Source organism: Caballeronia cordobensis, from assembly GCF_001544575.2.
Taxonomy (GTDB): Bacteria; Pseudomonadota; Gammaproteobacteria; order Burkholderiales; family Burkholderiaceae; genus Caballeronia; species Caballeronia cordobensis.
The window spans coordinates 686,868-740,653 of the sequence record NZ_FCNY02000001.1 but is presented as its reverse complement, the minus strand read 5'-3'; the positions used below and the strand labels follow the sequence as shown (position 1 = coordinate 740,653).

Sequence of the window (53,786 nt, the reverse complement as noted above, 5' to 3'; positions counted from 1 at the left end):
GTCAGACCGTGCGCGATCCAAGCCCGATTAGTCCTTCGAGGGCACTCTTTAGGCGAGGGCCGTTCCCCGAGGAGAAAAGTGGCCAAACTGCGTGTGACCGCGGGCGGTGACAAAGCTGCTTTCTTTGGTGACTTTCTTTGCAGCAGCAAAGAAAGTTACCCCCGCCCCGGGGAGGGGCAGTGCTAATAAACCAACACGATTACGGGATCCGGCGGCATAACCCAAGCCCAAGCCCCCCTTACCCCCCCCCAATATAATCAAACAACGACATCTTCTGAATCTGCGAAAACGCCATCTGCGCCGCCTGCAGCGAGTTCTGCGTCAACTCATACTGACTAATCGACGAAACGAGATCGATGCTCGTCAAATTCGCGATATCGCTTGCAGTCTGCGTCTGGCTCGTCGCCATCGCGGTCTGCGTCGACTGCACTTCCTGCTCGCGTCCGCCCACCACCGTCTGCGCCGAGAGCACATTGTTGAACGTGTTGTCGATCTTCGTGCCCGCCGTCGTCAGTGCGTTCGTGAGCGCGGCCTGTGCTTGCGGCGATCCCGTCGGCTGCTTCAACGCATTCACGATATTGTCGATCGTCGCGAAGATGTCGTTGTTCTCAGTCGACGCGGGCTGCACGGTGAACGTGTCGCCGTCCGCGGGCGCGCCCGCGATCGTCACCTTCTGGCCGCCGAGCTTGATGTCGGCCTTGTCCTTGTATGCGACGTTCGTCGGCAGCGTGGCATCGGCCGGGTTCGACGTGATCGAATAGCTCGTCGTGCCGTCCGTCGGCGAGACCGAGAACGTGACCGTGTACTGGCTCGCGTTGCCCTTGTCGGTCGTGTCGCTCACGCTGACCGGGCTGATCGTCCCCGTGCCCGAGTTCGCCGCGCCCGCGTGCGACACCGGATCGCTCTCGATCGGCGAGACGCTCTGGAAAATCGATACGCCCGTGTCGCCCACGATCATCGAACGGCCATCGCTGATCTGCACCGTGCGCTGGCCGAAGTCGCCGGAGTAATTCGCGCCGACGCCCGATGGGTCGTTCGAGAACGGCGCCGTGCCGCCCTTGAGACCCGAGAAGATGTAGTTGCCGCTGCTGTCCGTGGTGTTGGCGAGGCCGAAAAGCTGATCGCGCAGACCCTGCATCGCGTTCGCGATCGCCGAGCGGTCCGAGTCGGTGAGCGAGCCGTCGCCCGCGTGCGTGATCTGCGTCTTGATGCTCTGCAAGACGTCGCTCACGCCGCTCAACGTCGAATCTTCCTGCTGCAGCGACGAAAGCGCCGTCGTCTGGTTGGTCGCGTATTGCGCGAGCGCGCCGCTCTTCAGCGTGAGCTGCACGGCCTGCGCCGCGCCGAGCGGATCGTCGGACGCGGTGAGAATCCGCTTGCCCGACGAGATCTGCTGATACATCGAGGCGAGCGTGCTTTGCTGGTCGCTCATCGAAGCGACGTTCAGATTGAAGTATTGAGAACTGGAAATACGCATCGCGTTTAGCCTCAGTTGAACATGCCGAGCAGCGACTGGAACAGCGTCGAGGCGGTCTGAATCACCTTGCTGTTCGCTTGATATAGCTGCTGATACTGAATCAGATTGGCCGCTTCCTCGTTCAGGTTCACGCCCTGAACCGATTGCTGCGCCGACGTGGCCTGCGTGAGCAGCGCGTTTTGCGCCGTGCTCGTCGCCTTGAGCTGGTTGGTCGTGTTGCCGATCGTGTTGATGTAGCTCGCGTACGAGCTCGTCAGCGTTTCGGTGCCGCCGTTGAGCGACTTGGTCGAGACCAGATTCGCCATGGCGAGCGCGTTGCTGCCGTCGCTCGTGCCGCCCTTGTTCTGTGCGATGGTGAACTTGTCGCCGTCCTTCGGCGTGCCGCTGATGGTCGCCGACACGCCATCGCCCTGGACGGTCATGCCCTTCGACGCATCGTAGGGAATCATCGTGCCGGCGGTGTAGGCCGTTCCGTTCACGGTGACGTCCACGTCCGACGTGAAGCCGTTCGCCGTTGCGTCGTACTTCAGGTTGATGTCGGATGCGAGCGGGCTTTTCGTCACCGTCGCCGACGAAATCGCTGCCGTGCCCGTGTTCGTGCTCGCCGCCGACGTCACCGCGGGCGATGCCGCCGCGATCGCCGCGCCGTTGCTCGTCGCGAGCTTGAAGTTATCGAGCGCGCCGCGCGTGGGCTGGATCGAGAACGAGTCGCCCTTCGCCACGTCGGTCAGCGCGGACACGTCGATGTTCAGGCCGCCGATCGTCTTGTTCGTCTCCGTCGCCGGGTCGATGGTGCCGAGCGTCTGGCCGCTCGCCGGGTCCGTCACGTTGAACTTGCTGCCGTCGTACGTAACGGTGAAATCGTTGGCGGGCGGTTGCGTGCCATCGACGATCGTCGCCGTCGGCACATGCGTGCCCTTGTTGCGCGCGTTGGCCAGAATGTTCGGATTGCTCGTCGTGAACAACTGGCCGCCCTTCTGGCCGTTCAGATCAAGGCCGAGCGCGTTCTGACCGTTCAGCTGATTGGCGAAGCTCGTTGCGATGGCGCCGAGTTGCGCCTGCGCCGGATCGAGCGTTTGCGTGCGGAAATCGATGAGACCGCCGATCACGCCGCCCGTGAGCGCCGAGTTCTCGATGTATTGCGTCGTCGCGGGCGTTTGCACGCTGCCATCGCGATTCTGGAACGCGACGGTGAGTTCGCTCGGATCGGACGCCGAAGGCACCGTCTGCAGCCCGTACTGCGTATTGCCGACGACGAGCGGCTGCCCGTTGCCGATGAACACGTTGTAGTTGCCGTCCTGCTGCACGACCTGCACGCCGATCACCGAGCTCAGGTTCGAGACGAGTTGATCGCGCTGATCGAGCAACTGGTTCGGCTGCTGGCCGCCCGCGCTCGCGATGTTGATCTGCTTGTTGAGATCGGCGATCTGCTGCGAGTAGCTGTTGATCTGCGAGACGGCGCTCGTCAGTTGCGTGTTGACGCTTTGGCGCAACTGATCGTATTGCTGGCCTGCGGAGTTGATCTGATCGGCGAGCGTCTGCGCGTTGCTCATCAGCGATTGCCGCGCGGCCGTGCTGCTCGCCGAATTCGCCACCGATTGCAGGCCGGAGAAGTAATTCGTGATGCCTTGCGCGATGCCTTTGGTCGGATCGCCGACGAGGTTGTTCAGTTGCGAGATCAGCGAGTAGTACGTGTTCGCGGCGCTGCTCGACGCTTGCGTGTTGTTGACTTGCGTCGTGAGGTACTGGCTGTACTGGCGCGTTACGGTGACGGCCTGCACGCCGCTGCCGAGATAGCCCGAGCCCGTGAATTGGCCCGACGCTTCCTGGTACGAGACCTTTTCGAGCGTGTAGCCCGGCGTCGCGGCGTTGCTGATGTTCTGCCCCGTCGTCGTCAGGCCCCATTGGGCCGCATTCAGACCGGAAAGACCAATGCTGAAGATGTTATTGGACATGCGTGAATCCTGGTGAAGGCGGCGCGGCCGCTTGGCTTGATTCGTATATCGGCGGATTTGCGGGGAAGTTGAGGTGTTTGCGCCCCGCGGTGGGGTTTTGTTTTTTTAGGGCGGTTGTTGCGATGGGGCCATTATCGGCGGGGTGCGGGGGGTGCTATTGGCCGAAGTAATTGGGGTTTTGGTGCCTTTTTCGCCGGATCCCGTTTTCGGGTTGGTTTATTAGCACTGCCCCTCCCCGGGGCGGGGGTAACTTTCTTTGCTGCTGCAAAGAAAGTCACCAAAGAAAGCAGCTTTCTCACCGCCCGCGGTCACACGCACGTTGGCCATTCTTCTCCTCGGAGAACGGCCCTCGCCTAAAGAGTGCCCCCAAAGAACCAACCGGGCTTGGATCGCGCACGGTCTGACTCGCCATAACTTCTAGCGAGCCGGTTCAGCACGAAATAGCTTCGGCACAGCGCTTCGCGCTGCCGTGGGGTATGCGAGGGAAACCAGTGGGACACGAATGCGCACGCAAACCCGATTTACCCATCGGCCGCGAAGCGGGCCGGAACTTGAAATGGCTGTACCGGTTTGTTAAGCGGCGCGATGTGACGGACCGTGCGCGATCCAAGCCCGATTAGGCTTGTGAGGGCACTCGTTAGGCGAGGGCCGTTCCCCGAGGAGAAAAATGGCCAAACTGCGTGTGACCGCGGGCGGTGACAAAGCTGCTTTCTTTGGTGACTTTCTTTGCAGCAGCAAAGAAAGTTACCCCCGCCCCGGGGAGGGGCAGTGCTAATAAACCGACATGAAACCGGGATCCGGCGATACAACAAGCGAAAGCGAAAACAAAAAACCCTTACTTCGCCAAAGACCGCCTCTTCATCTCAAGCTGAGTGATGAGCCGCTGGAGAGTATTCTCCGCCGACCCCGGCATAGCCACAAACTTGAACCCGATCGTATACCTACGATCCCCTTTCGCAGTAGTCGATTCCCGATGCGAAACCAGCATCATATCCACCGTAATCCTGCCATTCGCGCTGAAATGCAACTCAGCGTCCTGCACCACGATGCCCATCTCGAGATTCGCCACGCGCTCATCCATCGTGCGCAACGCCACGCCGCCGAGCGAAAGATCATGCACTTCGAAGCGAAACCGCTCGCCATCCGGCAACGAGCCCGTGCACATGTAAGGATCGAGCACCGGCGCCTCGACGCGGAAATACTCGCGCCGCTGCATGTAATACAACACCGGCGGAAACTCGGCCTCGAACGCCGGACGCCCGTCGAACGCCGTCTCGCGCGGCGTGGGCGTCGTGAACTCCACGCGCACGCCATCCGGCGCCGCGTTGAAAATGAGCCTCTGCGAAGCCAGCACGCCACGGTTCTGCTCCGCCACGCCGCCCCAGTCGAAAGTGAACCGGTGCGCCGTCACATCGACGTCGAGCAAACGCGTAACGATCTGCCCGTCGCCATATTGCGCCGTCAGAAAATCGCCGCGGTTCGCGAGATTGCGCAGCGCCACGCCGATTTCCAGCGGATTGCGCCGGCCGAAATCCACGATCGGCGCGATATCGTCGTCGGCAACGTCATGCTTGTGATTGGTGTTCATGGTGCTAGCCGTATTCATTGTGCCCGCGCGCCCGCCCACTTCCCCGAACGTCGCGCGTCGATCCGAACCCGCATGGGTCCGGCACTTCGATTATTCAGGTTAGCGGCATGCCTCTTTGAAAGTTTAGGGTCCGCGCGCGTAAAAAGTATGTGGTGCGCCGTCCCGAACGACGTAAAACGTTTGCTGCCGTATAAACGTCCGCGCAACGCGCCCGCGATGCCGTCATCAGCAAATTCGCGGCCGCAAACATCGGCTGTTTGGGAAACGACGCGCACGTCTTCGTCAGACGATCTGGCGCATGATCGAGATGAGCTTCTTCGCGTACTGCGGATCGGTCGCGTAGCCCGCCTTCTGCATGCCGTGCGCAAAGCCCGCGACATCGCGCGAAGCCTGAATCACCGGTGCATAGCGCGGATTGTTCTTGATGACGCTCGCGTAGTCGGTCAGCGCTTCTTCGTAGGAATCGTAGGCGCGGAACTTCTCCACGACCTTCTGCGGCCTGCCGTTGACATACTCCGTCGTGACGGAATTCACGGTCTTGCCGCCCCAGTCCTTCGTCGCCTTGATGCCGAAGATGTTGTGGCTCGTCGCACCGTTTGCGTGCTTGATCTCGCGCTTGCCCCAACCCGATTCGAGCGCCGCCTGACCGATGATGAAGCGCGCCGGAATGCCCGTCGCCGCGCTCGCGGACTGCGCCGGCACGGCGAGCCGGTCGACGAACGCGTTGACCTTGTCCGAGCCGTTGCCGCGCACGGGCGGCTCCAGCGAATCCGCCGCCGTGTAGCCCTTGCCCGCCAGCGCGCTGCTCTTGTTGGCCTGGGCCGCCGCGTAGGCCTTCGCCATCGCGTTCATCGCGGCGAGGTTGCCGGCGTTCGCATCGAGGTCGCCGCTGCCGCCCGCCATGCCGCCGAGCGCCTGCATCGCGTTCATCGTGCCGAGCCCGCCCGCGCCGCCTTTCGAGTCCGTGCCGGTCTGCGCGCCGGCGTTGCGCATGAGCTGCTTCAGCATCATGTCCGCGACGCCAATGCCCTTCGACGACATCTGCTGCGATAACTGCTGATCGAGCATCGACGTGAACGACTTCGTATCGTTCGATTCGAACGGGCTGTCCGAAGGCGTCGCGTCACGCATGCTCTTCAACATCATCTGCGTGAAAACGGCGTCGAACTGCTTCGCCGCTTCCTTCAGCCCTTGCTGCGGATTCGCGCCGGCCTGCGCGCGCAAGGCATCGAAGCCCTGCGTATCGAGCGCGAAACGGTTCGACAGGCCCGAGAAACCGCTCGTCGTATCGGTCGATGCCAGCGCGGTGCCGGCGATTCCGTTCGTGGTCGAGTTCATGGGTTTTTATAGGTTCTTAGATGATTTCGAGGTCGGCGCGCAGCGCACCCGCGGCCTTCATCGACTGAAGGATCGAGATGAGATCCGCCGGCGTGGCGCCGAGCGCGTTGAGCGCCTTCACGACATCCGCGAGGTTTGCACCGGCGGAGAGCATCTTGAGCGCGCCGCTGTCCTGCTTCAGTTGAATCGACGACTCCTTCGCCGCGACGGTCTGCCCGTTCGAGAACGCGCCCGGCTGGCTCACCGCTGTCTTCGTGTTGATGACGACCGAGAGATTGCCGTGCGCAACGGCGCAGTTCTGCAGCGTGACCATCTGGTTCATCACGATGGAGCCGGTGCGCGCGTTCAGGATCACCTTGGCGGCGGCCTGCGCCGGACGCACGTCGATGTTCTGCAACTGCGCCATGAACGACACCTGCTCGCTCGCGTCCTGCGGCGCGCGAAGCTGGATGGTGCGGCCGTCGAGCGCGAGCGCCGTGCCCATGCCGAACTGGTTGTTCACCGCCGCGACAATGCGCTGCGTCGTGTCGAAATCCATCTCGCGCAGTTCCATCTGCATGACGCCGCCTTGCTGCTGCAACGCCGAAGGCACCGCGCGCTCGACGATCGCACCCGCCGAAATGCGGCCCACCGCGAGCTGATTGACCTGCACCTTGCTGCCGTTCGCGCTCGCGCCTGCGCCGCCGACGACGAGGTTGCCCTGCGCCATCGCGTACACCTGGCCGTCCGCGCCCTTGAGCGGCGACATGAGCAGCGTTCCGCCGCGCAGGCTTTTCGCATTGCCGAGCGACGAAACGGTGACGTCGATCGCCTCGCCGGGGCGCGCGAACGGCGGCAGCGTCGCGGTGACCATCACGGCCGCGACGTTCTTCAACTGCATGTTCTGAGTCGTCGCCGAATTCACCGTGATGCCGAGGTTGCCGAGCATGTTGGTGAGCGATTGCGTCGTGAACGGCGTCTGCATCGTCTGGTCGCCGGTGCCGTCGAGACCGACGACGAGGCCGTAGCCGATCAGCGGATTGTCACGCACGCCCTGGAACGAGACGAGGTCTTTCAGACGCTCGGCGTGAGCGTGCGGCGCGGAGCCGATGGCAACCAGCGCGGCCGCGAGCGAGAACGAAACGAAACGGAGAAGCGGATTCATGATCAGAACGGCGCGACGTTGAGGAAGAAGCGCTGCAGCCAGCCCATGTTCTGCGCTTCGTCGATGTAACCCTTCGCCGAGTATTCGATCTTCGCGTCGGCGACTTGCGTGGAGAACACGGTGTTGGTGCCCGAAATGGTCGTCGGGTTGACGACGCCCGAGAAACGGACGAATTCGTTGCCCTGGTTGATGAGCATCTGCTTTTCGCCGCTCACCATCAGATTGCCGTTGGGCAGAACGTCCGTGACGGTGACGGTCAGCGTGCCGCTGAACGTGTTGGCTGCGCTCGCGCCGCCCGCCGCGGCGAACTTGTTCGCGCCCGTCGCGGACAGGTTCGTGTTGTTGAAGAGGCCGCCGAAAATGCCCGGCGTCGTCGGCACCGCGAACGAGCCGTTGCCGGCGCGGTTGGTGTTCGCCGCCGACGACTTCGTCGCGTTGACGTTTTCCGAAATCACGATGGTCAGGATGTCGCCCACGTTGCGCGGACGCTGGTCTTCGAAGAGCGGCCGGCCGGCGTAGCCCGCGTTGTAGATCGCGCCGGGCGAGCGCGTGCCGACGGGCGGCTGCGGCGGACGCGCGGTCATCGGCTGCTGGACGATCGGCTCTTTCGGCACGAGGCCGCACGCGGCCGTCGCTGCGATGAGCGCCGCGATCGAAGCGCGCGAAAGAATGTGAGTAAGCGACATCGTGATAACTCGTTTGAAGCGAATGAGGCGTCAGTGTGACGCCATCCGCTTGATTCCCATCCGTCGAATAGAGGGTTAAACCTGCATCTGCGAGAGCGTCTGCAGCATCTGGTCGGACGTCGTCACGGCCTTGCTGTTGATCTCGTACGCGCGCTGGGTCTGGATCATGTTGACCAGTTCCTGCACGACGTTCACGTTCGAGGCTTCCACATAACCCTGTTGCAGCGAGCCCGCGCCATTGAGACCCGGCTGCGACACGTTCGGCGCGCCCGAGCTTCCCGTTTCGGAGAAGAGGTTTTCGCCGCGCGCTTCGAGACCGGCCGGGTTGATGAAGGTCGCGAGCTGAACCGCGCCGACCGTCGTGCTGGCCGAGCTGCCCTGCTGCGTGATCGACACCGTGCCGTCCGAACCGATGGTGATTCCCGTCGCGTTTTGCGGAATCGTGATCGCCGGGTTGAGCTGATAGCCGCTCGACGTGACGAGCTGGCCTTGCGCGTTCGTCTGGAACGAGCCGTCGCGCGTGTAAGCGGTCGTGCCGTCGGGCATCGTCACCTGAAAGAAGCCCTGGCCGTTGATCGCGACGTCCTTCGAGTTGCCGGTCTGCTGCAAATTGCCTTGCGTGTACAGGCGCTCCGTCGCGACCTGCTGCACGCCCGTGCCGAGCTGCACACCCGAGGCGAGCTCGGTCTGCTGCGTCGAGTTCGCGCCCGGCTGGCGCGTGGTCTGATACAGCAGGTCCTCGAACACCGCGCGCGAACCCTTGAAGCCGTTCGTGCCGACGTTGGCGAGGTTGTTCGAGATCACGTCCATCTGCGCTTGCTGCGCATTCATGCCGGTCGCGGCGATGTAAAGAGAGCGATTCATGTTCTTGCGTTTCCTGAGTGTCTGTTGCGTCGCCGCTTAGGAGAAGTTCAGCAGCTTGTTGGCCGATTGTTCGTTCTGGTCCGCCGATTCCATCAGCTTCGTCTGCATCTGGAACTGACGCGCGTTGGTGATCATCGAGACCATCGCGGCAACCGGATTCACGTTGCTGCCTTCGAGCGCGCCGCCCGCCACGACAACGTTCGGGTCCGCATCGGCGGGGTCGCCGGTCGCGGTGCGAAAGAGGCCGTCGTCGCCGCGCGTCAAGGTGGCCGGATCGGGATTCACGAGCTTGAGTTGATCCACGACCGCGATCGCCGTCGGCGGATCGCCCGGGATCAGCGCGGAGATCGTGCCGTCCTTGCCAATCGTGACTTCCGCGCCCGGCGGAATCGACAGCGGGCCGCCGCTGCCGAGCACCGGCAGGTTGCTCGCGTTGACGAGCTGACCGTTCTGATCGACATGCAGGTTGCCCGCGCGCGTGTACGCCTCGCTGCCGTCCGCGGCCTGCACGGAGAGCCAGCCGGGGCCTTGCACGGCCACATCCAGCGGATTGCCGGTCTGCTGGATCGGGCCCGCGGAGTAGTCCGCGTTCGGCGTCGACGAGAGCACGAAAGTGCGCGTCGTGCCATCGGCGGACTGGTTCTCGAACGACATCGGCACCTGGCGGAACGCCGCGAGCTGCGCCTTGAAACCCGTGGTCGACGTGTTCGCGAGGTTGTTCGCCACGACGGCCTGCTGTTCGAGCGCCTGGCTTGCGCCGGTCATCGCGGTGTAGATCAGACGGTCCATGAATCGCTTCCTTCCCTATGCTTGCGGACGATGCTTACAGATTGATCAGCGTCTGATCGACGGTCTGCTGCGTCTTGATCGTTTGCGCGTTCGCCTGATAGTTGCGCTGCGCGGTGATCAGATTCACGAGCTCGCTGGTCAGATCGACGTTCGAGTTTTCCACCGCGCCGCCCTGCAGCACGCCGTGGTTGGTCGAGCCCGGCACGGACACCTGCGCCGCGCCCGAAGCCGCCGTCTGCGCGTACACGTTGCCGCCCAGGTTCTGCAAACCGTTCTGGTTGTTGAAGTTGGCGATCGCGATCTGGCCGAGCGCCTTGGTTTCGCCGTTCGAGTAGTTGCCCGTCAGCATGCCGTCCGAGCCGACCGTGAAGCCCGTCAGTTCGCCCGTGCTGTTGCCGTCCTGATGCAGGTTCGTGAGGCCGCTCTTCGCGCCGTACTGCGTCGTGCCGGAGAGATCGAGCGTCAACGATTGCGTCGCGCCGGCGGTCGGGTCCGCGCCGTTCGGGATCGTGAACGTGAAGGTCTTGCCGCTCGTCATGTTGCCGGACGCGTCGAACGTGACCGGGCCAAGATCCGTCTTCTGCGTGACCGGATCGCCATAGCCCGCGAAGGCTTCCCACGTGTTCGTGCTGGACTTCGTGAAGTACACCGACACTTTCTGCGTGCCGCCGAGCGAGTCGTACGCATCGACGGACGTCGACGCGTTGTACGTGTTGCCGTTGCTCGGATCGAAGTCGGCCGCGGCCTTCACGTCGTCCTGCGAGTTCAGGTTGAACGCGGCGGTGATCTTCTTGGTCGCGGTCGGCGCGATGTTCGCGGTCGGCACCGTCAGCGGCACCGTGCTCGCGCTGTTGACCACGCCGCCCGAATCCGCCGCGTAGCCCATCAATTGCAGGCCCGACGAGTTGACGATGTTGCCGCTGTTGTCGAGATGGAACACGCCGTTGCGCGAGTACACGATCGAACCGTTGTTGGACAACTGATAAAAGCCGTTGCCGTTGATCGCGACGTCGAGCGCCTGATTGGTCGTGGTGATCGTGCCCTGCGAGAACTGCTGCTGCACTTCCGCGAGACGCGTGCCGATACCGATCTGATTGCTGACGGCCGTGGCCATCGAGTTCGCGTACATGTCCGCGAATTGCGCCGCGCCCTGCTTGAAGCCGACGGTGTTCGCGTTCGCGATGTTGTTGCCGATCACGTCGAGGTCGCTCGATGCAGCGCCCAGACCGCTCAATGCCTGTTGATAACTCATGTGTCGTTCTCCAGCGAGACCGTGCTCGCTCTGTGGGAATGGGGTTTAAAGAATCGATGCGACGCCGGTGAGCGCCACCGTGGAACCGTTCGAGAGCTTGAGGCCCGGCGCGCCGCCCGGCATCTGCACGACGCTCTGGACCTGAGCGGCCGAAAGCGTCGTCGCGGTCGCCTGCTGGCCGTTGATCGTGCCTTGTGCGCTGATCGTGTAGCTGCCGTCGGCAAGCGTGTTGCCCTTCGAATCGACCGGCTTCCAGCCCGTCACCGGCACGACGCCCGCGCCTTGCGCGCCGAGATCGAGCGTATTGACGATCTGGCCCGACGCGTTCTTCACGACGATCTGCAGATCGCTCACGTCGTTCGCCAGTTGCACGCCGAAGCTCGACGACGCGCCGCTCGCGACCGTCATCGAATTGCCCGCCGCGAGCACGTTCGAGCCGATGAGCAGCGCGGCCTGCGTCTGCTGGCCCGCGGAAAGCTGCGTCGCGAGCGAAGACAGCGACGTGTTCAACTGGCCGATGCCCGTCACCGTGTTGATCTGCGCGAGCTGCGAAGTCATCTGCGAACTGTCGGCGGGATTGGTCGGATCCTGATTCTTCAACTGCGTCACGAGCAGCGTGAGAAAAGTGTTCTGCAGTTCCGTCGCCGATTGCGCGCCGGTCGCCGAGGTCGACGAAGACGCCGACGCGCTCGATGTGCCGTTCATGGTGTCGAGCAGCGTCTTCGACACGTTCGTGCCGTTGCTGCCGATGGTTGTGCTGGTCGTCACGTTGTGTTCCTTGAATGTCCGAATCAGGTGCCGATGGTCAGGGTCTTGAGCATCAGTTGCTTGGCGGTATTGAGCGTTTCGACGTTCGCCTGATAGGAACGCGACGCGGAAATCATGTTGACCATTTCCTGCACCGGATCGACGTTCGGCAGCGTCACGTAGCCGTCCGCGTTCGCCGCGGGGTTGCTCGGGTCGTAGCTGGTTTTCATCGGGCTCGGATCGTCGATGACGCCGCTCACCTGCACGCCGCCGACCTGCTGGCCCGACGCGGTGCGCGCGCCGCCGAGCGGATCGACCGCGAACACGACCTGCTTCGCCTTGTACGGCTGGCCGTCCGGGCCGGTGGTGCTGTCCGCGTTCGCCAGGTTCGACGCGGTGACGTTCAGGCGCTGCGCCTGAGCGGACATCGCCGAGCCGGCGACGTTGAAGATGTTCATCAAAGAGGGCATTTCTTCTCCTACTGCGCTCAGCTATTTGAAGTGATCGCCGAAAGCATCGATTTGATCTGCGAGCTCAGCACCGTCATGCCCGCTTCGAAGTGCAGCGCGTTGTCGGCGAACTGCACGCGCTCGGCGTCGAGATCGACCGTGTTGCCGTCGAGCGAAGGCTGGTTCGGCACGCGATAGGCGAGCTTGCCGTAGTCGTCGCTCGGGCCGCCCGATGCGGTGAGCGTCGAGGCGCCGGACATATGGCCCTTCGACGTCACGGCCATCGCGCCGCTCGCGCTCACGCTGACGGGCTGCGCCATCTTCAGCGTCGCGTTGTTCGATGCGCCGCCGCCGTGCTTCAGCGCGCCCGCGAGCGCGGTGGAGAAATCGACGTCGCGCGCCTTGTAGCCGGGCGTGTCGGCGTTGGCGATATTCGACGACAGCAATTCCTGCCGGTACGCGCGCACGTCGAGCGCCTCACGGCCAAAAGCGAATTCCTTGTCGAGTCTGTCTAGCATTGCGGTTTCTCCTGTCGGCGCGGCCGAGGGCTTTTTGCATGACACGCATCTTAGGAGCCGCGCACAAGAACTAATCCGACGAATAACCGGGAAACGGGGCCTCTATTCGACGCTTGCCCGTTTCGGCCGATATCTAGAATTCGTTTCGTAGAAGTCGCCGCGTGCTTTCACTGTGTTCGCGGCTCGATCGAATCAGGAATTGGAGAGAAGTGATGAGCAGGTCCGCAAAGCGTGCATCGAACCCTACGGCTCGCGCCGCAGCGACGTTCGCGCGCCGCACGCTGGGCGCGTCGCTGTTCATGGGCGTCGTGTTGAGCGCGCAGGCCCAGCCAGGCGACAGCATGATCGTCATTCCGGGCAACGCGGAGACCAATCCCGCCGCCGCGGCCGATATGGCGCAGAAGCTGAGCGCGGCTCCGGCTCCGGCGGCCGCGCGCGCGCCCGCCTCTTTACCCGCCCCGGCGATGCAGTCCGGCTATCGCGCCGCGACGAAAGCCGCCGACGCCGCAATGCGCAACGCCGCGCTCGAACTCGAAGCCCGCGCCGACGCCGCCGATGACTCGATGAACGACGCGAGCGGCATGATCGTCATTCCCGGTCCCGGCGATGCGAAGCCTGCGCGCGCTGCCGCGCCCGCGACGCCGGTTGCCTCTGTCACGCCGGCGCTCGCGAGAGCGCCCGCGGCTTCGGCCTCGCGCGATGTCATGCCCGTCGTCGTGACGCGCGACGATGGCCTCGCCCGCGCGACGGGTGCGAAACCGATCGCGGCCAGCCCCGCATCGCCGATGCAGCGCGTGAGCTTCAATCCGTCGGTGGCGGCAACCGCCTCGCCGCAGCCAGCCGGCGCGGGCGCCGCGATGCAGGACGGCGAATCGATCCGCGTCGCCGCGCTCAATTTTCTGCAGCAGCAGGCCGCGGGCTTGCCGGGCAAGGTCGAGATCGCCGTCACGCCGGTGTTTCCGCGCGGCCTCGCCGCCTGCTCCGCGCTCGATCCGTTCATGCCGACCGGCGCGCGGCTCTGGGGCCGCATGACCGTCGGCGTGCGCTGCGTCGGCGAGCGGCCCTGGACGCTCTATGTCCAGGCGCGCGTGTCGATCAACGCCACTTACTATCAGGCTGCGCGCGCGATCGCGCCGGGCGAAGTGCTGACCAACGCCGATCTCGTCGCCCGCGACGGGGATATCACCGCGATGCCGCAGGCCATCGTCACCGATCCGGCGCAGGCCGTGGGCGCGGTGGCGCTCTCGCGCGTGCCGGCGGGTTTGCCGCTGCGCACCGACATGCTGCGCGCCGCGACTTCCGTGGCGATCGGCCAGAGCGTGCGCGTGGTCGCTGGCGGCTCCGGCTTCTCGATTTCCGCCGAAGGCACCGCGATGAACAACGCCGCGCCCGGCCAGCAGATTCGTGTGAAAACCGCCGCGGGCCAGATCATCACCGGTGTCGTGAAAGACGCCCAGACGGTGGAGATTTCGCTGTAACGAACCGATGTGTTCGGTCCCCCACGTTTGTTTCATTTTGTTGCAAATGCGCTCGAAGCCCGCCAGATAAGGCTCTCGGCGCGTCAAGCAGGTCGAACGGCAGTTGGCAGTCCGCGGGCAGGGTAAAGTTTTCAAGACCCACCGCCGATAAAGGACTCAACACGTTCGGGAATGGACATCGTGAAAATCGAATCGAATAGCAACACCAATCTGGCAAGCCTTCAGGACACCCTCCAGCGCGCGTCGCAGAACGACGCAAAAGGCGCTGCGGGCAACGTGCAACAGTCGGACGCGAATCCGGCGCAGAACTCGACGGTGAGCTTGTCGTCGCTGTCGAGCGACCTGCGCGCATCGAACGGCTCGGACATCGATACGGCGAAGGTCGAATCGATCAAGGCCGCGATCCGCGACGGCAGCCTGAAGATCGACACGAGCAAGATCGCCGACGGCATTCTGAGCACCGCGCGCGACCTGCTGCAAACGAGAACCCCGCCGACCGGCGGCTGAACGCTTCCCCGGCGCGCGACGAGCGCGTGACGGCGAGCGTTCGCGAAACCGGGCGGCTTTTTGAAACCGCTTCTGCTTTAAGAGCGATGCAATGAAAGACGCCCTGCTTGCTACCGTCACCGAAGAAGTCGCCGCTGTTCAGGCCTTCGAAAACCTCCTCGTCGAAGAGGAAAAAGCGCTGATCGCCGCGCAGCCGCTTCCGGCGCTGCCTTCGATCATCGAGAACAAGACCGCGCTGACCGAGCGCATCGCCGTGCTCGAAAAGGCCCGCGACGCGCAGTTGAACGAACTCGGTTTTCCCGGCGGCTTCGTCGGCATGGAAGCCGCGGCCGCCGACGACCGCGCGATCGCCGAGCAATGGGCGCTGCTCACCGCCGCCGCCCGTCGCGCGAAGCAGGGCAACAACAACAACGGTGTGCTGATCCGCACGCGCATGGACTACAACCGCAAGGCGCTCGCCGCATTGCAGGTCGCGCCGTCGAAAAGCGGCTTCTACGGCCCGGACGGTCGCGTGCCGGGCGGCTGAGCGGCACGGAACATCATCGGCGAAACGGCGCGTGCTTCAGGCGAGGCACGCGCCGCTTTTGTTTCCGGCGCTTTCATCTACCGAATAACCCCCTTTTCCCCGGCTTTATCCGCCGATGGCCGCTCGACGCCTTCCGCAATAATCGCTTTCATCCAAAAGCGGCTTCGCGCCGCTTGCAATGGCAAACGATGCAAGCAACGGAGTAGGGTCCGGTGGCAGAAGAAAGCGATCTCGAAAAAACCGAATCAGCGACTCCCAAGCGCCTGGAAAAGGCGCGGGAGGAAGGCCAGGTTGCGCGCTCGCGGGAACTCGCCTCTTTCGCGCTGCTCGCGGCGGGATTTTTCGGCGTGTGGGGCCTGTCGGGGCCGATCAGCCAGCATTTGCAGTCGATTCTGCGCGGCGCGTTCACCTTCAATCACGAAACCGTGCTCGACACGCGCCAGATGATGATCGGCGCGGCGAACGCGAGCAAGGAAGGCTTGTTCGCCGTGCTGCCGGTGCTCTTGCTCTCGGGTTTCGCCGCGCTCGCCGCACCGATGGCGCTCGGCGGCTGGCTCATCACGACGAAGCCGCTCGCGCCGAACTTCGGGCGGCTCAATCCGATCAGCGGCCTCGGCAAGATTTTCTCGATGCAAGGGCCGGTGCAGCTCGGCATGTCGGTGCTGAAGACGGTGGTCGTCGGCGGCATGGCGGGCTGGGCGATCTGGAGCCGCAAGGCCGAAGTGCTGGGCCTGCTGACCAAACCGCTTTCTCTCGCGCTCGCCGACGCGATGCATCTGATTTTCGTGTGCTGCGGCATGGCGATAGCCGGGCTGTTTCTCGTCGCGGCCGTCGACGTGCCGTATCAGTTGTACTCGCACGCGAAGAAGCTGCGCATGAGCAAGGAAGAAGTGAAGCGCGAGCACAAGGAAAGCGAAGGCGATCCGCACATCAAGGGCAAGATTCGCCAGCAGCAGCGCGCGGCCGCGCGTCGCCGGATGATGCAGGCGATTCCGACCGCCGATGTCATCGTGACGAACCCGACGCACTTTGCCGTCGCGCTGCAGTACACCGACGGCCAGATGCGCGCGCCGAAGGTCGTCGCGAAGGGCGTGAATCTGGTCGCGGCGCGCATTCGCGAACTGGGCCGCGAGCACAACGTGCCGCTGCTCGAAGCGCCGCCGCTCGCGCGTGCGCTGTATCACAACGTCGAGATCAACCGCGAGATTCCCGGTGCGCTGTATGGCGCGGTCGCGCAAGTGCTGGCGTGGGTGTATCAGCTCAAGCGCTACAAAGAAGACGGCGGGATCAAGCCGGACGAGCCGTCCGATCTCGACGTGCCGAAGGAACTGGACAAAGGCGGCGTTTCCGACGCCGACGCCGATCGGGAGGCCGCCGAGGCCCTGACCGGCGACAACACTGACAATGGAGCCGCAGCATGAACGCGCGCGCTGGATTTTTCGCCAAACGGCCTGACGCGCTGGGCACGCAGAACCTTCGCGCCTTAGCCGGCCCGATCCTGATCTGCATGATCCTGGGCATGATGATTCTGCCCTTGCCCGCGTTTTTGCTGGATCTGCTGTTCACCTTCAACATCGCGCTCTCGGTGATGGTGCTCCTCGTCAGCATGTACACGCAAAAGCCGCTCGATTTCGCGGCGTTCCCGAGCGTGCTGCTGTTTTCCACGCTGCTGCGCCTGTCGCTGAACGTGGCGTCGACGCGTATCGTGCTGCTCGAAGGCCACACCGGCCCGGATGCCGCCGGTCAGGTGATCGAATCGTTCGGGCACTTTCTCGTTGGCGGAAACTTCGCGGTCGGCATCGTCGTGTTCGTGATTCTGATGATCATCAACTTCATGGTGATCACGAAGGGCGCGGGGCGTATCGCGGAAGTCGGCGCGCGCTTCACGCTCGACGCGATGCCCGGCAAGCAGATGGCCATCGACGCCGACCTGAACGCCGGCCTCATCAACGAAGAGACCGCGAAGAAGCGCCGTCAGGCCGTGGCGCAGGAAGCGGAGTTCTACGGTTCGATGGACGGCGCATCGAAATTCGTGCGCGGCGACGCGATCGCCGGCTTGCTGATCATGGTCATCAACGTGGTGGGCGGGCTGATCGTCGGCATGCTCCAGCACGACATGGACTTCGCGCACGCGGCGACCAATTACACGCTGTTGACGATCGGCGATGGCCTCGTCGCGCAGATTCCGTCGCTCATCATCTCGACGGCGGCGGGCGTGATCGTGTCGCGCGTCGCGACCGAGGAAGACATCGGCACGCAGTTGACCGGCCAGTTGTTCCAGAATCCGCGCGTGCTGATGATCACGGGCGTGATCATCGGCATCATGGGCCTGATTCCGGGCATGCCGCACTTCGCGTTCATGCTGCTCGGCGGCGGTCTCATCTACGCTGCGCGCACGATGAACAAGCGCGCCGAGGCGAAGAAGAAAAGCGCCGTCACCGATGTCACGCCGCTCGCGGCGAGCGCCGCCGCCGCGACGGCGGAGAACGCGGAGGCGAGCTGGGAAGACGTGTCGCTCATCGATCCGCTGGGGCTGGAAGTGGGTTATCGCCTGATTCCGCTCGTCGATCGCAACAGCGATGGCGAACTGCTCAAGCGCATCAAGGGTATTCGCAAGAAATTCGCGCAGGAAATCGGCTTTTTGCCGCCGGTCATTCACATTCGCGACAATCTGGAGCTGCGGCCGAATGGCTATCGCATCGCGCTGAAGGGCGTGGAAGTGGGCATCGGCGAGGCGTTTCCGGGGCAGTGGCTCGCGATCAATCCGGGCCAGGTTTCGGCCGCGCTGCCGGGCAACCAGACGACCGACCCGGCGTTCGGGCTGCCCGCCGTGTGGATCGACACGAATTTGCGCGAACAGGCTCAGGTGTATGGCTACACCGTGGTCGATGCGAGCACGGTCGTCGCGACACATTTGAACCATCTTGTCGTGACGCACGCGGCGGAGTTGCTTGGACGTCAGGAAGTGCAGGCGCTGATCGAGCGCATCGGCAAGGACACACCTTCGCTCACGGACGATCTGGTGCCGAAGGTGCTGTCCCTCACGACGTTGCAGAAGGTGTTGCAGAACCTGCTCGACGAAAGCGTGCCGATTCGCGATATGCGCACGATCCTCGATGCGTTGCAGGAACATGCGCCGCGCATGTCCGATCCGCACGATCTCACCGCGGCGGTGCGTCTCGCGCTGGGCCGTGCGATCACGCAGCAGTGGTATCCGGGCGCCGACGATTTACAGGTGATGGGCCTCGATCCGACGCTTGAGCGTGTGCTGTCGCAGGCATTGTCGACCGGTGCGAATCCGGGTCTGGAGCCGGGCCTTGCGCAAACGCTGCTGAACTCGACGCAAAACGCGATCATGCGTCAGCAGAATCTGGGCTTGCCGCCGGTGTTGCTCGTGCAGCATTCGCTTCGGGCGATGCTCGCGCGGTTCTTGCGCAGAAGCTTGCCGCAGTTGAAGGTGATTTCTTATGCCGAAGTGCCGGATACGCGGAACGTGAAGGTGGTGAATTTGATCGGGGCGTGATTACGCGTCGGCGAGTTCCGCTTTATCTTCCGCCGGATCGGAAATGTACAGCCTGACGGGACGGCCTTCCAGGTCCAGATCCGCCCTCGCGAAAAAGCGGAGCGCGTCGCCGAAAAGCATCGCCTGCACGTAGCGATTGTCGGGCCGATTGAAGGACGGATCGATCACGATGGCGGGTACGCGCTCGGTGTCGCCGTCGAGCGTGACCTTGCATGCGCCGGTCGTCATGTCGAACTCCGAAATCACGCCGACATACTGCCTGCTTTCGGACGGCACGACGGCTGCCCGCGAAAACGCGCGCTTGTGGTCCTTGTCCAGCGTCATGAACCGGTCGCCTTCGACATAGAGATCGATTTGACTGCACGAGCGGTCGATTGGACTGAGCGCCTGGGTTGCGGCGGAGCGGAGGATTTCGGTGAGTTTGTCGATGAGCGACACCAGCTTGTCAGCCATGCCGACGACGCTCTCGGTGTTCGCCTGATTGTTTCGCAACGCCATCTGCAACGCATCGTGGACGTGTTGCAGGCTTTCGCTGGCGTATTGGGTCTGATTCTGATCGCGTCGAGCGAATTCCTCGTCGCGCCGGGACATTTCCTGATCGCGCCGTGACAATATTTCGTTGACGTATTTCATTTGATCTTGCTCGCGTCGAGACAGTACGTACTGAATCACGACAGCAAGCACGGCCCCAAACGCGCCGGACCATAGTTCCTTGCTAGTCGCCATGCTTTTCACCATTGCCAGGACTTCGAAGCAACGATGTTCCATGACGGGCGAGCACACCACGCGGACATCGAGCGCTTCAAGATGCGTGTTGAGTTCGCCCGTCAGCAACGCATTGGAGCACAACGCGAAGATGCGTGCTAAGCCCTGAATGGACTGTCCGAGCTGATTCAGATCAATCTCATGCGACGCGGCGTCGTTGCCTTCGTAGCGCACGCCGATGGTGGCGAGGCAACGCCACGCCGCTATGTCGATAACTTCATTCATTGCTCGTTCCATTCGATGACTCATATCGTCATCCTAAGCAATGATTCGCGCGCCGGAAATCGGCCGGATGGACGACTTGCGCCTCATCGCGGCCCGATATAAGCCCTCAACACTCCACAATATTCACCGCCAACCCGCCGCGCGACGTCTCTTTATATTTGGTCTTCATATCCGCGCCCGTCTCCCGCATCGTCTTGATGACGGAGTCCAGCGAAACATAATGCGACCCGTCGCCACGCATGGCCATGCGCGCGGCGTTGACGGCCTTCACCGAGCCCATCGCGTTGCGCTCGATGCACGGAATCTGCACCATGCCGCCAACCGGATCGCAAGTCAGCCCGAGGTTATGCTCCATGCCGATTTCCGCGGCATTCTCCACTTGCGCAGGCGTTCCGCCGAGCACGGCCGCCAAGGCGCCGGCCGCCATCGAGCACGCGACGCCGACTTCGCCCTGACATCCCACCTCGGCGCCGGAGATGGAAGCATTCATCTTGTACAGAATGCCGATGGCCGCCGCCGTCAAAAGAAAATCGATCACGCCCTGCGTGTTCGAACCCGGCACGAACCGGTCGTAGTAATGCAGCACCGCCGGGATGATCCCCGCCGCGCCGTTCGTCGGCGCAGTCACGACCCGTCCGCCGATCGCATTCTCTTCGTTCACCGCGATCGCATAGAGATTGATCCAGTCGATCATCGACAACGGATCCCGCAGCGCCTGTTCCGGCTTGCCCGCCAGCGCGCGATACAACTGCGGCGCGCGCCGTTTCACCTGAAACGGCCCGGGCAAACAACCTTCCGCCTCCGGATTGCCGATGCCGCACCCGCGCGCGACGCAATCCTGCATCACGTCCCAGATGCGCAGCAGCCCGGCGCGAATCGCTTCCTCGCTATGCCAGACGCGCTCGTTTTCCCACATCAGCTGCGCGATCGATTTGCCCGATTCCGCGCACATCTTCATCAACTCGTCGCCGGTCTGGAACGGATACGGCAACTGCTCGTGCGCGGTCAGCACCGCGGTGTTCGCCGCGCCCGCCGTCACGACGAAACCGCCGCCGACCGACAGATACGTCGCTTCACGCAGCAGTGCGCCGTGCGCGTCGAAAGCGTAGAGCTTCATGCCGTTCGGATGCTCCGGCAACGCTTGCCGATAAAACACGATGCATTCTTTCAGCGTGAACGGAATCTCGTGCGTGCCGAGCAGCGCCAGCTTCTTCGAGGCGCGCACGGCGTCGAGCCGCGGCACGATGCGCGAGGCATCGACGGTATCGGGCGCGTCGCCCATCAGGCCGAGCATCACGCCGCGGTCGGTGCCGTGGCCCTTGCCCGTCGCGCCGAGCGAGCCGTACAACTCGCATTTCACCGACGCCGTCGAGGCGAGCAGCCCGTCGCGCTCGAGCCCTTGCGCGAACATCAAGGCGGCGCGCATCGGTCCGACGGTGTGCGAGCTCGAAGGTCCGATGCCGATCTTGAAGAGGTCGAATACGCTGACTGCCATGACATCACCTACCCGAAAGTTTTAACGCGCCGGCAGCGGCAGACACACCGCGAGCCAGGCGGGCGGCGTCGGTGCGAGCCGCAGCGCGACCGGCGTGTAGCGGCCGTCGAGACGCGCCGCCAGATGAAAGAGTTCCGCCGCGTTCTTCGGGTCCCACTGACCCGAAAAGCCCGGCAATCCGGCTTCGCGACGCTTGGCGTCGAAAGCCACGGACGACTTCACGAATTCGTCATGCGTCTTCGTGCCGAGCGCATACGGCGTGAGCCAGTTGAGCGCCACGGCCAGCGTCGCGCCCGACTGCGCGCGCTCCGGCAGCCAGTTGCGGTTGTGCCGCCGCGCGGCGAGCGCCGCCGTGACGAGCGGCTGAAGATCGTAGGTGACGTAGCGCAGCGCATCGCGTTCGGCGAAATCGACCGTCGATCCGTCCGGCGCGATGTTGTCGCCGATATGCTCGACGAACAGCCGCTGCGCCGCGTTGATGAGCTTGCGGTCGTCGATGGTGAACGCGCCCATCGCGACCAGTTTCACGCGGTGGCTCTGCCAGTTGTTGCGGTAATTGCCTGTGAGCGGACGCGGTTGCTTGTCCATATCGGCGACGTAGCCCGTCACCATCTTCGTGATGAAGGCGTTCGCCGCGTTGCGCGTCTTCACGGGCAACGCGCTCGCCGTGAGGTCGTACGCGAGAATCAACGATTCGAAATGGGTCTCGTCGATCGGGTTGAAGCTCGGCTGATACGTCGTGGTCCACGCCAGCAGAAATCGGTCGACGAGACGCAGATAGCGCTCGTCGCCGGTCGCACGCCACGCGAGCGCCGCATCGCGCATCAGGCCGAGATCTTTTTCGGCTTCGATGCTCTCGTCGTAAATGCCTTCGTGCGGCAGCGTGCCTTCGGTGTGCAGCTTCGCGCGCGGTTTCGGCTGATCGTTGACGTGCGATTGCACCGTCTTCACGAGCGCCTTCACGCCGGGATCGGCATTGGTGCGCTCGCTCGTCTGCATCGCGGGCGCGGCGCAGAAATTCATCGCGGCTTGCGCCGTCAACGAGCATGCGCACAGTATCGCCAGCGCCGTGAATCGGCCTATTTGTTTCATCTCTCGCACCTTCCGCGCCATGCGAACTCCTTGATTGGCTTTGGTCCGGGGTGAGATGTTAGCCGGTTCGACGCGCGCCGCGATACCGTCCGACAATGCTTTACGTTGTCAGCTTACTCCGCGTAGTCAGAGATCGGCACGCACGAGCACATCAGATTGCGATCGCCATAGGCGTTGTCCGCGCGCCCGACCGGCGACCAGTACTTGCGCGCGATCAGCGACTTCAGCGGATACGCCGCCGCTTCGCGCGTGTACTTGTGCGACCACGCATCCGACGTGACCTCCGCCGCCGTATGCGGCGCGTTCCTGAGCACGTTGTCTTCGCGATCGGCGCGGCCTTCTTCCACCGCGCGGATTTCCTCGCGAATCGCGATCATCGCGTCGATGAAACGGTCGAGCTCTTCCTTCGATTCCGATTCGGTCGGCTCGACCATCAGCGTGCCGGGCACGGGGAAGCTCATCGTCGGCGCATGGAAGCCGTAGTCGATCAGGCGCTTGGCGACGTCTTCCACCGAAATGCCGCTCGATTCCTTGATGGGCCGAACGTCGAGAATGCATTCGTGCGCGACGAGACCGCCCGCGCCGCTGTAGAGCACCGGATAGTGCGGCGCGAGGCGCTTCGCGACATAGTTCGCCGCGAGAATCGCGCTTTCGGTCGCGGCGGTGAGGCCTTGCGCGCCCATCATCGCGATGTACATCCACGAGATCGGCAGGATCGCGGCCGAGCCATACGGCGCCGACGACACCGCGCCGATGCCGGCTTCATCGCGCTTGTAACCGGTGGACGCCTGATTCGGCAGGAACTTCGCCAGATGCGCGCCGACCGCGACCGGACCGACGCCCGGCCCGCCGCCGCCGTGCGGAATGCAGAACGTCTTGTGCAGGTTCAGGTGCGAGACGTCGCCGCCGAACTGGCCGGGCGCGCAGAGGCCGACCATCGCGTTCATGTTCGCGCCATCGACATACACCTGGCCGCCGTGCGCATGCACGATCTCGCAGATTTCGCGGACGTTGCGCTCGAACACGCCGTGCGTCGACGGATACGTGATCATGATCGCGGCGAGATTCGCCGAATGTTTCTCGGCCTTCGCTTTCAGGTCGTCGATATCGACGTTGCCGTTCGCATCGCACGCGACGACGACGACCTGCATGCCCGCCATCTGCGCCGACGCCGGATTGGTGCCGTGCGCGGACGCCGGAATCAGGCACACGTTGCGATGCCCTTCGCCGCGCGACTCGTGATACGCGTGAATGATGAGCAGGCCCGCGTATTCGCCCTGCGAACCCGCGTTCGGCTGCAGCGACACCGCCGCGTAACCCGTGCACGCGACGAGCATCTGTTCGAGCTGATCGATCATCGTGCGATAGCCGAGCGTCTGCTCGGCAGGCGCGAACGGATGAATCGCGGCGAACTCGGGCCACGTCACCGGCAGCATTTCCGAGGTCGCGTTGAGCTTCATCGTGCACGAACCGAGCGGGATCATCGTGCGGTCGAGCGCGAGGTCCTTATCCGCGAGACTGCGCAGATAACGCAGCATTTCGTGCTCGGAATGATGGCGATTGAAGACCGGATGCGTGAGATATTCGCTTTCGCGCTTCAGTGCGCCGGGAATCGGATCGCTCACGGAAGCGTCCAGCGCGTCGATATCGAACGTTTCGGTCTTGCCCGCGACTTCCGCGAAGAGCGCGAAGAGCTTGAGCAGGTCGTCGCGCGTGGTGGTTTCGTCGAGCGACACGCCCACTTGCGTGGCGCTCACACGGCGCAGGTTGATGCGCGCCGCGTAGGCCGCCTGATGCAGCGCGGTCGTGTTTGCGCCGCTTTGCACGGTGACCGTGTCGAAGAACGTTTCGTTCGCAATCGTGTAGCCCAGTTTGCGAAGACCCGCCGCGAAAATCGACGCGACGCGGTTCACGCGCAGCGCGATCGTCTTGATGCCGCGCGGTCCGTGATACACCGCGTACATGCTCGCCATGATCGCGAGCAGCGCCTGCGCCGTGCAGACATTCGACGTCGCCTTTTCGCGGCGAATGTGCTGTTCGCGCGTTTGCAGCGCGAGACGCAGCGCGGGATTGCCTTGCGCATCGACCGTCACGCCGACGAGACGGCCCGGCATCTGGCGCTTGAACTCGTCGCGCACGGCCATGTACGCCGCGTGCGGGCCGCCGAAGCCGACCGGCACGCCGAACCGCTGCGTATTGCCGATGGCCACATCCGCGCCCCATTCGCCCGGCGGCGTGATGAGCGCGAGCGCGAGCAGATCCGCCGCCGCGACCACATGACCGCCCGCCGCGTGAATCTTTTCCGCCAGTTCGCGATAGTCGCGCACGTCGCCGTTCGCGCCGGGATATTGCAGCAGCACGCCGAACGCGTTCGCGCTCGCGGCATCCGCGGCCGGTCCGACCTTCACTTCGATGCCCGCCGGCTTCGCACGCGTCTGCACCACTTCGATGGTCTGCGGCAAAACGTCGTCCGCCACATAGAAGACATTCGATTTCGGCTTGCCGACGCGTTGCAGCAGCGTCATCGCCTCGGCGGCGGCGGTGGCTTCGTCGAGCAGCGATGCGTTCGCCATCGCGAGGCCCGTCAGGTCCATCACCATCTGCTGGAAGTTCAGGAGCGCTTCGAGACGCCCTTGCGAAATCTCCGGCTGATACGGCGTATAAGCCGTGTACCACGCCGGATTTTCGAGCACGTTGCGCAGGATCACCGCCGGCGTATGCGTGCCGTAGTAACCCTGGCCGATGTAAGTCCGGAACACAAGATTCTCGTCCGCCAGCTTGCGCAGGTAGGCGAGCGCTTCGGCCTCGCTCTTGGGCTGCGTGAACGCGCCGAGCGGCAGCGTTTCCTTGCGGCGGATCGATTCAGGAATCACCGCGTCGATGAAGGCCGCGCGCGACGCGAAGCCAAGCGCATCGAGCATCGCGCGCTGGTCTTTTTCATCGGGGCCGATGTGCCGCTCGGCGAATGCGTCGTGGCATTCGAGCGCGGCGAGTGACAAAGGGGTGCGGTTCATCAGGCGATCCGGGTGTTCGAGCTTCATGTGAATTCCTGCTGACGACGAAGGCGCGGCGGCCTTCGTCCGTGAGATAGATTATTCGCCGATCGACTTGCCGTAGCCTTCGGCATCGAGCAACTTGTCGAGGCCGGCGTCGCCCGACGGCTTGATCTTGAAGAGCCAGCTTTCGTACGGCGCGCCGTTGACCTGATCCGGCGCGGACGTGAGCGCGTCGTTCGACGCGACCACTTCGCCCGAGACCGGTGCGTAGATATCGGAAGCGGCCTTCACCGATTCGATGACGGCGATCGCATCGCCCGCCGCGACGGTCTTGCCCGCGGCCGGCAGTTCGACGAACACGATGTCGCCGAGCGCTTCCTGCGCGTGATCGGTGATGCCGACGGTCAGCGTGCCGTCGGCTTCGGTGCGGACCCATTCGTGCGATTCGGTGTATTTCAGATCGGCCGGGATGCTCATTGAATGCTCCTTGCGTGGTTCTTTCGTGAGTTTCTTGATCGGAGGGAACGGGCGCGACGGCGTTACGAAAGTTCGACCAGAACCTTGCCGTTGCGCACGAACGGAAGTTTTACCACGCGCGCGGGAAGCTGTTTGTCGCGGATGACGACCTGCACCGTGTCGCCCGCTGCAACACCCGCCGGCACGCGCGCGAACGCGATCGATTCCTGCATCGACGGCGAAAACGTGCCGCTCGTGATCTCGCCCTCGCCTTGTTGCGTCACGACTTTCTGATGCGCGCGCAGCACGCCGCCCGCCTTGCCGTTTTCCTTGATGAGCACGAGCCCGACGAAGCTCGCCTTCGAGCCGTTCGCCTCCAGCGCGCTGCGGCCGACGAAATCGCGTTCCGTTTTCAGATCGACGGTCCACGCGAGGCCGGCGTCGAGCGGCGATACGTCGTCGTCCATGTCCTGGCCGTAAAGGTTCATGCCCGCTTCGAGACGCAGCGTGTCGCGCGCGCCGAGGCCGGCGGGCTTCACGCCTGCATCGGCGAGCGCGTTCCACAGCGCTTCGACATGCGTCGCCGGGACGACGATCTCAAAACCGTCTTCGCCGGTGTAACCGGTGCGCGCGAGCATCAGTTCGCCGAATTTCGCGGATTGAACCGTGACGGCGTTGAACGGCTTGATGTCCTGCGTTTGCGCGCGCGTGTCGGGCAGCACTTGCCAGGTTTTTTCGCGCGCGTTCGGGCCCTGCACGGCGATGATCGCGAGATCGCGGCGCGGCGTGATGGAAAGATTGAATTCGCCCTCGGCATTCAACTGACCGAACCAGGCGATGTCCTTCTCCGCCGTGCCCGCATTCACGACGACGCGGAAACTCGTTTCGGAAAAGTAGTAGACGATCAGATCGTCGATGACGCCGCCGTTGCCGTTGAGCAGGCACGAATAGAGGGCGCGGCCGGGCGTCGTGAGCTTGTCGACGTTATTGGCGATTGCGTACCTGAAGAATTCGCGGACGGCCTCGCCTTCGAAATCGACGACGCGCATGTGCGACACGTCGAACATGCCGGCGTCTGTGCGCACCGCGCGATGCTCGTCGATCTGCGAACCGTAGTTGACGGGCATGTCCCAGCCGCCGAAATCGACCATGCGCGCGTTGAGCGCGAGGTGGGCGGCGTGCAGGGGCGTCTGTTGAAGTGAAGTCATCGGGGCCTCGGTTCGCGAAACAAAAAAGGCCACGCAGCGCAGTATTCGCTTATCGGATGCGCCTTCGTGCTGCCGGAAGCAGCGCGCAAGGCTCATGCCGCGAGCGGTTGCGATGCGTGACCCCTCTGTCCTCGGTACCTGAGAGATTGCGCGAACCGTGCACGTTCGTGCTGCGATTCATCGCGCGCCCCTTCGGTGGGCAACTGGCTTCGATGAAGCCGCTGCCGCTCTCCAGAGTGCGAGGAAACTTCGTTCCTCGACGCCGTCGGTCCTTTTGCCTGAGAGTTTGCGGGTATGCCCCTTCGGCGGCGCGGCCTTTTTCGTTGCGACGACAGGCCACGCGCTCTCCCGACGCGTGCGGCAGAATTTACGCGACCGATTTCGGGTTGTCAAACGGATTCGGGGTCGTCCGATGGACGGCGCGCACCCGCCGGCAGGGATTCAGTCGAGCCGCTCGAACGCCACCCTTCTCCCCTCCCGATCACTCTCAATCGCGAGCTCAATAATCGTCATCGTATCCACCGCATCCTGCGGCGATACCGGGAACGGCTTGCCCTCTTGAATCGACGCCGCCAGCGCGCGATAAAACTCCACATACGCGCCGTCTTTCGTCGCGAATTCGTGGCGCAGATCGAGATCGCCATCGACTTCGCGCAGCAAGCCCGGCGGATTCTTCGCGAACTCCGGATTGCCCGGCCGCATGCCCGCGCGCAACTGGTCTTCCTGCGTATCCAGCCCGTTTTTCACGTAACTGCCGCGCGTGCCGTGGATCGCGAAACGCGGCGGCTCCAGCGCCGCGAGCGCGCTCGCGTGCAGGATCACCTCTTTGTCGCCGTAGCCGAGCACGAGATGCACGTAATCCGGCGCGTGCGCGTGATCGCGATGCGCTTTTACGAAGGCCGTGACCGTCTGCGGCGCGCCGAACAGCGTCAGCGCCTGATCGATCAGATGCGGCCCCAGATCGAACAGCAAGCCGCCGCCGCGCTCCGCTTCCTCGCGCCAGCGCTGCGGCACTTTCGGGCGGAACCGGTCAAAATGCGATTCGTAATGCGTGACGCGCCCGAGCCGCCCGCTCTCGATCAGCGCGCGCACCGTCATGAAATCGCCGTCCCAGCGGCGATTGTGGAACGGCGCGAACAGCAGGCCCCGTTGCTGCGCGAGATCGGCGAGCGTGCGGGCGTCGCGCGCGGAGAGCGTCACGGGTTTATCGACGACGACATGCTTGCCCGCCGACAATGCACGGTGCGCGAGATCGAAGTGCGTGTCGTTCGGCGTCGCGATGACCACGGCCTCGATATCGTCGATGCCGACGAGCGCGTCGAAATCCGCCACGATGCGCGCGTCCGGATAGTCCGCCTGCGCGCGCTCGGCCTGGCTCGTCGCGATGGCCGCGACTTCGGCGCGGCCGCAATGCTCGATGACGGGCGCGTGAAACGTCGCGCCGGCGAGGCCATAGCCCATTACGCCAACTTTAAGTGGTGTGCTCATGCGGGCATCGTCCTGTCGTGATTCGATCGGATATTGTGGCACGAACGAGGGCCGGAACCGCGCCGGTTCTATCGTGTTAACATCGCGCTCTCCTCCATGCGCCGGCCCCGCCGCGCGCGCCAAATTTCCAAGCTCAACACGATGTCCGCAGGTCTGAACGCCGCGCAAAGCGAAGCCGTGCGCTATCTCGATGGTCCCTGTCTCGTGCTCGCCGGCGCGGGCAGCGGCAAGACGCGCGTGATCACGCAGAAGATCGCGCATCTGATCGAAGGGCGCGGCTTCGAGCCGAAGCACATCGCCGCGCTCACCTTCACGAACAAGGCCGCGCTCGAAATGCGCGAGCGCACCGGCAAGCTCCTCGAAGGCAAGACGCTCACGACGCCCGGCAAGGAAGGCCGCAAGATCCCGGTCAATCAGTTGACGATCTGCACGTTCCACTCGCTCGGCGTGCAGATCATGCGGCAGGAAGCGGAGCACGTCGGACTGAAGCCGCAGTTCTCCATCATGGATTCGGACGACTGCTTCGGCATGGTCCAGGAGCAGCTCGGCACGACCGACAAAGGTCTGATCCGCAAGATCCAGTCGATCATTTCGCTGTGGAAGAACGCGATGGTCTCGCCCGATCAGGCGTCCGTGCTCGCCGCCAACGAGGACGAGCATCAGGCGGCGATCGTGTATCGCAGCTATGCCGCGACGCTGCACGCGTATCAGGCGCTCGATTTCGACGATCTGATCCTGCGCCCCGCGCAACTTTTCGCGGAGAACGAGCAGGTGCGCGACAAGTGGCAGAACCGCTTGCGTTATCTGCTGATCGACGAGTATCAGGACACCAACGCCTGCCAGTACGAACTGGTGAAACTCCTGGCCGGTCCGCGCGCAGCGTTCACCGCCGTGGGTGACGACGATCAGGCCATCTACGGCTGGCGCGGCGCGACCATCGAAAATCTCGCGCAGCTCGGCAAGGATTTTCCGAAGCTGCATGTCATCAAGCTCGAGCAGAACTATCGCTCGACGGTGCGGATTCTGACGGCGGCGAACAACGTCATCGCGAACAATCCGAAGCTGTTCGAGAAGAAGCTGTGGTCGGAACACGGCATGGGCGACACGATCACCGTCACCGGTTGCAACGACGAGGAGCACGAGGCGGAGTCGGTCGTGTTTCGCCTGTCGGCGCACAAGTTCGAGCGGCGCACGCAGTTCCGCGACTACGCGATTCTCTATCGCGGCAACTTTCAGGCGCGCATCTTCGAACAGGTGCTGCGGCGCGAGCGCATTCCGTATGTGCTCTCGGGCGGGCAATCGTTCTTCGACAAGGCCGAGATCAAGGATCTCATCGCGTATCTGCGTCTGATCGCCAATCCCGATGACGATCCCGCCTTCATCCGCGCGATCACGACGCCGCGGCGCGGTGTCGGCAACACGACGCTCGAAGCGCTCGGCGCGTTTGCGGGCGCGGCGAAGGTGTCGCTGTTCGAGGCGGTGTTCATGGGCGGCATCGAGGCACGGCTGTCGGCGCGGCAGGTCGAGCCGCTGCGCACGTTCTGCGAGTGGATGCGGCGTCTGTCGGACCGCGCCGATCGCGATCCCGCGACCGAAGTGCTCGACGACATGATGGAAGCCATCCACTACGAGTCGTATCTCTACGACGCGTACGACGAGCGGCAGGCGCAGTCGAAATGGCAGAACGTCCTCGAATTTCTCGAATGGCTGAAGCGCAAGGGCACGAAGCCGGCAGCCGCGCCTGGCGTCGAGCAGACCGGCTACGACACCGCCGACGGTTTCGCCGACGAAGGCAAGAACCTGCTCGGCCTGATCCAGACCGTCGCGCTGATGTCGATGCTCGAAGGCAAGGAGGAAGATCCGGACGCGGTGCGGCTATCGACGGTGCATGCGTCGAAGGGGCTGGAGTATCCGCACGTGTTTCTGGTGGGCGTGGAGGAAGGCATCATGCCGCATCGGGGCAGTTCGGACGATGACGCGCCCGTCGACGATTCGCGCATGGAGGAAGAGCGGCGGCTGATGTATGTCGCGATCACGCGGGCGCAGCGCAGTCTGCATCTGAACTGGTGCAAGAAGCGCAAGCGCGCGCGGGAGACGGTGGTGTGCGAGCCGTCGCGCTTCATCCCCGAGATGCTGCTCGACGACGCCCCGCCGCCGACCAAGGAAGAAGCGCCTTTGTCGCCGAAAGACCGCATGGCGATGTTGAAGGCGATGCTGCAGAAGAACTGAGATCGCCTCCCGCGTCCGCTTATTTCGACGCGTTCACCATGTAATCGACGGCTGCCTTGACATCGGCGTCCGGCGCGTTCGATCCGCCCTTCGGCGGCATCGCGCCCTTGCCGTGCAGCGCGTAGTTGTAGACGGTGTCCATCGGCTCCTTGAGGCGCGGCGCCCAGGCGGCTTTGTCGCCGAATTTCGGCGCGTTGAGCACGCCGGCCGCGTGACAGGCCTGACAGACCTGCTCGTAAAGCGCCTTGCCGGCCTGAGCTGCGTCGGCGGATTGCGCGCCGCCGCCCGCTGGAGCCGCGGCCGTCTGCGGCACCGATGCGAGCGCCGCGACGGCTGCCGCCGCCTGCGCATTGTCCTGCGCGCCGGATGCGCCCGCGGCACCCGAAGCCGCGGCGGGCGCCGAAGCCCCGGCCGAAGCCGCCGCGCCCGGCGCGGGTTGTGCCGGCTCCGCGAGTTTGCCGCCGCTGCCGTTCGCCATATAGACGACCGCGCGCGCGATTTCGAAGTCGGAGTAATCGTCGGGACTGGTGCCGCCGCGTGCGGGCATCGCGCCCTTGCCGTTGAGCGCGTTGTGCAAAAGCGTGTCGTAACCTTCGCCGATGCGCGCGGACCACGCGCCGGCATCGCCGAATTTCGGTGCGCCCGCGGTGCCTGCCGCGTGACAGGCGGAGCACACGGCCTTGTAGACTTCCTCGCCGGTTTTGTAGACGCGCGGCGCGTTGGCGTCGCGGATATCGACCTGTGCGGCGGGCGCGATGCGCTCCTTCACCGACTGTTCGATGTCCGTGCCCGCGCCGGTGCGTGTGGAATTGTTCACGTACACCGCGAGCAGGATGATGATGGCGACCGGGATGCCGAATCCCGCGATGACCGCGGCGATGAGTTGGCCGGGTGTCTTGATCGGGGCTCCGTGGGGTGCTTCGCTCATGCTTGTCTCGTCTCCCGTTTTTTGGTGTGAGTCGGTTCAGTGACAGCGTGACAGCTACCGCAATGCATTGCGCTCAAGCGCGCCTTGGGGAAAGGCACGGTCGATTATAGACGGAACGCTTAACTGTCGGCGCGGGGTGGCGGACGCGGCGGAGCGGGCGTTTACCCGAATCGTGTGATGCTTTCTGACTGTTCCCGCGCATTGCCTTGAAGGCCGCGCGATGGACGAAGTCACGGAAAGCAGGTATCCTCTCGGATTCGCATTGGCCTTGCAGCCGGCTTCTTGTCCGGCGCTTAGTTTTTCCGCTTCGCAAGGCCTCCCGCCGATGCGCCCGTAGCTCAATGGATAGAGTACTGCCCTCCGAAGGCAGGGGTTGCTGGTTCGATCCCAGCCGGGCGCGCCAATCTTCTCGAACGGCGCAGTACTACCCCACCAGTTCCGCCGCCGACACCACCTTCGCATACCCGAATTTCAGCGCCGCCATGAACGCCGCATGCACCTGCGCCGCCGGCACGCGCACGCCATTGAATTCGAGATCATGCGTCGCGCAGGCGTCGTGTACGACGGTCGTTTCGTATCCGAGGTCGGCCGAATGGCGCGTGACCGCGTCGATGCACATGTGACTCATGTTCCCCACCACGACGACTTTTTCGATGCCGTTGCGCTCGAGAATCGCTTGCAAGCCCGTTTCGCGAAACGGATTCATGTGGTGTTTGACGACGACACGCTCATGCGGCAGGTTCTTCGCCTTTGCATGAAGCTGCACGCCTTCCGTATCCGGCGCGAAGAACGGCGCGTTCGCGTCCAGTGTCACGTGCTGAACATGAACGACGAGGTCGCCGTTCTTCCGCGCCGCGTTGATGACCGCCTGTGCGTTGTCCGCAGCGGCGTCGACACCCGCCAATACCCATTTCCCGCCCGCGAAATAGTCGTTCTGGATATCCACTACGATAATTGCCTGATTGCTCATTAGAAGCTCCGTCCAAAGTTGATGGACTTCGTGGCGAATCGGCCATCGAATGCATGTCTTGCGCTCGATCGCTGCACGTCTGAAGTCTCAACGACAATGCTGACGCCTTCCTTCCAATGAGGGAATCCTGCCTTCGGAGAAGATATTGTTCGCGAAACGAGAACAATAGAACGAAGCGGCGCGCTAACGTTCGAGCAGCGTGCCGTATCCAAACGCCATTCCCGCCAGCCACTTCCTGTACGCCACCGCCGTCCGATCCGCCCGCTGATGCAACTCCGCGTCGAGCGCCAGCGGCAAAAGCGGGGGCCATTGCGATTCGACGATCGGCGTGTCCTGCATCAGGATTTCCATATTGAAGTCGTAAAGCTCCCGATCGCTATGCACCGCGTCGTCCTCATGCACGGAAACGAGCCACGCGCGCGTCTCCGTCTGCGTGACCGGGGACGCCGCCAGCATGATATGCAACGCCCCCAACCCGCCGCCGGCCATCTTCGTGAGCGTCGCGATCAAGGGCCGCTTCACGCGATACACATAGTCGATCATCGCGCCGCCGCCCTGCCCCGGAATCCCCGCGGGCTGCCAGTACCGGCACTGCCGCGCCTCCAGGCCATCATCGGTGGCGATGACTTCGTAGTCGGGCACTTCCGTGTGCGCCTCCTCGCCGAGAATCCCGGCATGCACGAACGAGAAGTGCGCCATATCCAGAAAATTCTCGACGACGCGCGGCGCCGACGACTTCACCGTCTGCGGCGCGAGGTTGATGCGCCGGCCACCGGGAATCGCGGCTTCGGGAAAAAAATCGAGCGCATGCGCGGGCTCGCCGAAGCACATCCACACGACGCCGTACTTCTCCTCGCTGACGAACGTCGTCGCGCAGGCGCGCTTCGAAGGCCGCAGCGACGGATTCGACGGAATGCGCAGACACTGCCCTTCGATGTCGTATCGCCAGCCGTGATACGGACACACGATCTGATCGCGCATCACCTGACCGAGCGACAACTGCGCGCCCCGATGCGGACAGTAATCGCGCCACACATGCGCCGCGCCGAGGCTGTCGCGCCAGACGACGATCCTTTCATCCGCGACGATGAACCCGCGCGCGCCGCCATCCGGCACGTCATCGCTGTTGCAGACCGGCAGCCATTCGCCGTCGAGAGAAAGAAGAGATTCGTCGCGCATCGCGGTGAAGTCGAAATAGTCGTGCAAAAGGAGTAGTTACACGAAACACAGCCTCTTCGCAAAAAGCTGCAAAATAGCGGATCGCTCGCCGGTGCAACGTTCACCGGCATCATGCGACGGGGCTGCAGGTCATAACAGCAAGATAAAAGAAAGAAAACCATCCAGGGGTTCAGTATGGAGCAGGCGCATCAACCGGCACGCCGGGGCTATGTCTTTCCATGGTCCGGGCACCGGAATCCCGAACGCGAGCAGGCCACGCTGCGTGTCTGGATGGGCGCAGCGGTTCTCGTGGCATATGGCGTCTTTTCGTGGCTCCATCCTTCGCGCGATGCGTTCCTTGTCATGCGCATCGTCGGGCTGTACGTGTCCTACGGCGCGATCACGCTGCTTATCGTGAGCCGCGCGGCGTCGGCATCGCAGACGCGCCTCACCGCGACGACCATCGCCGACCAGTCGATTCTCGGGCTCGCGCTCGCCGCGGGCGGCGCCACGGCGCTGCCGCTCATCTGGGTAATGTTCTGGTTTCTGATCGGCTCGGGATGCCGCTACGGCAAGCGCACGCTCGCCGTGTCGTGCGCGACGGCGCTCGTCATCGTCGTTTCGCTGAGCATCGGGCAGCCGTGGTGGAATGCGAATATCCCCGCCGCGATCGGGCTGGGTCTGAGTGTGCTGGGCGCGTCGGTGTATCTGAGCGTGCTCGTCGACCGGCTCGGCAGCGTCAATCGCGACCTCGCGCGCCAGGCATCGACCGATCCGCTCACGGGACTATCGAACCGTTACGCGCTCGAACAGATCGTCGATCGCGCGATGATCGCATCCGCAGCCGCCAGCGATGGCGACGCAGCCACCGCGCTGCTGCTCATCGATCTCGACGGCTTCAAGGAAGTGAACGACACCTACGGGCACGCCGTCGGCGACATGTTGCTGCAATCGTTCGCGCACGCGCTCGCCAAGCGCATGCGCAAGACCGACACGACCGCGCGTCTGGGCGGCGACGAGTTCGTCGTGCTCGCGCATCAGGTGCGCGATCGCGCCGCGGTGCTCGCGGTCGCGGACAGCATCCATTCGGTGCTGGGCGCGATCACGTCGGTGCAGGAACGGCCGGTGTCGGTATCGGCGAGCATCGGCGCATGTCTGCTGTCGAGCGCGACGGCCGGGCATCAGACGGGTATGACCGCCGTGCTGCGCGCCGCCGATCGCGCCATGTATCGCGCGAAAAGTCTCGGCGAAGGCAAGACCGTCTTCGCCGAGACGCGCGACTTCGAAGCCAGCTAGAAAGCCTCAGGCCTCGACGCTCGTCCACGCCTGCTCGCGCAGCTTCGTGCGCAGGCGCGCAACCGCCTGGCTGTGCAACTGGCACACGCGCGATTCGCTCACTTCCATCACCGCGCCGATTTCGCGCAGGTTCAGGCCGCGTTCGTAGTAAAGGCTCATCAGCAGCTTCTCGCGTTCCGGCAGCTTGTCGATGGCTTCGATCAGCGCGCCGCGCAGGCTGTCATCGAGCAGCGCGGAGAGCGGGTCCGAGCGATCGACGCAATAACGGTCGAGGAACGGCTCGTCGTCGGCGGAGCGGTCGAAGTCTTCGTAATAGATCAGCTGGCTGCCGTGCAAGTCCTGCAGCATCGACTGATATTCGTCGAGCGGCAACTTCATGTGGTCCGCGATCTCCGTCTCGCTCGCCGAGCGGCCGAGGTTCTGCTCGACCTTGTGCACCGCCGATTCGACTTCGCGCGACGTCTTGCGCATGCTGCGCGGCAGCCAGTCGTTCGCGCGCAGTTCGTCGAGCATCGCGCCGCGAATGCGCTGGCTCGCGTAGGTTTCGAACTGCGCGCCCTGATCTTCCTTGTAGCGGCTCGCCGCATCCAGGAGGCCGATCATGCCGGCCTGAATCAGATCGTCGAGATCGACGCTCGCCGGCATCTTGGCGACGAGCTGAAGCCCCAGCCGGCGTACGAGCGGCGCATATTTCGTCAGCACTTCCGACTGTGAGAGTTTGCCTTGGGCGTTATACATCTTGGTCACCTATCTTGATCACATCGACGCCGTGCTGCTCATTGCATGCGCGGAAAACAAAACCTCTCGCAAGCCGTGGTCAGAGTCGCCTACCGGGTTGCGCGCGTTCTTCTGGCCATCCGCTTTCGCCGGATACGGCGTGGGGCGCATCGGCCAGTGCAGGAGCTCCGCCGCAATCGCGCGGTAGTCGCGCGCCGCGGCCGTGGCCGGGAACGCTTCGACTGCGCAGCGTGAGAGTTCCTTCGCCCGAGCGACGCGCGCATCCTCGGACACATATCCCGCCTGCACGAGCGACACGGCCAGATACCGGCTCGCGACGCCCGACAGGTTGTCGAACGCGACCGCCGCGTCGGCCGGGTTCTGAACGTGATTGATCAGCACGCGGAACTGGCCGATCGCATGGGCGTAATGCAGGCGCTTCATGCACGCATACGCCTCGGTGATCGCGGACGCGGCCACCCGCGTCACGACCAGAAAGTCATGCGCCTGCGCCGCGAGCGTCGACAGCGCGCCGTGGCGATCGAGCTGCGCATCGATCAGCACGATGTCCGCAGGACCGTCGAGCAGGGCGCGGCACTGCGCGGCGTCGTGGACGATGCGTTCGTCGCGGGGCGCGGCCATCAGCGAGAAGCCGAGCGGCGTGCGCTCGACGACTTCGGTGAGCGCGCGGCGGCCGGACATCACCGCGGCGAGCGCGCCCGCATCGTCGAGGCCCGCGAGACGGCTGATCGATCCTGCGTCGCGATGCTCGTCGATCACGAGCACGTCCTTGCCATGCACGGACAGCGCCGCGCCGAGATTCGCCACCGCCGACGTGCATCCGATGCCCGCCGGACCGCCCGCGACCGCCACCACGCGCGAACCGGCGCGGGTGAGGAGCCGTCGCAGACCTTCCGCCTGGTCGAGCACGAACTTATCCAAAGTGCACCCCATGCATTTCGGTCGAGGCACGCGCCGACAACGCGGAGAGCAGCGCCGGCACTTCTTCGTCCTGCGGCACGAACGGCGAGCCGTCGCGCGGAATGCAAAACGCGCTCTTGATCAGAAAACGCTTGGTCGCGACGTACAGGTTCTCCGGCACCTTCTGGCCCGTCGAAACGTAGTGCACGGGCAGCTTGTAGCGGATGACGGTGTCGAGCACGCCGCCGAGATTGGTCGCTTCGTCGAGCTTCGTGAGAATGCAGCCCGCGAGCGGCGGCTGATCCGGCGCGCTCTTGTAGGCCTGCACGACTTCGTTGAGCGTGTCGCCGTGGCTCGTCGCGTTAAGCAGCAAAATGCGCTGCACCGGATGACCCGCGCCGCACAGCATCGCGATCTGGTCGGAGACCATGCGATCGCGCTGGCTCATGCCGATGGTGTCGATCAGCACGATATGTTTGTTGCGCAGCTCGGACAGCGCGAGCTGCAGGTCGGCGGCGTCCTTCACCGCGTGAACCGAGACGCCGAGAATCTTGCCGAAGATGCGCAGTTGTTCGTGCGCGCCGATCCGGTAGCTGTCGGTCGTGAGCAGCGCGACCTTGCTTGCGCCGAAGCGCATCACGCAGCGCGCCGCGAGCTTCGCGGTGGTCGTGGTCTTGCCGACGCCCGTCGGGCCCATCAGCGCGAACGCACCGCCGCGCTCCATCAGCGCGTCTTCGCTGTCCATCACCGGGATATTCGATTCGAGCACTTGCTGCACCCATTCGAGCGCGCCTTCCACGCTCTCCATCTCCGGCATGTTCTCCACCATCATGCGCACGAGCTGCGCCGAGAAGCCGGCGGAGAAAAGACGCTTCGTGAGCGCGCTGCCCGTGGGGTTGCGGCGCTGACGCTCGCCCCAGAGCAGACCGGAGAAGTGCTCTTCCATCATGGTGCGCATCGATGAGAGCTCGTTCATCACGGTTTCGTTGACGACTTGCTCCATGCGCGCACGGATCGCTTCCGTGACGACGGCCGCCGCGTTCGCGGGCAAGCCTTCGAACGGGTGCTCGGGCGTGGCGCTCGCCTGGCTCGCCACGGGCGCATCGGCGTGCGGCGCGCTTGCGTTGATCTTCTGCGCGGCGCGGCGCGCGGCGACTTGCGCGGCTTCGCGCGCCCACTCGGGCGTTTCGACTTTCGGCTCGACAGCCGCTTCGGGGCGCCTGGCTTGCTGACGCATCGCGTACTTGCCGGCTTCCGGCGCTTTTGCGGCGCGCGTTTCCTGCGCGGAAGCCGGCACCGGCACGCCCATGCCGCGCGCAATCGCCGCGGACGCCGTGAGCGGGCGGTTCGACGGCATCGACGCCTGTTGCGCGATGCGCTTCGCGTGCTCGATCAGCCACGGATTCGTGTCGGCCATCGTGCGGGGCGTTTCGTCGTCGGCGTGGGCTTCGGGATCGGCGTGAAATTCGTCGTCGGCATCGGTGTTCGCGCCGAAGACCGACGAGAACACGTCGCCGCTCGCATACGGATTGGCGGCGGATTGCTTGACCGGCATCGCGGCCGCGGCGGCGGCGAGCGCGGCGCGCGACGTGCCGGACGAACGCGCAGCCTGTTCCTTCGCGGCGGGCGAGATCGAGGCGATATCGCTGTCCGCGACACCGACGATCTCGACGGAGCCATCATCCAGCGTGCGATTGGACAACACCACGGCATCGGGTCCGAGCGCTTCACGAACCTGGCGCAATGCGTCGCGGCTGTTCGCGCCGATGAATTTACGAATGTTCAAACTTGCCCCCGATGAGGTGTGAGACTGCGATCTTTAGCCAGCGGCACGTTCTGCGTTATTGCCGTGCCCGCTTTTCAGTGAAGCCATTATTGCGAACTTGAGCGTTTGCCCATCGCTGGATAAAAGGTGAGAAAAAGGGGTATTTCGGCTGATGGACATGCGGGGCCGGCGCAAACGTGCGCGCCGCCGGAAAAAGATTCCGCCTCGCTTCGTTCCGGACATCGGCGCGTGGGCGTAAGCTTTAGGGCAATTCGCTCACGGTCCGGTTCGCACTCGCGACTGGCTGGACACTCAAAAAAGGAGACTTCTTCGCATGGCGTCCGCTGTCCCCGCTCAGATTCAGACCACCGGTGCGCGTCTTCTCGTCGATGCGCTCGCGCATCACGGCGTCGAACGCGTGTTTTGCGTGCCCGGAGAAAGCTTCCTGGCGGTCCTCGATTCCCTTCACGACGAAACCTCGCAGATTCAGACGATCGTCTGCCGCCACGAGGCGGCCGCGGCGAACATGGCCGAGGCGGTCGGCAAGCTGACGGGCAAGCCGGGCATCGCGATCGTCACGCGCGGGCCGGGCGCGACGCACGCGTCGATCGGCGTGCACACCGCGTTTCAGGATTCGACGCCGATGATCCTGCTCATCGGCCAATGCGCGCGGGAGCACATGGACCGCGAAGCGTTTCAGGAAATCGATTACCGGCGCATGTTCGGGCAGATGGCGAAGTGGGTCGCGCAGATCGACGATCCGCGCCGCGTGCCGGAATACATGAGTCACGCGTTTCACACGGCGACATCGGGCCGTCCGGGGCCGGTCGTGCTCGCGCTGCCCGAAGACATGCTGACCGAAGCCGTCGACGCCGCGCCGCCCGTGCCGCGTTATCAGCGCGTGGCGGCGTCGCCTTCGGCGGCGCAGATGGCGCGTCTAAGCGAATTGCTCGCGAACGCGAAGAAGCCGTTCGTGATCGCGGGCGGCAGCGGCTGGACCGCCGAGGCGACGCAGGACTTCGCGCGCTTCGTCGAGCAATGGAAACTGCCGGTGGGCTGCGCGTTCCGCTATCAGGACACGCTGTCCAACGAGCATCCGAACTATGCGGGCGATGTCGGCCTGGGCATCAATCCGGCGCTCGCCGCGCGCGTGCGCGATGCCGACGTGCTCTTCGTGCTCGGCCCGCGCATGGGCGAATCGACGACCGGCGGCTACACGCTGCTCGATATTCCGAAGACGAAGCAGACGCTCATCCACGTGCATCAGGGCGCGGAAGAGCTCGGCCGCGTGTACAGCGCCGATCTGCCGATCGTCTCGGGCATGCCCGAAATCGCCTCTCTTCTGGCCTCACTGGAACCGCCCGCCAGCGTCTCGTGGGCCGGCAGCGCCGAAGCCGCGCACGCGGCGTACCTCGAATGGCGCACGCCGCGCCCGATGCTCGGCGACGTTCAGCTCGGCGAAATCATGCGTCAGCTCGCAGAGACGATTCCCGCCGACTCGATCCTCACGAACGGCGCGGGCAATTACGCGACCTGGCTGCATCGGCACTATTCGTACCGGCATTTCCGCTCGCAGGTTGCGCCGACGAGCGGTGCGATGGGCTACGGCGTGCCTGCCGCAATCGCCGCGAAGTCGCTTTATCCGGCGCGCACGGTGATCGCGTTTGCGGGCGACGGCTGCTTCATGATGTCGAGCAACGAGATCGCCACGGCGATGCAGTACGGGCTCGCGGTAATTTTCATCGTCGTGAACAACGCGCAGTACGGCACGATCCGCATGCATCAGGAGCGGCATTATCCGAATCGCGTGCATGGCACGGGGCTCACGAATCCGGACTTCGTCGCCTACGCACGCGCGTTCGGCGCGCATGGCGAACTGGTCGAGACGACCGATCAGTTCATGCCCGCGTTCGAGCGCGCGCAGGCTTCGGGGCTGCCGGCGGTCATCGAAATCCGCATTCCGCAGGATCAGAGCACGCCGGGCGCGACACTCGAACAAATTCGCCAGCAAGGCCAGCGCTAGCGGACAAACTTTCGATTTGCTTGCGGCGCGCATCCGGTGGCAGTAGAGTAGCCAGTTCGAAACCACCGGGAGTTAGCGATGCTTAAGGTTCTGGCTTTGTCGTTGGCATTGGGTTTTTCGGGCGCGGCGTTCGCGAAGGCGGACTGCACGGCGCATCCGAAGAGCGAGTGGATGAAGGAATCGGACGCCAAGGCGCAGCTTGAGGCGCAGGGCTACAAGATTCGCAAATTCAAGGTCGATGGAAACTGCTACGAGATCTACGGCCACGACAAGGACGGCAAGAAGGTCGAGATTTATTACGACACGAAGACGCTGGCTGTCGTGAAGGCGGAAGTCGAGTGACGCGCGCGCGGTGAAAGTCTGGGACGGCTTCGTCCGGCTGACGCACTGGGTCGTCGCGGGCATCGTGCTGTGGAATCTGTTCGGTCCGACGGATTCCACGCATCGCCTGCTCGGTTACGTCGCGGCGGGGCTGGTCGTGGCGCGGATCGCGTGGGGCTTCGTCGGCTCGCGTCATGCGCGCTTTGCCGCGTGGTGGCCGACGTTTTCACATCTCTCCGAATATCTGCGCTCGCTTGCGAAGGGCAAGCCGGTGCATCACGTATCGCACAATCCGCTCGGCGGATTGATGGCGCTTTTGCTGTGGTTTCTGATTCTTGCGCTCGCGGTGTCGGGCTGGATCATGCGGCTCGATGCGTTCTGGGGCGAGGACTGGCCGCAGGAGATTCATACGTGGCTGTCGATTGCCGTCGAGGTGTGCGTGTGCGTGCATGTCGTTGCAGCGATTTTGATGAGCCTGTGGACGCGGGAGAATTTGATTCGGGCGATGGTGACGGGTAATAAGCGCCCAGATCGATAGCCCACGCGCGGACTGTGCTCAAATCAATCAGGATTGCTTGTCGTCGCTTTTCGGCAATCGTTAATGGGCGCCGTCAATTCAAATTCAACAAAGGCAAGAATCTCATTGACCATCGGTTCAAAATAGCTGCTTCACCGCACGCATAGAAAGGCATTATTAAGCATTTTCATCTTTATATTCATCGACACACTTACGACACTGTCTTGCCCAGCCTACGCACGGAGGCAGTCCATTGGCGTCAACTCCAATACCCCTCGCCACGAAACGGCTCCTCAGGGTCGGCATATTCTATGACGGCAACTATCTCGACATGGTGCGAAAGTACTACATGCATCAGCATAAGAAGAACGCGTGGATATCTGTGCGCGGACTTCACGATTACATCCGGTACAAAATCGCCCTCGAAAACGATCTGAATCCGAAGGATTGCCACCTCGTCGAATTGCATTATTTTCGCGGACGGTTTTCGGCTCAGCAAAGCGTCGAGAAAGGACTGGACATGCTGTACAGGGAGCGTGTGTTCGAAGACATTCTCATGAAAGAGAACGTCACGACCCATTACCTTCCCATGAACTTCGCGGGGAAAGAAAAGGGTATCGACGTATGGCTCGCACTCGAAGCCTACGAAATGGCGGCGGAGAAGCGGTTCGATGTTGCCGTGCTGATCGCCGGCGACAGCGACTACATTCCGCTCGCGCGCAAGCTCAAGGCGCTTGGCATGCCCGTATTGGCGCTCGGCTGGTCGTTTGCCTATGAAGACGCCACGGGCGAGCAAAAGGGCACGCGGCCGAGCCAGTTGCTTTTCAACGAGGTGGCTTATCCGGTCATGATGTCCGACGTCATCGACCGGATGGACAACGCTCAAGGCGACGAGCGGGAAGCGTTGAACTCGCTTTTCCAGCGGCAGAAGAACGTGATTCAATCGCTCGGCGCCGGGGGCGACGACTGGAAAACAGGAACCATCGCCAGCGTGCTGAACGGCTATGGATTCATCCGGCCGGAAGGCGCAAAGGAGAACCTGTTCTTCTATTGCTCCGCATTGATCGACGCGGACTTCGACGATGTCTACAAGGGCATGGAAGTCAGTTTTCAGGAGGGCATCGGCCAGAAGGGTCCGGTGGCGGAGAAAGTCCGCACCACCTGACCGGGCCTGTGCCTCAACGAAAAACGGCCCGGCCGCTTACGCGAACCGAGCCGTTCTGATCGAAGGCTTAAGAAGACCGGAGTCTTACTTCCCGCCCACGCTCTGCAGCGTCGTCCACTTGCCGCCGACGACCTTATACAGCGTGATGCCGCCGTTCTTCAGATCGCCCTTCGAGTCGTACGACAGGTGCTTCGCCGTCACGCCCTGCATGTCCGTCTTCGCGAGGAACGGCAGATACTTCGCCGGGTCCGTCGAGTTCGCGGCCTTCATTGCCGTGAACATCGCCATTGCGCCGTCGTAGGCATACGGCGAGTACGTCTGCACGTCTTCGTTGAAGCGCTTCTTGTACTTCGCCGAGTAATCCGCGCCGCCCGGCATTTCGTCCATCGGCAGGCCGGCGAGCGATGCCACCGTGCCGTCCGCCGCGTCGCCCGCGATCTTGATGAAGGTGTCGGTCTTCACCATTTCGCCCGCCATCAGCGGCGCGCGGAAGCCGAGCGTCTTCATCTGCTTGACCATCGGGCCGGCTTGCGAATCCGCGCCGCCGTAGTACACGAGGTCCGGATTCATCGACTTGATCTTGGTCAGAATCGCCTTGAAGTCCACCGCCTTGTCGTTCGTGAACTCGCGCACGACGATCGTGCCGCCCGCCGCCTTCGCGGCCTTCTCGAACTGGTCGGCGAGACCCTGGCCGTAAGCCGTGCGGTCATCGACGATCGCGATCTTCTTCACCTTCAGGTTCTTCACCGCGAATTCACCCGCGACCGAGCCTTGCTGCGTGTCGGAGGTCATCATGCGGAAGGCCGTCTTGAAGCCTTGCGTCGTGTATTCCGGCGCGGTCGCCATCGCGATTTCGGGGATGCCCGCGTTCGCGTAGATGCGCGATGCGGGAATCGTCGTGCCCGAGTTGAAGTGGCCGAGCATGCCCTTGATGCCTTCGTCGACGAGGCGCTGCGCGACGGTCGTGCCCGTGCGCGGGTCCGCCTGATCGTCGGCCGAATCCAGCACGATGCGCACTTGCTTTCCGCCGATCGTCGGCTTCGTGGCGTTGAAATCTTCGACGGCGAGCGTGATGCCGTTCTGCATGTCCTTGCCGTAGTGCGCCTGCGCGCCCGTCAGCGGTCCGGCGTAACCGACCTTCACGTCCTCGACTTGCTGCGCAACTGCGGTCCCCGCGACCGACAGGCCGACGAGCGTCATGGCCGCTGCCAGCTTGGTCATCGTGTGCTTCATAGCTTCTCCTTGTTCCAGTGTGGATGGCAGCTCTTGCCGGGATCGCCGTGCCCGCTGCCGCTTGTTTGAATTCGTTTGAATCGAGCGTTCGAGGGGTGTCTCAACCGATCGTCATCAAATTCGCATTGCCGCCCGCCGCCGCCGTGTTCACGCTCACCGAGCGTTCCGTCAGCAGACGTTCGAGCGCGTAGTCTTCGCCGTCGTGGCCAGCGTCGGCGAACGCTCCCGCAGCCACGCCCTGCACCGATACGATCGGCCCGGTGCGCTTCGCGACTTCCTTCACGAGCGACAGCAGTTCGTCGCTATCGCCTTCGAACAGCACCGCGTCGAAATCTTCCGCCGCTTTGCCGACCCGCGCGTACGGTTTGAGCGACGCAGGCAGCGACGCCGCCAGTTGCTCGCCCGCCGATCCGCTGAACAGCGCGCGGTTGCCCGTCGCGAGCACCGCGGCGAATTGCGCGCGCGCCCCGCTCGCGGTCGCCGCCACGCACAGCACCGTGCCGCGCGCGCCGAGCGTGTAGGTGTTGCGCTCGCCGGTCGGGCCGTTCAGCACGGCCGTCGCGCCCGCCATCACGTGTTGCAGATAGCCGTCGCAACGCGCGGCCGTTTGCGGATCGCGCTCGCCGATCGCCCAGTCGCGCAATGCGGTGAGCGACGCGGACGGCGTGTCCTTCGATGCCGACTGATCGACCACCAGCGTGCTCGCAAGCGACTTCGGCAAGCCGGTCGGACGCTTCGCAAGCAAGCGCTGCAAGTACAGCGCGCCACCCGCCTTCGGCCCCGTTCCGGACAAACCTTCGCCGCCGAACGGCTGCACGCCGACCACCGCGCCGATCACGTTGCGGTTCACGTAGATGTTGCCGACGTGCGCCCTCGAGATTACATGCGCGATGGTTTCGTCGATACGCGTATGGATGCCGAGCGTAAGGCCGTAACCGGTCGAACGAATTTGGTCGAGGAGTTTATCAAGGTTCGAACGGCGATAACGCACCACATGGAGCACCGGGCCGAACACTTCGCGCTTGAGCTCGTCGATGCTGTCGAGCTCGATGAGCGTCGGCGGCACGAACGTGCCTTGCGCGCAGTGGTCGGGCAGCGGCAGTTGCGTCACGTTGCGGCCCTTGTCGCGCATGCCGGCGATGTGCGCATCGATGCCGCGCTTCGCGTCGCCGTCGATCACGGGACCGACGTCCGTCGAGAGGCGATCCGGATTGCCGACCGCGAGCTGGTTCATCGCACCGGTCAGCATTTCGAGCGTGCGATCGGCGACGTCGTCTTGCAGGCACAGCACGCGCAGCGCCGAGCAGCGCTGGCCGGCCGAATCGAACGACGACTGCAGCACGTCCGCGACCACTTGTTCCGCGAGCGCCGACGAATCGACGATCATCGCGTTCTGGCCGCCGGTTTCGGCGATCAGCGGAATCGGACGGCCATCGGAATCGAGGCGTTCGGACAGCGTCTTGTTGATGAGACGCGCGACTTCCGTCGAGCCGGTGAACATCACGGCGCGCGTGCGCGGGTCCGCGACCAGCGCAGCGCCCACGGTTTCACCATTGCCCGGCAGCAGTTGCACCGCGCCGGCCGGCACGCCGGCCTCGCGCAGAATGCGCACGGCTTGCGCGGCGATCAGCGGCGTTTGCTCGGCGGGCTTCGCGAGCACCGGATTGCCCGCAGCGAGCGCGGCGGCCACCTGGCCCATGAAGATCGCGAGCGGGAAATTCCACGGGCTGATACACACGACCGGACCAAGCGGACGATGCGTGTCGTTGGAAAACTCCGCGCGAATCTGCGACGCGTAGTAGCGCAGGAAGTCCACCGCCTCGCGAATTTCGGCGATGGCGTTCGGCAACGACTTGCCCGCCTCGCGGATGATGAGGCCCATGAGCGTATGCATCTGCGCTTCGAGCAGATCGCCTGCGCGCGCGAGGCAATCGGCGCGGTCTTCGACGGGCGTCGCCTGCCAGATCGGCGCGGCGGCGACCGCGTTGGCGATCGCGGCGCTCACTTGCTCGGAGGACGCCTCGACCACGGTTCCGACCAGATCGCGCGAATCGGACGGATTGCGCACATCGCGGGGAGCGCCGTTATCGACGGAACCGCCTTCGAGCATCGGTTCCGCGCGCCATGCATGGTTCGCGCTCGCCAGCAGCGCCGACGACAGCGACGCCAGACGATGCTCGTTCGACAGATCGAGGCCCATCGAATTGGGACGCTCGTTGCCGTAAAGCTGGCGCGGCAGCGGGATCTTCGCGTGCGGCGCGCCGAGCGGCACGATGGCTTGCGCTTCGTCGATCGGATCGCGCACGAGTTCCTTCACCGGAATCGACTCGTCGGCGATGCGGTTCACGAACGACGTGTTCGCGCCGTTCTCGAGCAGGCGGCGCACCAGATACGCGAGCAGCGTTTCGTGCGTGCCGACCGGCGCGTACACGCGGCACGGACGATTCAGCTTGTCGCGGCCCGTGACTTCTTCGTAGAGCGGCTCGCCCATGCCGTGCAGGCACTGAAACTCGTACTGGCCGGGATAGTAATTCTGGCCCGCGAGGTGATAGATCGCCGAGAGCGTGAACGCGTTGTGCGTCGCGAATTGCGGATACACGGCATCGGGCGCGCCGAGCAGCTTCTTCGCGCACGCGAGATACGAGATGTCCGTGTAGATCTTGCGCGTGTAGACCGGATAGCCTTCGAGGCCATCGACTTGTGCGCGCTTGATTTCGGTGTCCCAGTACGCGCCCTTCACGAGGCGGATCATCAAACGATGACGGCTGCGGCGCGCCAGATCGATCAGATAATCGATCACGAACGGGCAGCGCTTCTGATAACCCTGCACCACGAAACCGATGCCGTTCCAGCCCGCGAGTTCCGGATCGAAGCACAGCGCTTCGAGCAGATCGAGCGAGAGTTCGAGGCGATCGGCTTCTTCAGCGTCGATATTCAGGCCGATGTCGTAACGGCGCGCCAGTTGCGCGAGCGAGCGCACGCGCGGCAGCAGTTCGTTCATCGTGCGTTCCTGCTGCGCGCGCGAATAGCGCGGATGCAGCGCGGAGAGCTTGATCGAAATGCCCGGGCCTTCGTAGATGCCGCGCCCGCCCGCCGCCTTGCCGATCGCGTGGATCGCCTGCTCGTAGGAGGCGTAGTAGCGCTGCGCGTCTTCTTCGGTCGTCGCGGCTTCGCCGAGCATGTCGTAGGAGTAACGGAAACCGCGCGCTTCGTATTTGCGGCTGTTCGCGAGCGCTTCGGAAATGGTCTCGCCGGTGACGAACTGCTCGCCCATCAGGCGCATCGCCATGTCGACGCCCTTGCGGATCAGCGGCTCGCCGCCCTTGCCGATGAGACGCGTCAGCGCGGAGCTCAAGCCCGCTTCGCTGTTGGTCGTGACGAGCTTGCCGGTGATCATCAGGCCCCACGTCGCCGCGTTTACGAACAGCGACGGCGCCTGGCCCATATGCGATTTCCAGTCGCCCTTGCTGATCTTGTCGCGGATGAGCGCGTCGCGCGTGGCGCGGTCGGGAATGCGCAAGAGCGCTTCGGCGAGGCACATCAGCGCGACGCCTTCCTGGCTCGACAGCGAAAACTCGTGGATCAGGCCTTCGACGCCGCCGCCCGAGCTCTTCGCGCGCAGCGCTTCGACAAGCCGGGTCGCGAGCTTTTCGGTTTCGGCGGAGACGTTCGCGGGCAGACGCGCCTGACCGATCAGGAACGGCACGCACTCCGGCTCCGGCCGGCGGTACGCGGCCGTGATCGCCGCGCGCAGCACGGATTGCGGCTGAATGTTCTGGGCGAAATCGAGGAAGGGATGCGGCGCGCCGTCTTCGTCGCCATCGACGGGGGCGGCATCGGTCATGTCGGACGAGCCGTTCGCGCCCGACAGTTCGGGCGGAAGCTGCCCGTGCTCGATGCGCTCCAGGTACGCGAAGATCGCCTGCTTGATCAGCCAGTGCGGAGTGCGTTCGAGGCGCGTCGCGGCATCCTTCAGCCGGGAACGCAGCAAATCGTCGACTTTGACGCCTAAGGTTGTGCTCGCCATATTTCCTTCGTTTGCCGGTCGTGCCTACCCGGCCAATGACCAAAAAGTTGGCGAATCGTACCCCGCTGATATAAAAGGTGCAACCGAGATTTTCGCTAGGGTTGCACCATTGCAAAACCCTTATGGGACAAGGCTTTCGGCGGTGAACCTCGCGTAGGCCGCGGGCGGTTTCCACCTAGTATTTTCCCTAACCCGATAATTTTTGGGACAGCCCCTAAGTAATTGACCGCAACCGGCCGATATAAACGGAACGCGCGCCATTCAAGGCGCCGTATCCGCGGGCTTGGGAGAGCAACGGGCATGAACACATGGGTTGTGGTGGCCAGCGTTTGGGCGATGTTCGCGGTGTGCGTGGTGCTGTTCGTGCGAGGCGCGTCGCCGCACGTGCATCGATCCGAAAAGGGTTCGGATAAATCCGGGCGGACGCCCGTCGATCCTTCCCGCACCGAAATCTGAAGGCCGGGTTGCGCCGCGCGGCGCAGCCAGTGAATCAGACGTCCAGCGGATCGACCTCGACGTTCCAGCGCAGCACGCCCCTGAGCGAGCGCAGCACCGGCTGCCATGCGTGCAGCGCCGTCTGAAGCGCCGCGCGCGACCCGCTTTCGAGCAGCAGTTGCGCCCGATGAACATTGAACACTTTCACGATGGTGAGCGGCACGGCGTCGTAGACCGTGACGCGTTCGGCGCCGGGCAACGGCGCGAAGGCGGCCGCCGCTTCGGCGAGAAAGCCGAGCGCCGCTTCCAGCGTCCGTCCTTCCGCGCGCAGCATCGCCTGATAGACGAACGGCGGCAGACAGGCGTCGCGCCGTTCCGAAAGCGTCGAGTTGGCGAAGCCCACGTAGTCCTGCCGCGATAGCGCCTGATACAGCGCGTGGCGCGGATAGCGCGTCTGGATCATCACCTCGCCGGGCAAACCGGCGCGCCCCGCGCGGCCACTCACTTGCGTCAGTTGCGCGAAGAGCCGCTCGCTTGCGCGGAAGTCGTGCGAGAACAGCGCGGTATCGGCGTTCAGCACGCCGACGAGCGTCACGCGCCGGAAATCGTGCCCCTTCGCGATCATTTGCGTGCCGACCAGGATATCGACTTCGCCCGCGTGGACGTCGGAAAAAAGCGCCTGCGCGCTGCCCTTGCGGCGCGTGCTGTCGGCGTCGATGCGCAGCACGCGCGCGCCCGGCACCACGTTCGCGAGCGTTTCCTCGACACGCTGCGTGCCGCGGCCCATCGGCGCGATATCGATGTTGCCGCACTCCGGACACGACTTCGGAATGCGCGATTCCCAGCCGCAATGATGACAACGCAGCGCGCGCTCCGGCTTGTGAAGCACCGCATAGGCGCTGCAGCGCGGACATCCCGCGACCCAGCCGCAGGCGTCGCAGGACAGGATCGGCGCATAGCCGCGCCGGTTGAGGAACACGAGACTTTGCTCGCCGCGTTCCACGCGCGTTTTGAGCGCGGCGATGAGCGGCCCCGCCAATCCTTCGACCGACGCGCGCCCGCGCCGTCTTTCCTCTTCGAGATCGATGAGCTTGACGGTCGGCAACGCCGCTTCCGCGACCGCGCGGCGCGTGAGCGTCAATCGCGTGTATCGGCCCTGCTCGGCCTGCCACCAGGTTTCGAGCGACGGCGTCGCCGATCCGAGCACGGCGGGAATGCCGAGCTGCTTCGCGCGATAGACCGCCAGATCGCGCGCGGAATAGCGCAAGCCTTCCTGCTGCTTGTACGCGGGATCGTGCTCTTCATCCACGACGATCATCGCGAGCTTCGGCATCGACGCGAGGATCGCGAGGCGCGTGCCCAGCACGATGCGCGCGCTGCCCGTGTGCGCCGCGAGCCAGTGACGCGCGCGCTCGCCTTCGGCCAGACCGCTGTGCATCGTGACGATGGAGCCGTGCGCAAGGGCGGCGAAGCGCGCGCGAAACGCGGCTTCGAACTGCGGCGTCAGATTGATTTCGGGAACGAGCACGAGCGCCTGAGCGTCCGGCCGCTCGGCGAGCAGCGCGGCGAGCGCGTGCAGATACACCTCGGTCTTGCCGCTGCCCGTCACGCCGTGGAGCAGAAACGGCGCGAAGCCTTGCGCCTGCGCGATGGCATCGACGGCATCGCGCTGTTCGGCGGTCAGAACGGGGAGCGTTGCGGTGGCGGTCGGCGCTGGCGTGCCCGTGTCCGTTTCCGTGAAATCCGGCGCGGCGAGGTCGATCCAGCCGCGCGAGAGCCAGTCCTCGAAGGTCGCGCTCGCTTTGGGATGCAGCGCGCGGGCATCGGACAAACCGAGCGACGGCGCTTCGGCAAGCGCATCGGCCAGACGGCGCAAGGCGCTTGCGCGCGCCGGCAACGCGTCGGGAAGATGCGCACGCCCCTGGTCCAGCAACCGATAGCGCGGCTCGACGGCGAAAAGCCGGTCCCAGCGCGAAGCGTCGCGTAAAGCCTGCGGCAGCGCCGGCAACGCGACTTCGCCCAGACCGCGCTGATAGTAATCGGCGGCGAAGCTGGCGAGCGCGATCCAGGCCTCGGAAAGCGGCGCGCAGCCGTTGCAAATCGATGTGACGTTGCGGAGTTTGGCCGCAGGCACGTCGCTTGAATAAGCGATTTCGCAGATCAGCCCGACGACGTCGCGCCGCCCGAACGGCACCTGCACCAGCGTGCCGACGACAGGCGCGTCCGGCAAGGCGTAGCGGTAGTCGAACAGCACGGCCAGCGGCTGATCGACGGCGACGCGCACGAAAACCTCAGTCATCGCGCCGGGCCCCGCGCACGAGCGCCCGACACAGCAATGGGCCCAGGCGAGACGAAGTTAAAGTGAAACATCAGAATCGTCTGTAAACCGCCGATTATTTTTGGATTTCCGATGCTTTCCACAGGCCTGTGGATAACTTTGTTGAGAAGTGCGACCCACGTCGCGACAAACAATGTCACGAAAGCCTTATGTGCGCTGGCCCACATTTCGGGTAAAGCTCTTGAAAACCGTTCAAAATCATTGACTTGTAGCACACATAGCGACACGTTATTGGTTGCTGGCGGCCATATGTCTGATGGCGCGTCGCAGCGAACAAATTGTGCATAAGTCAGTCTTGACATCGGGTGACGCCGCCAGAGACGGGGGATTGCGAAGGAATGCTCCCTCCCCTGACAACCGCTCCCGGCGTGCCGTTGCCGCAATGCAGCACACGCCGAAAAGCCGGTTTCAGCAGGCGTTCAGCGGGGGGATTGCGCCGCGCGCATGGCCCGGCTGTGACGATGGACTTCGTCGACGAGCTCGGCGACGTGCTCGGGCGGCGTGAATTGCGAGATGCCGTGGCCCAGATTGAAGACGTGGCCGGGAAAATTCCCGAAGCTCTCCAGCACGGCGCGCGCTTCCGTGCGGATGTTCGCTGGCGGCGCGAACAGCACGCTCGGATCGATATTGCCTTGCAGCGCCACGCGCGATCCGACCTTCTCCCGCGCCGTACCCAGATTCATGGTCCAGTCGAGACCGACCGCATCGACGCCGGTCGCGGCGATTTCCTCGATCCACAACCCGCCGCCCTTCGTGAACGTGATGACGGGCACGCGCTCGCCGTCATGTTCGCGCTTGAGCCCCGAGACCACTTTCGCGATGTAGTCGAGCGAGAAACGCTGGTACGCGCCATCGGCGAGTGCGCCGCCCCACGTGTCGAAGATCATCACGGCTTGCGCGCCCGCTTCGATCTGCGCGTTCAGGTAGGCGGTGACGGCTTGCGCGTTCACGTCGAGGATGCGATGCATCAGATCGGGCCGCGAATAAGCCATCGACTTGACGGTGCGATGATCGTCCGAGCCGCCGCCTTCCACCATATAGCACGCGAGCGTCCACGGGCTGCCCGAAAAGCCGATGAGCGGCACCTTCTGACGGCCTTGCGCGTCGGTGAGCGCGCGGCGGATCTGGCTGACGGCATCGGTGACGTAGGAAAGCGTGGCGCCGATGTCGGGCACGGCGAGGCGTTTCACGTCGTCTTCGGTACGCACCGTGCGCTCGAAGCGCGGACCTTCGCCCTGCACGAAGTTCAGCCCGAGGCCCATTGCGTCGGGCACGGTCAGGATGTCGGAGAAGAGAATCGCGGCGTCGAGCGGAAAGCGTTCGAGCGGCTGAAGCGTCACCTCGGTCGCGTAGTCCGGATTCTTCGCGAGGCCGAGAAAACTGCCCGCGCGGGCGCGCGTGGCGTTGTATTCCGGCAGATAGCGGCCGGCCTGGCGCATGAGCCAGATCGGCGTGTAATCGGTCGGCTGACGCAGCAGCGCGCGCAGGAAGGTGTCGTTCAGAAGAGTGTGTGCCACGTCGCTCGATGCCGAAGGCGAAGAATCATCCATTCTACCGGAGCGGCAAGGCGTTTTCCTTGAGTGATCCCAGCGATTCGAAAGCTTCGCGCAGCGCGGCCTATGCCGTTTGGCCGGATGTCCGACGGCGTATCGCATCGTTATGATCGATGTGCTTACACAACTAGAACCAGGAGAATCGATGCAACCTGCTTCCGCCCTTACCGCCATCGCGTTGTCGCTGTCCCTGTCGCTCGCGAATGCCGCGCACGCTCAGACGATTCAGGCCGGCACCGTCGCGGGCACGAAGCCTGCCGCGCCCACGCCCGCCGCGACACCCTCGCGACTCGACGACGTCCTCGCGCGCAAGACACTGCGCATCTGTACGACGGGCGACTACAAACCGTATTCGTTCCTGCGCACGGACGGGCAGTTCGAGGGCATCGACATCGATCTCGCGGAGAGTCTCGCCAAGTCGCTCGGTGCGAAGGCGGAATACGTGAAGACGTCGTGGTCGAACCTGATGAACGATTTCGTCGCCAAATGCGATGTCGCCGTGGGCGGCGTGTCGACCACGCTCGAACGGCAGAAGCGCGCCTTCTTCACGGCGCCCTACATGGAGGACGGAAAGACGCCGATCGTGCGCTGCGACGATGTCGAGAAGTATCAGACGGTCGCGCAGATCGATCAGCCGAACGTGCGCACGATCGTCAATCCGGGCGGCACCAACGAACGCTTCGCGAAGCAGTTTTTCCCGCATTCGCAACTGATCGAGTATCCGGACAACGTGACGATCTTCAAGCAGATCCTCGAAGGCAAGGCCGATGTCATGGTCACAGACGCCTCCGAAACCTTGCTTCAGCAAAAGCTCAACCCCGGACTGTGCTCGGTGCATCCGGACAAGCCGTTCCAGTTCGGCGAGAAGGCGTATTTGCTGCCGCGCGGAGACGTGCCGTTCCAGCAGTATGTCGATCAATGGCTGCACCTCGCCCGTTCGTCGGGCGAGTTTCAGGCCGTCTACGACAAGTGGCTGAAGTAAGGTTTCACGCCCGCTGCTCAGCGCCCGGCGCGCACGCATTCACCCGTGCGCTCGCCGATGCGGCGCAACCAGCCGAGCGCCGCATCGGACTGCGAATACACGCGCGCGAACCCGTGCGTCATATCGCGGGCATCGATCATTTCGACACGGCCGCCATTGGCCGCGAGAAAGCGTTCGAGTTCGAAGGCGTCGTCGTAGAGCGGATCGTGGGCCGCCGCGACCACGATCGCGGGCGCGGGCGTGCGCTCGAACGGTTCGGCAAGCGGAAACGCCCGCACGTCGTGATCGTGCGGCGTCTCGCCCGACAGAAACTGCGCCCAGTACCATTTCATTTCGTCGTTCGTGAGCCCCGGGCCATTCGCGTTCGCGAGGCAACTCGGGCTTTCGAACTGGCGGCGCATGACCGGATAAAGAAGCAACTGACAGCCGACGAGGCCGGCCACGCGCTGATTCGCCTCACGCGCGGCGACGACCGCCAGATGCGCGCCCGCGCTGTCGCCGCCCACCGCCAGCCGGTCGGTCGCGAAGCCGAGCCGCGAACGATGCTCCGCGAACCAGATGAGCGCATCGAGTGCGTCGTCGCACGGCGCGGGAAACGGATGCTCGGGCGCAAGCCGGTAATCCACGCTCGCCACCGCGCAT

43 protein-coding genes, 1 tRNA gene and 2 riboswitches (1 of these 46 only partly in view) are annotated in these 53,786 nt (G+C 64.0%); of the genes, 14 read left to right on the top strand and 30 right to left on the bottom strand.

Annotated elements, in window-relative coordinates; translation table 11 throughout:
• Nucleotides 1–238: 238 nt before the first annotated feature.
• From flgL to flgB, 12 genes are all read right to left on the bottom strand, one after another.
• On the bottom strand, nt 239–1,477 hold the full coding sequence (flgL, locus tag AWB70_RS03440; RefSeq protein ID WP_053567161.1) for a flagellar hook-associated protein FlgL: 1,239 nt from the start codon (nt 1,475–1,477) through the stop codon (nt 239–241).
• An 11-nt stretch (nt 1,478–1,488) separates the two neighbouring features.
• On the bottom strand, nt 1,489–3,432 hold the full coding sequence (gene flgK / locus AWB70_RS03435) for a flagellar hook-associated protein FlgK (RefSeq protein ID WP_053567162.1): 1,944 nt from the start codon (nt 3,430–3,432) through the stop codon (nt 1,489–1,491).
• A gap of 835 nt (nt 3,433–4,267) precedes the next feature.
• Complete coding sequence (locus tag AWB70_RS03425) at nt 4,268–5,020, bottom strand: flagellar brake protein (protein ID WP_041731201.1); 753 nt, start codon at nt 5,018–5,020, stop codon at nt 4,268–4,270.
• Between the two features lie 282 nt (nt 5,021–5,302).
• Entirely contained in the window at nt 5,303–6,358 is a 1,056-nt protein-coding gene (flgJ, locus tag AWB70_RS03420; RefSeq protein WP_200826395.1) for a flagellar assembly peptidoglycan hydrolase FlgJ, read from the bottom strand.
• A gap of 16 nt (nt 6,359–6,374) precedes the next feature.
• The gene (locus tag AWB70_RS03415; RefSeq protein WP_041730821.1) at nt 6,375–7,502 is read right to left on the bottom strand and encodes a flagellar basal body P-ring protein FlgI; all 1,128 of its coding nucleotides are present in this window, start codon (nt 7,500–7,502) and stop codon (nt 6,375–6,377) included.
• Between the two features lie 2 nt (nt 7,503–7,504).
• Nucleotides 7,505–8,188, bottom strand: coding sequence for a flagellar basal body L-ring protein FlgH (locus AWB70_RS03410; RefSeq protein ID WP_053567163.1), 684 nt, complete (start codon nt 8,186–8,188; stop codon nt 7,505–7,507).
• Between the two features lie 75 nt (nt 8,189–8,263).
• Nucleotides 8,264–9,052 (bottom strand): flagellar basal-body rod protein FlgG, encoded by a 789-nt coding sequence (gene flgG, locus AWB70_RS03405; protein WP_014192636.1) that lies wholly within the window; start codon nt 9,050–9,052, stop codon nt 8,264–8,266.
• A 36-nt stretch (nt 9,053–9,088) separates the two neighbouring features.
• A complete protein-coding gene (gene flgF / locus AWB70_RS03400) occupies nt 9,089–9,841 on the bottom strand; it encodes a flagellar basal-body rod protein FlgF (protein ID WP_014192637.1) in 753 nt (250 codons plus the stop codon).
• A gap of 34 nt (nt 9,842–9,875) precedes the next feature.
• On the bottom strand, nt 9,876–11,093 hold the full coding sequence (gene flgE, locus AWB70_RS03395; protein WP_014192638.1) for a flagellar hook protein FlgE: 1,218 nt from the start codon (nt 11,091–11,093) through the stop codon (nt 9,876–9,878).
• Nucleotides 11,094–11,138: 45 nt separating this feature from the next.
• Nucleotides 11,139–11,861, bottom strand: coding sequence for a flagellar hook assembly protein FlgD (locus AWB70_RS03390; RefSeq protein WP_014192639.1), 723 nt, complete (start codon nt 11,859–11,861; stop codon nt 11,139–11,141).
• A gap of 23 nt (nt 11,862–11,884) precedes the next feature.
• On the bottom strand, nt 11,885–12,310 hold the full coding sequence (gene flgC, locus AWB70_RS03385; protein ID WP_014192640.1) for a flagellar basal body rod protein FlgC: 426 nt from the start codon (nt 12,308–12,310) through the stop codon (nt 11,885–11,887).
• A 17-nt stretch (nt 12,311–12,327) separates the two neighbouring features.
• Nucleotides 12,328–12,807 (bottom strand): flagellar basal body rod protein FlgB, encoded by a 480-nt coding sequence (gene flgB, locus AWB70_RS03380; RefSeq protein WP_014192641.1) that lies wholly within the window; start codon nt 12,805–12,807, stop codon nt 12,328–12,330.
• Nucleotides 12,808–13,019: 212 nt separating this feature from the next.
• Between flgB and flgA the strand changes: the two genes are divergently transcribed.
• The 5 genes from flgA to flhA all read left to right on the top strand — a co-directional run bounded on the left by flgA (nt 13,020) and on the right by flhA (nt 18,841).
• On the top strand, nt 13,020–14,285 hold the full coding sequence (gene flgA / locus AWB70_RS03375; protein ID WP_053567164.1) for a flagellar basal body P-ring formation chaperone FlgA: 1,266 nt from the start codon (nt 13,020–13,022) through the stop codon (nt 14,283–14,285).
• Nucleotides 14,286–14,465: 180 nt separating this feature from the next.
• Nucleotides 14,466–14,792 carry a flagellar biosynthesis anti-sigma factor FlgM gene (gene flgM, locus AWB70_RS03370; protein WP_014192643.1) on the top strand — a complete coding sequence of 109 codons (327 nt, stop codon included), beginning with the start codon at nt 14,466–14,468 and terminating at the stop codon, nt 14,790–14,792.
• A 91-nt stretch (nt 14,793–14,883) separates the two neighbouring features.
• Complete coding sequence (locus AWB70_RS03365) at nt 14,884–15,318, top strand: flagellar protein FlgN (RefSeq protein WP_053567165.1); 435 nt, start codon at nt 14,884–14,886, stop codon at nt 15,316–15,318.
• 212 nt (nt 15,319–15,530) lie between these two features.
• Nucleotides 15,531–16,739: a flagellar biosynthesis protein FlhB gene (gene flhB, locus AWB70_RS03360; RefSeq protein ID WP_014192645.1), complete on the top strand. Its 1,209-nt coding sequence runs from the start codon at nt 15,531–15,533 to the stop codon at nt 16,737–16,739.
• On the top strand, nt 16,736–18,841 hold the full coding sequence (flhA, locus tag AWB70_RS03355) for a flagellar biosynthesis protein FlhA (protein ID WP_053567166.1): 2,106 nt from the start codon (nt 16,736–16,738) through the stop codon (nt 18,839–18,841). Before flhB ends, flhA begins: the two co-directional genes overlap by 4 nt.
• On the opposite strand, the gene AWB70_RS03350 is transcribed toward flhA, so the two are convergent.
• The 7 genes from AWB70_RS03350 to AWB70_RS03320 all read right to left on the bottom strand — a co-directional run bounded on the left by AWB70_RS03350 (nt 18,842) and on the right by AWB70_RS03320 (nt 28,566).
• Nucleotides 18,842–19,831 carry a DUF7946 domain-containing protein gene (locus tag AWB70_RS03350; protein ID WP_053567167.1) on the bottom strand — a complete coding sequence of 330 codons (990 nt, stop codon included), beginning with the start codon at nt 19,829–19,831 and terminating at the stop codon, nt 18,842–18,844.
• Between the two features lie 106 nt (nt 19,832–19,937).
• Nucleotides 19,938–21,326, bottom strand: coding sequence for an L-serine ammonia-lyase (locus AWB70_RS03345; protein WP_053567168.1), 1,389 nt, complete (start codon nt 21,324–21,326; stop codon nt 19,938–19,940).
• A gap of 21 nt (nt 21,327–21,347) precedes the next feature.
• The gene (locus tag AWB70_RS03340) at nt 21,348–22,418 is read right to left on the bottom strand and encodes an alginate lyase family protein (protein ID WP_087086211.1); all 1,071 of its coding nucleotides are present in this window, start codon (nt 22,416–22,418) and stop codon (nt 21,348–21,350) included.
• A 113-nt stretch (nt 22,419–22,531) separates the two neighbouring features.
• Nucleotides 22,532–25,459, bottom strand: coding sequence for an aminomethyl-transferring glycine dehydrogenase (gene gcvP / locus AWB70_RS03335; RefSeq protein WP_045451473.1), 2,928 nt, complete (start codon nt 25,457–25,459; stop codon nt 22,532–22,534).
• A gap of 51 nt (nt 25,460–25,510) precedes the next feature.
• Nucleotides 25,511–25,891: a glycine cleavage system protein GcvH gene (gcvH, locus tag AWB70_RS03330; RefSeq protein WP_014192652.1), complete on the bottom strand. Its 381-nt coding sequence runs from the start codon at nt 25,889–25,891 to the stop codon at nt 25,511–25,513.
• A 62-nt stretch (nt 25,892–25,953) separates the two neighbouring features.
• Nucleotides 25,954–27,078, bottom strand: coding sequence for a glycine cleavage system aminomethyltransferase GcvT (gene gcvT, locus AWB70_RS03325; protein WP_053567170.1), 1,125 nt, complete (start codon nt 27,076–27,078; stop codon nt 25,954–25,956).
• A gap of 115 nt (nt 27,079–27,193) precedes the next feature.
• Nucleotides 27,194–27,323: riboswitch (glycine riboswitch) on the bottom strand.
• Between the two features lie 11 nt (nt 27,324–27,334).
• Nucleotides 27,335–27,439: riboswitch (glycine riboswitch) on the bottom strand.
• An 80-nt stretch (nt 27,440–27,519) separates the two neighbouring features.
• Nucleotides 27,520–28,566, bottom strand: a complete 1,047-nt coding sequence (locus AWB70_RS03320) for an oxidoreductase (protein WP_053567171.1) — start codon at nt 28,564–28,566, stop codon at nt 27,520–27,522.
• Between the two features lie 141 nt (nt 28,567–28,707).
• Between AWB70_RS03320 and AWB70_RS03315 the strand changes: the two genes are divergently transcribed.
• Nucleotides 28,708–30,795: a UvrD-helicase domain-containing protein gene (locus AWB70_RS03315; protein ID WP_053567566.1), complete on the top strand. Its 2,088-nt coding sequence runs from the start codon at nt 28,708–28,710 to the stop codon at nt 30,793–30,795.
• Between the two features lie 19 nt (nt 30,796–30,814).
• Here the strand turns inward: AWB70_RS03315 and AWB70_RS03310 are convergent, their stop codons facing one another.
• The gene (locus AWB70_RS03310; RefSeq protein WP_014192656.1) at nt 30,815–31,723 is read right to left on the bottom strand and encodes a c-type cytochrome; all 909 of its coding nucleotides are present in this window, start codon (nt 31,721–31,723) and stop codon (nt 30,815–30,817) included.
• Nucleotides 31,724–32,050: 327 nt separating this feature from the next.
• Here AWB70_RS03310 and AWB70_RS03305 point away from each other — a divergent pair.
• A tRNA-Arg gene (locus AWB70_RS03305) sits at nt 32,051–32,126 on the top strand.
• Nucleotides 32,127–32,147: 21 nt separating this feature from the next.
• On the opposite strand, the gene AWB70_RS03300 is transcribed toward AWB70_RS03305, so the two are convergent.
• Together AWB70_RS03300 and AWB70_RS03295 are read right to left on the bottom strand one after the other, a co-directional pair.
• Entirely contained in the window at nt 32,148–32,693 is a 546-nt protein-coding gene (locus AWB70_RS03300) for a cysteine hydrolase family protein (protein WP_053567172.1), read from the bottom strand.
• A gap of 183 nt (nt 32,694–32,876) precedes the next feature.
• On the bottom strand, nt 32,877–33,872 hold the full coding sequence (locus tag AWB70_RS03295) for a Rieske 2Fe-2S domain-containing protein (RefSeq protein ID WP_053567567.1): 996 nt from the start codon (nt 33,870–33,872) through the stop codon (nt 32,877–32,879).
• Between the two features lie 174 nt (nt 33,873–34,046).
• On the opposite strand from AWB70_RS03295, the gene AWB70_RS03290 reads away from it, so the two are divergent.
• Nucleotides 34,047–35,147, top strand: coding sequence for a GGDEF domain-containing protein (locus AWB70_RS03290; RefSeq protein ID WP_053567173.1), 1,101 nt, complete (start codon nt 34,047–34,049; stop codon nt 35,145–35,147).
• A gap of 6 nt (nt 35,148–35,153) precedes the next feature.
• On the opposite strand, the gene AWB70_RS03285 is transcribed toward AWB70_RS03290, so the two are convergent.
• From AWB70_RS03285 to flhF, 3 genes are read right to left on the bottom strand one after another with little or no spacing between them, the layout of a single operon-like run.
• Nucleotides 35,154–35,885: an RNA polymerase sigma factor FliA gene (locus AWB70_RS03285; protein ID WP_014192660.1), complete on the bottom strand. Its 732-nt coding sequence runs from the start codon at nt 35,883–35,885 to the stop codon at nt 35,154–35,156.
• Between the two features lie 18 nt (nt 35,886–35,903).
• Nucleotides 35,904–36,806, bottom strand: coding sequence for a MinD/ParA family ATP-binding protein (locus tag AWB70_RS03280; protein ID WP_014192661.1), 903 nt, complete (start codon nt 36,804–36,806; stop codon nt 35,904–35,906).
• Nucleotides 36,799–38,571, bottom strand: coding sequence for a flagellar biosynthesis GTPase FlhF (flhF, locus tag AWB70_RS03275; RefSeq protein WP_053567174.1), 1,773 nt, complete (start codon nt 38,569–38,571; stop codon nt 36,799–36,801). The genes AWB70_RS03280 and flhF overlap by 8 nt, the downstream gene beginning before the upstream one ends.
• 313 nt (nt 38,572–38,884) lie before the next feature.
• Between flhF and AWB70_RS03270 the strand changes: the two genes are divergently transcribed.
• The 4 genes from AWB70_RS03270 to AWB70_RS03255 all read left to right on the top strand — a co-directional run bounded on the left by AWB70_RS03270 (nt 38,885) and on the right by AWB70_RS03255 (nt 42,576).
• The gene (locus AWB70_RS03270) at nt 38,885–40,573 is read left to right on the top strand and encodes a thiamine pyrophosphate-binding protein (protein ID WP_053567175.1); all 1,689 of its coding nucleotides are present in this window, start codon (nt 38,885–38,887) and stop codon (nt 40,571–40,573) included.
• A gap of 78 nt (nt 40,574–40,651) precedes the next feature.
• Nucleotides 40,652–40,915, top strand: coding sequence for a PepSY domain-containing protein (locus AWB70_RS03265; RefSeq protein ID WP_014192664.1), 264 nt, complete (start codon nt 40,652–40,654; stop codon nt 40,913–40,915).
• Between the two features lie 10 nt (nt 40,916–40,925).
• Nucleotides 40,926–41,432 (top strand): cytochrome b/b6 domain-containing protein, encoded by a 507-nt coding sequence (locus AWB70_RS03260; protein WP_053567176.1) that lies wholly within the window; start codon nt 40,926–40,928, stop codon nt 41,430–41,432.
• A gap of 232 nt (nt 41,433–41,664) precedes the next feature.
• Entirely contained in the window at nt 41,665–42,576 is a 912-nt protein-coding gene (locus AWB70_RS03255; RefSeq protein ID WP_143281603.1) for an NYN domain-containing protein, read from the top strand.
• 84 nt (nt 42,577–42,660) lie between these two features.
• Here AWB70_RS03255 and AWB70_RS03250 read toward each other — a convergent pair whose 3' ends face one another.
• Both AWB70_RS03250 and putA read right to left on the bottom strand, forming a co-directional pair.
• Nucleotides 42,661–43,809, bottom strand: a complete 1,149-nt coding sequence (locus AWB70_RS03250) for a branched-chain amino acid ABC transporter substrate-binding protein (RefSeq protein WP_014192667.1) — start codon at nt 43,807–43,809, stop codon at nt 42,661–42,663.
• A 100-nt stretch (nt 43,810–43,909) separates the two neighbouring features.
• Nucleotides 43,910–47,836 (bottom strand): trifunctional transcriptional regulator/proline dehydrogenase/L-glutamate gamma-semialdehyde dehydrogenase, encoded by a 3,927-nt coding sequence (putA, locus tag AWB70_RS03245; RefSeq protein ID WP_053567178.1) that lies wholly within the window; start codon nt 47,834–47,836, stop codon nt 43,910–43,912.
• Between the two features lie 300 nt (nt 47,837–48,136).
• On the opposite strand from putA, the gene AWB70_RS38940 reads away from it, so the two are divergent.
• Nucleotides 48,137–48,292, top strand: coding sequence for a hypothetical protein (locus tag AWB70_RS38940; RefSeq protein ID WP_167350970.1), 156 nt, complete (start codon nt 48,137–48,139; stop codon nt 48,290–48,292).
• Between the two features lie 34 nt (nt 48,293–48,326).
• On the opposite strand, the gene AWB70_RS03240 is transcribed toward AWB70_RS38940, so the two are convergent.
• On the bottom strand, nt 48,327–50,570 hold the full coding sequence (locus tag AWB70_RS03240; RefSeq protein WP_053567179.1) for a primosomal protein N': 2,244 nt from the start codon (nt 50,568–50,570) through the stop codon (nt 48,327–48,329).
• 458 nt (nt 50,571–51,028) lie between these two features.
• Nucleotides 51,029–52,126: a uroporphyrinogen decarboxylase gene (hemE, locus tag AWB70_RS03235; protein ID WP_041731205.1), complete on the bottom strand. Its 1,098-nt coding sequence runs from the start codon at nt 52,124–52,126 to the stop codon at nt 51,029–51,031.
• 181 nt (nt 52,127–52,307) lie between these two features.
• Here hemE and AWB70_RS03230 point away from each other — a divergent pair, with 181 nt between their 5' ends.
• A complete protein-coding gene (locus AWB70_RS03230) occupies nt 52,308–53,144 on the top strand; it encodes a transporter substrate-binding domain-containing protein (protein ID WP_053567180.1) in 837 nt (278 codons plus the stop codon).
• 17 nt (nt 53,145–53,161) lie between these two features.
• Here AWB70_RS03230 and AWB70_RS03225 read toward each other — a convergent pair whose 3' ends face one another.
• Nucleotides 53,162–53,786 carry the 3' portion of an alpha/beta hydrolase gene (locus tag AWB70_RS03225; RefSeq protein WP_053567181.1) on the bottom strand. It continues 323 nt past the right edge of the window, so only the last 625 of its 948 coding nucleotides appear in the window; its start codon lies off the right edge, out of view — the gene reads right to left on this strand; its stop codon occupies nt 53,162–53,164.

Bases quoted from the DNA above. Each gene is read 5' to 3' on its own strand.
- flgB (WP_014192641.1), bottom strand. From the start codon at position 12,807: ATGCTAGACAGACTCGACAAGGAATTCGCTTTTGGCCGTGAGGCGCTC.
- flgJ (WP_200826395.1), bottom strand. From the start codon at position 6,358: ATGAACTCGACCACGAACGGAATCGCCGGCACCGCGCTGGCATCGACC.
- flgE (WP_014192638.1), bottom strand. From the start codon at position 11,093: ATGAGTTATCAACAGGCATTGAGCGGTCTGGGCGCTGCATCGAGCGAC.
- AWB70_RS03310 (WP_014192656.1), bottom strand. From the start codon at position 31,723: ATGAGCGAAGCACCCCACGGAGCCCCGATCAAGACACCCGGCCAACTC.
- AWB70_RS03410 (WP_053567163.1), bottom strand. From the start codon at position 8,188: ATGTCGCTTACTCACATTCTTTCGCGCGCTTCGATCGCGGCGCTCATC.
- AWB70_RS03270 (WP_053567175.1), top strand. From the start codon at position 38,885: ATGGCGTCCGCTGTCCCCGCTCAGATTCAGACCACCGGTGCGCGTCTT.
- AWB70_RS03365 (WP_053567165.1), top strand. From the start codon at position 14,884: ATGAAAGACGCCCTGCTTGCTACCGTCACCGAAGAAGTCGCCGCTGTT.
- AWB70_RS38940 (WP_167350970.1), top strand. From the start codon at position 48,137: ATGAACACATGGGTTGTGGTGGCCAGCGTTTGGGCGATGTTCGCGGTG.
- putA (WP_053567178.1), bottom strand. From the start codon at position 47,836: ATGGCGAGCACAACCTTAGGCGTCAAAGTCGACGATTTGCTGCGTTCC.
- gcvT (WP_053567170.1), bottom strand. From the start codon at position 27,078: ATGACTTCACTTCAACAGACGCCCCTGCACGCCGCCCACCTCGCGCTC.
- gcvH (WP_014192652.1), bottom strand. From the start codon at position 25,891: ATGAGCATCCCGGCCGATCTGAAATACACCGAATCGCACGAATGGGTC.
- flgG (WP_014192636.1), bottom strand. From the start codon at position 9,052: ATGAATCGCTCTCTTTACATCGCCGCGACCGGCATGAATGCGCAGCAA.
- AWB70_RS03300 (WP_053567172.1), bottom strand. From the start codon at position 32,693: ATGAGCAATCAGGCAATTATCGTAGTGGATATCCAGAACGACTATTTC.
- flgL (WP_053567161.1), bottom strand. From the start codon at position 1,477: ATGCGTATTTCCAGTTCTCAATACTTCAATCTGAACGTCGCTTCGATG.
- gcvP (WP_045451473.1), bottom strand. From the start codon at position 25,459: ATGAAGCTCGAACACCCGGATCGCCTGATGAACCGCACCCCTTTGTCA.
- flgF (WP_014192637.1), bottom strand. From the start codon at position 9,841: ATGGACCGTCTGATCTACACCGCGATGACCGGCGCAAGCCAGGCGCTC.
- flgA (WP_053567164.1), top strand. From the start codon at position 13,020: ATGAGCAGGTCCGCAAAGCGTGCATCGAACCCTACGGCTCGCGCCGCA.
- AWB70_RS03425 (WP_041731201.1), bottom strand. From the start codon at position 5,020: ATGAACACCAATCACAAGCATGACGTTGCCGACGACGATATCGCGCCG.
- flhA (WP_053567166.1), top strand. From the start codon at position 16,736: ATGAACGCGCGCGCTGGATTTTTCGCCAAACGGCCTGACGCGCTGGGC.
- AWB70_RS03230 (WP_053567180.1), top strand. From the start codon at position 52,308: ATGCAACCTGCTTCCGCCCTTACCGCCATCGCGTTGTCGCTGTCCCTG.
- flgK (WP_053567162.1), bottom strand. From the start codon at position 3,432: ATGTCCAATAACATCTTCAGCATTGGTCTTTCCGGTCTGAATGCGGCC.
- AWB70_RS03285 (WP_014192660.1), bottom strand. From the start codon at position 35,885: ATGTATAACGCCCAAGGCAAACTCTCACAGTCGGAAGTGCTGACGAAA.
- AWB70_RS03340 (WP_087086211.1), bottom strand. From the start codon at position 22,418: ATGAAACAAATAGGCCGATTCACGGCGCTGGCGATACTGTGCGCATGC.
- AWB70_RS03315 (WP_053567566.1), top strand. From the start codon at position 28,708: ATGTCCGCAGGTCTGAACGCCGCGCAAAGCGAAGCCGTGCGCTATCTC.
- AWB70_RS03345 (WP_053567168.1), bottom strand. From the start codon at position 21,326: ATGGCAGTCAGCGTATTCGACCTCTTCAAGATCGGCATCGGACCTTCG.
- flgC (WP_014192640.1), bottom strand. From the start codon at position 12,310: ATGCCCTCTTTGATGAACATCTTCAACGTCGCCGGCTCGGCGATGTCC.
- AWB70_RS03265 (WP_014192664.1), top strand. From the start codon at position 40,652: ATGCTTAAGGTTCTGGCTTTGTCGTTGGCATTGGGTTTTTCGGGCGCG.
- AWB70_RS03250 (WP_014192667.1), bottom strand. From the start codon at position 43,809: ATGAAGCACACGATGACCAAGCTGGCAGCGGCCATGACGCTCGTCGGC.
- AWB70_RS03350 (WP_053567167.1), bottom strand. From the start codon at position 19,831: ATGAATGAAGTTATCGACATAGCGGCGTGGCGTTGCCTCGCCACCATC.
- AWB70_RS03240 (WP_053567179.1), bottom strand. From the start codon at position 50,570: ATGACTGAGGTTTTCGTGCGCGTCGCCGTCGATCAGCCGCTGGCCGTG.
- AWB70_RS03415 (WP_041730821.1), bottom strand. From the start codon at position 7,502: ATGAATCCGCTTCTCCGTTTCGTTTCGTTCTCGCTCGCGGCCGCGCTG.
- AWB70_RS03290 (WP_053567173.1), top strand. From the start codon at position 34,047: ATGGAGCAGGCGCATCAACCGGCACGCCGGGGCTATGTCTTTCCATGG.
- AWB70_RS03295 (WP_053567567.1), bottom strand. From the start codon at position 33,872: ATGCGCGACGAATCTCTTCTTTCTCTCGACGGCGAATGGCTGCCGGTC.
- AWB70_RS03320 (WP_053567171.1), bottom strand. From the start codon at position 28,566: ATGAGCACACCACTTAAAGTTGGCGTAATGGGCTATGGCCTCGCCGGC.